This is a genomic window from Acinetobacter sp. NIPH 298 (assembly GCF_000369505.1).
Lineage (GTDB): Bacteria > Pseudomonadota > Gammaproteobacteria > Pseudomonadales > Moraxellaceae > Acinetobacter.
In genome coordinates this window covers 980415-1038085 of the sequence record NZ_KB850055.1, presented here as the reverse complement: position 1 = coordinate 1038085, position 57671 = coordinate 980415, and the positions used below count along the sequence as shown (strand labels likewise).

The 57671-nt window shown below is 39.0% G+C and carries 55 protein-coding genes and 1 tRNA gene (1 of these 56 only partly in view); 30 read left to right on the top strand and 26 right to left on the bottom strand.

Translation table 11 applies throughout. The features are described 5' to 3' along the window. Positions 1-271, top strand: the end of a protein-coding gene (locus F903_RS09905) for a mechanosensitive ion channel family protein (RefSeq protein ID WP_005196715.1). The gene continues 986 nt to the left of window position 1, outside the view; only the last 271 of its 1257 coding nucleotides appear in the window; the start codon falls outside the window, past its left edge; it ends in the stop codon at positions 269-271. A 626-nt stretch (positions 272-897) separates the two neighbouring features. Here the strand turns inward: F903_RS09905 and F903_RS09895 are convergent. Further along, positions 898-2754: a non-contractile tail sheath protein gene (locus F903_RS09895; protein WP_005196704.1), complete on the bottom strand. Its 1857-nt coding sequence runs from the start codon at positions 2752-2754 to the stop codon at positions 898-900. Positions 2755-2932: 178 nt separating this feature from the next. On the opposite strand from F903_RS09895, the gene F903_RS09890 reads away from it, so the two are divergent. The 5 genes from F903_RS09890 to putP all read left to right on the top strand — a co-directional run bounded on the left by F903_RS09890 (position 2933) and on the right by putP (position 8895). Next, the gene (locus F903_RS09890) at positions 2933-4780 is read left to right on the top strand and encodes an ABC transporter ATP-binding protein (RefSeq protein ID WP_005196703.1); all 1848 of its coding nucleotides are present in this window, start codon (positions 2933-2935) and stop codon (positions 4778-4780) included. Then, complete coding sequence (locus tag F903_RS09885; protein ID WP_004670825.1) at positions 4780-5220, top strand: MaoC family dehydratase; 441 nt, start codon at positions 4780-4782, stop codon at positions 5218-5220. Before F903_RS09890 ends, F903_RS09885 begins: the two co-directional genes overlap by 1 nt. A 115-nt stretch (positions 5221-5335) precedes the next feature. Beyond that, positions 5336-6361, top strand: a complete 1026-nt coding sequence (locus F903_RS09880; protein WP_004670823.1) for an AraC family transcriptional regulator — start codon at positions 5336-5338, stop codon at positions 6359-6361. Between the two features lie 91 nt (positions 6362-6452). After that, positions 6453-6827, top strand: coding sequence for a glycine cleavage system protein GcvH (gcvH, locus tag F903_RS09875; RefSeq protein ID WP_005196702.1), 375 nt, complete (start codon positions 6453-6455; stop codon positions 6825-6827). Positions 6828-7398: 571 nt separating this feature from the next. Beyond that, on the top strand, positions 7399-8895 hold the full coding sequence (gene putP / locus F903_RS09870) for a sodium/proline symporter PutP (protein ID WP_005196701.1): 1497 nt from the start codon (positions 7399-7401) through the stop codon (positions 8893-8895). Between the two features lie 46 nt (positions 8896-8941). Here the strand turns inward: putP and F903_RS09865 are convergent, their stop codons facing one another. Further along, positions 8942-9433, bottom strand: coding sequence for an AsnC family transcriptional regulator (locus F903_RS09865; RefSeq protein WP_004670817.1), 492 nt, complete (start codon positions 9431-9433; stop codon positions 8942-8944). Positions 9434-9548: 115 nt separating this feature from the next. On the opposite strand from F903_RS09865, the gene putA reads away from it, so the two are divergent. The 4 genes from putA (at position 9549) to F903_RS09845 (ending at position 15541) form a co-directional block, all read left to right on the top strand. Next, complete coding sequence (gene putA / locus F903_RS09860) at positions 9549-13313, top strand: trifunctional transcriptional regulator/proline dehydrogenase/L-glutamate gamma-semialdehyde dehydrogenase (protein ID WP_005196700.1); 3765 nt, start codon at positions 9549-9551, stop codon at positions 13311-13313. Between the two features lie 100 nt (positions 13314-13413). Further along, positions 13414-13887 carry a GrpB family protein gene (locus F903_RS09855; RefSeq protein WP_005196699.1) on the top strand — a complete coding sequence of 158 codons (474 nt, stop codon included), beginning with the start codon at positions 13414-13416 and terminating at the stop codon, positions 13885-13887. A 92-nt stretch (positions 13888-13979) separates the two neighbouring features. Further along, positions 13980-15065, top strand: coding sequence for a tRNA (uridine(54)-C5)-methyltransferase TrmA (trmA, locus tag F903_RS09850; protein WP_005196698.1), 1086 nt, complete (start codon positions 13980-13982; stop codon positions 15063-15065). Between the two features lie 248 nt (positions 15066-15313). After that, a complete protein-coding gene (locus tag F903_RS09845; RefSeq protein WP_005196697.1) occupies positions 15314-15541 on the top strand; it encodes a hypothetical protein in 228 nt (75 codons plus the stop codon). Positions 15542-15582: 41 nt separating this feature from the next. Here the strand turns inward: F903_RS09845 and F903_RS09840 are convergent, their stop codons facing one another. After that, entirely contained in the window at positions 15583-16317 is a 735-nt protein-coding gene (locus tag F903_RS09840) for a phosphodiester glycosidase family protein (RefSeq protein WP_005196696.1), read from the bottom strand. A 174-nt stretch (positions 16318-16491) separates the two neighbouring features. On the opposite strand from F903_RS09840, the gene F903_RS09835 reads away from it, so the two are divergent. Continuing rightward, the gene (locus F903_RS09835; protein ID WP_034595148.1) at positions 16492-17025 is read left to right on the top strand and encodes a lecithin retinol acyltransferase family protein; all 534 of its coding nucleotides are present in this window, start codon (positions 16492-16494) and stop codon (positions 17023-17025) included. Between the two features lie 84 nt (positions 17026-17109). Here F903_RS09835 and F903_RS09830 read toward each other — a convergent pair whose 3' ends face one another. Beyond that, entirely contained in the window at positions 17110-17691 is a 582-nt protein-coding gene (locus F903_RS09830) for a YceI family protein (RefSeq protein ID WP_004670804.1), read from the bottom strand. A 265-nt stretch (positions 17692-17956) separates the two neighbouring features. On the opposite strand from F903_RS09830, the gene F903_RS09825 reads away from it, so the two are divergent. Further along, the gene (locus F903_RS09825; RefSeq protein ID WP_005196693.1) at positions 17957-19048 is read left to right on the top strand and encodes an AOC03_06830 family ribosome hibernation factor; all 1092 of its coding nucleotides are present in this window, start codon (positions 17957-17959) and stop codon (positions 19046-19048) included. A 106-nt stretch (positions 19049-19154) separates the two neighbouring features. After that, positions 19155-19562, top strand: coding sequence for an OsmC family protein (locus F903_RS09820; protein WP_005196691.1), 408 nt, complete (start codon positions 19155-19157; stop codon positions 19560-19562). A gap of 172 nt (positions 19563-19734) precedes the next feature. On the opposite strand, the gene tkt is transcribed toward F903_RS09820, so the two are convergent. Beyond that, a complete protein-coding gene (gene tkt / locus F903_RS09815; RefSeq protein ID WP_005196690.1) occupies positions 19735-21723 on the bottom strand; it encodes a transketolase in 1989 nt (662 codons plus the stop codon). Between the two features lie 383 nt (positions 21724-22106). Here tkt and metK point away from each other — a divergent pair, with 383 nt between their 5' ends. After that, positions 22107-23273 carry a methionine adenosyltransferase gene (gene metK, locus F903_RS09810; RefSeq protein ID WP_004670787.1) on the top strand — a complete coding sequence of 389 codons (1167 nt, stop codon included), beginning with the start codon at positions 22107-22109 and terminating at the stop codon, positions 23271-23273. An 83-nt stretch (positions 23274-23356) separates the two neighbouring features. Here the strand turns inward: metK and F903_RS09805 are convergent, their stop codons facing one another. Continuing rightward, positions 23357-23611 (bottom strand): hypothetical protein, encoded by a 255-nt coding sequence (locus F903_RS09805; RefSeq protein ID WP_004670785.1) that lies wholly within the window; start codon positions 23609-23611, stop codon positions 23357-23359. 244 nt (positions 23612-23855) lie between these two features. Here F903_RS09805 and F903_RS09800 point away from each other — a divergent pair, with 244 nt between their 5' ends. Continuing rightward, entirely contained in the window at positions 23856-24038 is a 183-nt protein-coding gene (locus F903_RS09800; protein WP_005196687.1) for a hypothetical protein, read from the top strand. A 47-nt stretch (positions 24039-24085) separates the two neighbouring features. Here the strand turns inward: F903_RS09800 and F903_RS09795 are convergent, their stop codons facing one another. The 6 genes from F903_RS09795 to F903_RS09770 form a co-directional block, all read right to left on the bottom strand. Next, on the bottom strand, positions 24086-24652 hold the full coding sequence (locus F903_RS09795; RefSeq protein WP_004670781.1) for an FxsA family protein: 567 nt from the start codon (positions 24650-24652) through the stop codon (positions 24086-24088). Positions 24653-24855: 203 nt separating this feature from the next. After that, entirely contained in the window at positions 24856-25290 is a 435-nt protein-coding gene (locus F903_RS09790; RefSeq protein ID WP_005196685.1) for an I78 family peptidase inhibitor, read from the bottom strand. Between the two features lie 245 nt (positions 25291-25535). Next, positions 25536-25748 (bottom strand): cold-shock protein, encoded by a 213-nt coding sequence (locus F903_RS09785; RefSeq protein WP_004670777.1) that lies wholly within the window; start codon positions 25746-25748, stop codon positions 25536-25538. A gap of 278 nt (positions 25749-26026) precedes the next feature. Beyond that, on the bottom strand, positions 26027-26236 hold the full coding sequence (locus tag F903_RS09780; RefSeq protein ID WP_004670776.1) for a cold-shock protein: 210 nt from the start codon (positions 26234-26236) through the stop codon (positions 26027-26029). A 116-nt stretch (positions 26237-26352) separates the two neighbouring features. After that, positions 26353-26571 carry a hypothetical protein gene (locus F903_RS09775; RefSeq protein WP_005196681.1) on the bottom strand — a complete coding sequence of 73 codons (219 nt, stop codon included), beginning with the start codon at positions 26569-26571 and terminating at the stop codon, positions 26353-26355. Positions 26572-26756: 185 nt separating this feature from the next. Then, positions 26757-26833: transfer RNA gene (locus F903_RS09770), tRNA-Met, on the bottom strand. A gap of 298 nt (positions 26834-27131) precedes the next feature. Between F903_RS09770 and ruvC the strand changes: the two genes are divergently transcribed. Further along, positions 27132-27677, top strand: a complete 546-nt coding sequence (gene ruvC / locus F903_RS09765) for a crossover junction endodeoxyribonuclease RuvC (RefSeq protein ID WP_005196679.1) — start codon at positions 27132-27134, stop codon at positions 27675-27677. On the opposite strand, the gene F903_RS09760 is transcribed toward ruvC, so the two are convergent. Further along, positions 27674-29161 (bottom strand): bifunctional ADP-dependent NAD(P)H-hydrate dehydratase/NAD(P)H-hydrate epimerase, encoded by a 1488-nt coding sequence (locus tag F903_RS09760; RefSeq protein ID WP_005196678.1) that lies wholly within the window; start codon positions 29159-29161, stop codon positions 27674-27676. The two genes, ruvC and F903_RS09760, sit on opposite strands and share 4 nt — an antisense overlap. A gap of 23 nt (positions 29162-29184) precedes the next feature. Between F903_RS09760 and queG the strand changes: the two genes are divergently transcribed. Both queG and bioB read left to right on the top strand, forming a co-directional pair. Next, positions 29185-30309: a tRNA epoxyqueuosine(34) reductase QueG gene (queG, locus tag F903_RS09755; RefSeq protein ID WP_005196676.1), complete on the top strand. Its 1125-nt coding sequence runs from the start codon at positions 29185-29187 to the stop codon at positions 30307-30309. Between the two features lie 79 nt (positions 30310-30388). Beyond that, positions 30389-31378, top strand: a complete 990-nt coding sequence (bioB, locus tag F903_RS09750) for a biotin synthase BioB (protein ID WP_004670766.1) — start codon at positions 30389-30391, stop codon at positions 31376-31378. Between the two features lie 52 nt (positions 31379-31430). On the opposite strand, the gene F903_RS09745 is transcribed toward bioB, so the two are convergent. Beyond that, entirely contained in the window at positions 31431-31643 is a 213-nt protein-coding gene (locus tag F903_RS09745) for a hypothetical protein (RefSeq protein WP_034595146.1), read from the bottom strand. A 144-nt stretch (positions 31644-31787) separates the two neighbouring features. Beyond that, positions 31788-32138 carry a hypothetical protein gene (locus tag F903_RS09740; protein ID WP_005196671.1) on the bottom strand — a complete coding sequence of 117 codons (351 nt, stop codon included), beginning with the start codon at positions 32136-32138 and terminating at the stop codon, positions 31788-31790. Between the two features lie 474 nt (positions 32139-32612). Here F903_RS09740 and F903_RS09735 point away from each other — a divergent pair, with 474 nt between their 5' ends. The 4 genes from F903_RS09735 to F903_RS09720 all read left to right on the top strand — a co-directional run bounded on the left by F903_RS09735 (position 32613) and on the right by F903_RS09720 (position 37624). Continuing rightward, a complete protein-coding gene (locus tag F903_RS09735) occupies positions 32613-33146 on the top strand; it encodes a fimbrial protein (RefSeq protein ID WP_005196670.1) in 534 nt (177 codons plus the stop codon). 85 nt (positions 33147-33231) lie between these two features. Further along, positions 33232-33966, top strand: coding sequence for a fimbrial biogenesis chaperone (locus tag F903_RS09730; protein ID WP_004670759.1), 735 nt, complete (start codon positions 33232-33234; stop codon positions 33964-33966). A 62-nt stretch (positions 33967-34028) separates the two neighbouring features. Continuing rightward, a complete protein-coding gene (locus tag F903_RS09725; protein WP_005196669.1) occupies positions 34029-36599 on the top strand; it encodes a fimbria/pilus outer membrane usher protein in 2571 nt (856 codons plus the stop codon). Continuing rightward, complete coding sequence (locus F903_RS09720; RefSeq protein WP_005196668.1) at positions 36596-37624, top strand: fimbrial protein; 1029 nt, start codon at positions 36596-36598, stop codon at positions 37622-37624. Before F903_RS09725 ends, F903_RS09720 begins: the two co-directional genes overlap by 4 nt. Before the next feature lie 176 nt (positions 37625-37800). On the opposite strand, the gene F903_RS09715 is transcribed toward F903_RS09720, so the two are convergent. Then, on the bottom strand, positions 37801-38469 hold the full coding sequence (locus F903_RS09715; protein ID WP_228128682.1) for an IS5 family transposase: 669 nt from the start codon (positions 38467-38469) through the stop codon (positions 37801-37803). Between the two features lie 407 nt (positions 38470-38876). Here F903_RS09715 and F903_RS09710 point away from each other — a divergent pair, with 407 nt between their 5' ends. After that, positions 38877-39470, top strand: a complete 594-nt coding sequence (locus F903_RS09710; RefSeq protein ID WP_005196666.1) for an IS1595 family transposase — start codon at positions 38877-38879, stop codon at positions 39468-39470. A 122-nt stretch (positions 39471-39592) separates the two neighbouring features. On the opposite strand, the gene aceI is transcribed toward F903_RS09710, so the two are convergent. Then, positions 39593-40024: a chlorhexidine efflux PACE transporter AceI gene (aceI, locus tag F903_RS09705; RefSeq protein ID WP_005196664.1), complete on the bottom strand. Its 432-nt coding sequence runs from the start codon at positions 40022-40024 to the stop codon at positions 39593-39595. Positions 40025-40129: 105 nt separating this feature from the next. On the opposite strand from aceI, the gene F903_RS09700 reads away from it, so the two are divergent. The 4 genes from F903_RS09700 (at position 40130) to F903_RS09685 (ending at position 44170) form a co-directional block, all read left to right on the top strand. Then, positions 40130-41020, top strand: coding sequence for an HTH-type transcriptional regulator AceR (locus tag F903_RS09700; protein ID WP_005196662.1), 891 nt, complete (start codon positions 40130-40132; stop codon positions 41018-41020). A gap of 111 nt (positions 41021-41131) precedes the next feature. Continuing rightward, on the top strand, positions 41132-42121 hold the full coding sequence (tal, locus tag F903_RS09695) for a transaldolase (RefSeq protein WP_005196659.1): 990 nt from the start codon (positions 41132-41134) through the stop codon (positions 42119-42121). Between the two features lie 73 nt (positions 42122-42194). Beyond that, positions 42195-42845, top strand: coding sequence for a leucine efflux protein LeuE (gene leuE / locus F903_RS09690; protein ID WP_004671615.1), 651 nt, complete (start codon positions 42195-42197; stop codon positions 42843-42845). A gap of 152 nt (positions 42846-42997) precedes the next feature. After that, positions 42998-44170, top strand: coding sequence for a benzoate/H(+) symporter BenE family transporter (locus F903_RS09685; protein WP_005196658.1), 1173 nt, complete (start codon positions 42998-43000; stop codon positions 44168-44170). A 43-nt stretch (positions 44171-44213) separates the two neighbouring features. Here F903_RS09685 and F903_RS09680 read toward each other — a convergent pair whose 3' ends face one another. The 7 genes from F903_RS09680 to pepN all read right to left on the bottom strand — a co-directional run bounded on the left by F903_RS09680 (position 44214) and on the right by pepN (position 53480). Continuing rightward, the gene (locus F903_RS09680) at positions 44214-46046 is read right to left on the bottom strand and encodes a monovalent cation:proton antiporter-2 (CPA2) family protein (protein ID WP_004671618.1); all 1833 of its coding nucleotides are present in this window, start codon (positions 46044-46046) and stop codon (positions 44214-44216) included. A gap of 113 nt (positions 46047-46159) precedes the next feature. After that, positions 46160-46879 (bottom strand): MgtC/SapB family protein, encoded by a 720-nt coding sequence (locus F903_RS09675; RefSeq protein ID WP_005196657.1) that lies wholly within the window; start codon positions 46877-46879, stop codon positions 46160-46162. A gap of 131 nt (positions 46880-47010) precedes the next feature. Beyond that, positions 47011-47718 (bottom strand): hypothetical protein, encoded by a 708-nt coding sequence (locus F903_RS09670; RefSeq protein WP_005196655.1) that lies wholly within the window; start codon positions 47716-47718, stop codon positions 47011-47013. Between the two features lie 325 nt (positions 47719-48043). After that, on the bottom strand, positions 48044-48466 hold the full coding sequence (locus tag F903_RS09665) for an RDD family protein (protein WP_005196654.1): 423 nt from the start codon (positions 48464-48466) through the stop codon (positions 48044-48046). Between the two features lie 75 nt (positions 48467-48541). Next, on the bottom strand, positions 48542-49225 hold the full coding sequence (locus F903_RS09660; protein WP_005196653.1) for a dienelactone hydrolase family protein: 684 nt from the start codon (positions 49223-49225) through the stop codon (positions 48542-48544). 137 nt (positions 49226-49362) lie between these two features. Then, positions 49363-50742 carry an L-serine ammonia-lyase gene (locus F903_RS09655; protein ID WP_005196650.1) on the bottom strand — a complete coding sequence of 460 codons (1380 nt, stop codon included), beginning with the start codon at positions 50740-50742 and terminating at the stop codon, positions 49363-49365. A 131-nt stretch (positions 50743-50873) separates the two neighbouring features. Next, the gene (pepN, locus tag F903_RS09650; RefSeq protein ID WP_005196648.1) at positions 50874-53480 is read right to left on the bottom strand and encodes an aminopeptidase N; all 2607 of its coding nucleotides are present in this window, start codon (positions 53478-53480) and stop codon (positions 50874-50876) included. 429 nt (positions 53481-53909) lie between these two features. On the opposite strand from pepN, the gene F903_RS09645 reads away from it, so the two are divergent. Then, a complete protein-coding gene (locus tag F903_RS09645) occupies positions 53910-54167 on the top strand; it encodes a hypothetical protein (protein WP_004671629.1) in 258 nt (85 codons plus the stop codon). 69 nt (positions 54168-54236) lie between these two features. Here F903_RS09645 and F903_RS09640 read toward each other — a convergent pair whose 3' ends face one another. Both F903_RS09640 and F903_RS09635 read right to left on the bottom strand, forming a co-directional pair. Beyond that, a complete protein-coding gene (locus tag F903_RS09640) occupies positions 54237-54698 on the bottom strand; it encodes a DUF2147 domain-containing protein (RefSeq protein WP_005196645.1) in 462 nt (153 codons plus the stop codon). A gap of 154 nt (positions 54699-54852) precedes the next feature. Continuing rightward, a complete protein-coding gene (locus F903_RS09635; protein WP_005196643.1) occupies positions 54853-55329 on the bottom strand; it encodes a DUF2147 domain-containing protein in 477 nt (158 codons plus the stop codon). Positions 55330-55602: 273 nt separating this feature from the next. Between F903_RS09635 and F903_RS09630 the strand changes: the two genes are divergently transcribed. After that, on the top strand, positions 55603-56763 hold the full coding sequence (locus F903_RS09630) for a hypothetical protein (RefSeq protein WP_005196641.1): 1161 nt from the start codon (positions 55603-55605) through the stop codon (positions 56761-56763). A 16-nt stretch (positions 56764-56779) separates the two neighbouring features. Beyond that, the gene (gene thiM / locus F903_RS09625; protein ID WP_005196639.1) at positions 56780-57604 is read left to right on the top strand and encodes a hydroxyethylthiazole kinase; all 825 of its coding nucleotides are present in this window, start codon (positions 56780-56782) and stop codon (positions 57602-57604) included. Positions 57605-57671: the final 67 nt, after the last annotated feature.

The following is a 57671-nucleotide window of genomic DNA, read 5'->3' as shown; positions in this document are numbered from 1 at the left end:
TGTTGAGTTCTACTTACGTCAGCACCACGGGATTGCCCAAAATCAAACAATTTTGGTTCGCCAGTTACAACCAACAAGTGAGGGCTTACCTTTAGAGATTTATGCATTTACCAACACGATTGCATGGGCATCTTATGAGGCAATTCAATCTGATATTTTCGATCATCTAATTGCTATTATTCCTGAGTTTGGTTTAAGAATTTATCAAGCACCATCAGGACATGATTTACAAGCATTTAGACAACAAGCAAGCACTGAAAAGCTCACTTAAATCAATACGCATAAAAACTGCAATGGCTTGAAGTTCTCACCCGACCCAAATGAATGGACAGACACAGAACTCTCAAGCCATTGAGGTTTAGATAAAAATCTAATAGCGACAAGCAAGTATAGTTATACTTAAGCCTATTTTCTCTAGTTATCTATTTTAAAAATGTTCAAATTTTATAAAATCATTTGGTCCACTTAAGTAGATTCAAATTAAATTCCGACGCCAACAAATATGCTGCCATCATCAAGGCTAGTGAAATAGTAATTAAAACGATATCAATAGATGGAGCACCACGAATAAGAAAAAATATACTTGTGATGAACAACAAACAAACACTTAAATTGCCGACTTTTTTTAACATTTAACATCCATATAATCGTGAAGCACATCACAATTATTGCTGTTTTATAAGCATAGTTCTAGTATTATTATCGCTTTATTGTGACCGCTCATCATATCGCTGTACTAAAACTTTGCTTCACCCCCTTCCATCATCTGGTTTTTCAAATAGATAGACGTGTTCAAACTTAAAACAAGTAGCAAAGTGCACACTATTATTTTTTTACTATGCGATTGGTAAATGATGATTAAAAAGCCTTTATATAAAGGCTTTTTAATTGACTCTCTTATAAATAAATTTCCGGAGGATACGGAGTATCATCAGCAATTGGGGAATAAAGCACTTCTCCAACAAAGAAACCGTTTGGCGCTTGCCCGATATCAATGGTAATTGAATCCAACATCACTTGCGGATATGCCCAAATAAACTGCTTCATCAGTCCTAATGGATCATTGTTCTGCATATCGCCAAAAATTCGCTGCCAGATGTGTACTTGATACGCTTTGCTAGCGTCAAATCCATAGAGATGTGCAATAGATGGATCAGGAACAAATCCCGATAAATAAGCAACTTTATCGATTGGATAATGAAGATCTTGAGTCGGTATCTCTGCCACAGTTTGATGTGCCAAATCCAGTTTTGCCTCTAAAAGCCAATCATAGGCTTCAGTCATCATGTAATCAAAATGAGGATAAGCATAATGTTCGCGTGGATAGTTAATGTCCGTCGCAAGAGTTTCTATTGGTGTTCGAATTGTGGGAAAGAAAATTAATGGACAGACTAGAGCACTTGGATATTTTGCTTTTATCACAGCACGGATGTCCTGACATGTCTGACCCAACTTATTTCTTAACCACGTTTTAAACTCATCATACGACGTACCTGTTTTATGCACAGCATCATAAATTGTTCCTAAGTCTGGTGCATATAATCCAGTATCAGCATTAAAGGCAAGTTTAGTCGGGAAATCATAAATACAAGGTAGATCTGTGCCTTGGTTATACCACCACCACGGCTCACCAATTTGCATATTTACCTCACACCCACCTATCGCCATCATATCTGCAAACTCGATAAATGCTTTGTGTAGATAGGCTAGTGCATTTTGATCACATGGACTAAAAAAATAACTCGGGGGTTCATAACCCGTACGACCTAGATTGCTATTCCAATCTCGCTGCGCCCAAAACTCATTTGCACCTAATGAGTACATTTCAAAACTCACACCAAATACTGGCTGCATATCTGCATCATGTAGTGCTTGTGCAAAGTGCTCATGCCATATCCGCGTGCATGGATTTACCACATCTTCAAATGTCATAAGCGTATCTGGAATTTGCCACTTATTCAGATCATTTTTCCAAATTAACTCTGGATATTTGGACATACCACAATAATGATTCATAAAGCCTTGATAGCCCAAAGCTTTCATATTATCAACAAGCCGCTGAGGGTTTAAATCATAGTGGTCATCATAACTGGTACAGATACCATAATGATGCGGTGGCACAGATACTCGATTTAAAGTCAGCTTTGCATTTGGCCCTGTGGTGATAGAGTTGAATATGCGGATATAACCATCTTCAGCTTGAGCCAGTGGAAGTGTTGAATGTCCATTATATGTGGTTGTATAAGCAGAAAAGGAAATCCGCTGAATATTGGTGACCGGGAAATGGTCTGTGGCTGAGAAACCTGCTCTTACTGTGTCCCAATTGATCTGAATATGTGCTGATCGAGCCGTGGGTTGGTTGGCATAATTAAACAAAACAATATAAGCCACCTTATCTTCACCATGATCATGGTAATGGACCGTCAAAGTAGGTGTAAGTGTTTCATGATTAAGGGTTGGCATTGAAGCAGATAATTCAATATCAAAATCCCAAATCACCCCTGAGTAATCGTACTTAGTCTCGTATGCGAGAAATGTATGGTCTTTAGCATCATGAGAATCCCAGACAATACCTGCTAGATCAGTCGTGGTGCGAGATCGAAATAATGCTTCAAAGCCATTCTGATAATTGGTGATCGCAAAAGACATGGTTTGTGGGCCATCAATCCGCCAGTATTTAGGGGGAAAACGATCAATCAATGAAGTTTCAATAATGAGATTAGAATCTTGTTGGTGTTCAAATTGTTTTTTCATGTCATATTTCTCAAGTGTTATATTTCATTAGTTTTTCAGATTAGACAATAATAAATTTCAATCAACTTCAAGCTCGTTAGAATGCGTACAATTTCACTTTTCACATTTATTACATTAATTTTCTGCTATCCTATAATGACGATATGTTTATACTTTTTTAAACTTAGAGGAAGAAACAATGCTGCGATGGTTTGAGAAATTAGTCGACCCATATCCAAGCAAAGACTTAAACAAACCATTACCCACCACTTTCTTTGCTTTTGTCTGGAAAGCGACACAAGGCATTCGCCCTTATTTATTCTTACTGGTCGCTTGTACAGCCGCAGCAGCCTGTTTTGAAGCATTGTTCTTTTCTTATATCGGTAAATTGGTCGATTGGCTGAGCAACAGTCAACCCAATACATTTTTTGCGACCAATCAGCAAAATCTGACCATTCTAATCAGTATATTATTTGCCAATATTTTCTTTGTCAGCATTCAAGCTATTATTAAACATCAAGTTTTATTTAGTAATTTTCCAATGCGTATGCGTTGGCGCTTTCATAATTTATTGTTACAACAAAGCTTAGATTTTTTCCACACTGACTTTGCAGGACGTCTTTCAGCCAAGGTGATGCAAACGGCATTAGCTGTACGCGAGTTTTGGATGATTCTTGGCGATATGCTGGTTTATGTGGTTATTTATTTTATTACCATCAGTATTGTACTTGGTTCGATCTCTCCGATCCTAATCCTTCCCTTAATTATATGGTTAGTGTTGTTTATTGCGATTGCCAGTTATTTTATTCCACGTTTAGGCAAAGTATCTCAAGCGCAAGCAGATGCACGATCTATCATGACAGGCCGTATCACAGATGCCTACACCAATATTCAAACCGTAAAACTATTTGCACATGCAGGCCGTGAAAGCCAGTACGCCAAAGAATCCATGAAAGAATTTATGGAGACTGTTTATAAGCAAATGCGTTTAGGTGTGAAATACCAAATTAGTATTCGCCTGCTGAGTGCTTTTCTTTTTATTGGTGTTATTGGAACTTCTGTTTGGTTATGGACTCAAGGTCAAGCCGCGATCGGTGTAATAGCAGCAACAACTGCCATGGTATTGAAGCTTGATAGCCTAGCTGAATTTATCATGTGGCATATCACCATGCTCTTTGAAAATGTCGGTACCATTCAAGATGGTATGAAGACTTTAGGTAAACCGATTCAAATCCAAGACAAACAAGATGCCACTGAATTAAAAGTTCAACAGGGTGAAATTCGTTTTGAAAATGTGAGTTTTGCTTATAATCAGAAAAATGTGATTGATCACTTTAATTTAACCATCAAACCCGGCGAAAAAATCGGTATTGTGGGGCGTTCTGGCGCTGGTAAATCGACATTAATTCAACTACTACTGCATTTCTACCCGATTAATCAGGGCCGTATTTTGATTGATGGACAAGATATCCAAAACGTGACCCAAGATAGTTTACGTGCCAACATCGCATTAGTGACCCAAGATACCTCGCTCTTGCATCGCACAGTGGCAGAGAATATTAAATATGGTCGTCCAAACGCGAGTGAGGCCGAAATTCAACAAGCGGTGAGAAAAGCTCGTGCTGAAGAGTTTATTCCTCAACTGAGTGACCAAAAAGGTCGTGTCGGATTTGATGCCTATGTCGGTGAGCGTGGTGTAAAACTTTCTGGTGGTCAACGTCAACGTATTGCCATTTCGCGTGTTTTTCTTAAAGATGCCCCTATTCTGGTTTTGGATGAAGCCACCAGTGCACTTGACTCTGAAGTAGAAGCCGCGATCCAATCTAGTTTAAATGACTTAATGGTTGGCAAAACGGTCATTGCAATTGCGCACCGTTTATCTACTATTGCACAAATGGACCGTCTCATCGTCCTTGATCAAGGCAGAATTGCTGAGCAAGGTACACATGAAGAACTGATAGCGAATGATGGTTTGTATGCCCAACTTTGGAAACGCCAAACAGGTGGCTTTTTAGTTGAACAAAGAGTGACTCAGGACACCGAATAATGTTGTATTTAGAAGATTTGAATATTGGTGATCGTTTCATCAGTCGTGAATATGAAATAACTCTTGAGGAAGTTAAACAATTTGCAGGTCAATTTGACCCTCAACCTTTTCATTTAGATGCAGAGGCGGCAGCACAGCACCCTATCTTTCAAGGGTTAGCTGCTAGTGGATGGCATACTTCCGCTGTGGTGATGCGTTTATGGACTGAGTGTTTCCCAATCGCAGGCGGGTTATTGGGTACTGAATCTAGTCTACGCTGGCCCCGTCCCACCCGTGTTGGTGACAAAATCCATGTCGATGTTGAAATTACCGCCATTGTGCCCTCTAAAACTAAACTTGATCGTGGTATCGTTAGCTATGTCACACAAGCTTTGAACCAACACGGCGATGTGCTATTAATATCTACAACCAAAATTATGGTCTTTAGAAAACCAACTTGATTTTTGAGGATTAGGTGACTCTCTTGTCCAACAATTTTTATGATTCATTCTTTTATTTCATGCAAAGATGTTTGAAAAGTACTTGTAAAGATCGATGAGCCGCCACGGATAGCACATGAAAACGACCTCAACTCGACAAGATCAAGGAATACCAGGCGTCTATGGCTTATTGTTATTAGATGTTGTTTCACGCTGGGGATACAGCGATGAAACTTTATTTGCTCCGTTTCACTTAACGAGCGAACAACTGGCTGATCCAAACTATCGAATTCCAACGCCGATTGCCAATGAATTGGTAAAGCATGCTTTACGCCTCACCGGTGAAAGTACACTTGGCTTTCATTTAGGTACGCAAATGCGTATCTCGATTCATGGCTTTATTGGTTATGCAATTATGACCGCCCATGACATCACTGATGCGATTGCACTTGCGAGCCGTTTTATTCAATTACGTTTGCCTTTTCTCCAACTTTATTTTTCTACTTTTGGCCCTAAAGCAACGTTACAACTACAATGTGACATTCAAGTTGAGCCTTTGCGAACTGAGATTATTCTAGGGCTAACCATTGGTATTATGACCATGGCTAAAGCTTTGACTGGAATCGAGGACTTAAGTGGTGAAGTTGATCTAGACTTCCCCGAACCAGATGGGTTTGATAAATATCGTGACAAATTGACCAGTACGGTTCGCTTTAATCAGCCACATTTGATATCAAGTTTTGATAAAAAATATCTAGGCTTGAAAATGGTCAATGCAGATCCTATTGCCAGCCAAATTGCGATTAACCAGTGTGAAACTGAGTTATCTGCTTTGGGTGAACGTCGCCGTTTAGCAATGCGGGTCCGTGATATTCTCACTAACTCTGAACAACATTATCTGAGTATTGAAAACGTGGCTGATCGTTTACATATGTCAGATCGCACATTGAAACGTCAGCTTGCAGCGGAAGGAACATCATTTTCAACCTTGGTGGATGAAGTACGCTATCGGCATGCCACGTCTTTGCTTTCACGTACAGACTATAGCCTAGAACAAATTGCTGATGAATTAGGCTATTCTGATGTTGCAAATTTTAGCCGTGCTTTTAAACGCTGGAGTGGTCGTAGTCCAAGTAACTGGCGTAAAGATCCGTATTTGTAATATCGGGGTTGATTGATAAAACTTTTGTTTTTAATCAAAAACCTGTATAAAACGAAACAAAAATGATGAGATGGATTATTAAGGAGTTGTCATGAATCATCCAGTAGATTTGAAGTATGCGCGTACACATGAGTGGGTAAGAATTGAAGGCGACTTAGTTGTGACAGGGATTACTGACCATGCACAAGATGAGTTGGGTGATTTAGTCTATGTGGAAACACCTGAACTTGATAGCCAAGTCACTGCAACAGAACAAGCGGGTATTGTTGAGTCTGTAAAAACCGCTTCAGATATTCATGCCCCTGTTTCAGGCACAGTTGTTGAAGTAAATACTGATCTTGAAGATGATCCTGATTTTGTCAATGAAGATCCATACGGCAAAGGTTGGATCTATAAAATCAAACCAGACAATATGACTGATGTTGAAAAACTTCTATCCAGTGAAGAATACGAATCAGGTCTATAAGCCTTTATATAGACTGATCTATCAAAAAGCCTAGTTTAAATTAAACTAGGCTTTTTCATTAGAACTCAAAATTAATTGAAATTGCGCCTACTTCAAAACACATTTTTTAAGGCAAGATTTCTTCACTTTGCGACTGTAAATGGGTAGAAAATAGCGTTTCATTGGCAAAACTGCTTAATATTCACTGCTTTTTATAATGGAATTTCGCTGAATCCCTACCTTTGTAACTTCATATTTCATACATTCCAGCTATATTTCACTCGTTCGATACCATATTTCGACCATCTAAGCGTCTTTTTTGTAAATTTCCAAAATTATTTACTTATTTATTTATAGATAAAGCTAATATTTTATCCAAAATCACTCGTTATTTTAAATTAAAAGCCTAATATTCAACCGCCTATATTGATTTACACAAAGAATACAAATAACATACACGTCTATTACAGTGTTTCAAAAAACAATCGTGCTTGAATCTGTCACCTTATCAATCTTATTAGAATAGTAAATCATTTTTGGGCTATTCAGATGGGATTGTACCGTTATGGATATATAAGGATGAGCATCCATTATGAATTTCTCTAATCCCACTGTTGTTGTGTTCGTGGTATATATTATTGCCATGTTGGGTATAGGTTTATACGCCTATTTTTCTACCAAAAGTCTTGATGATTATATTCTTGGAGGACGAAGTTTAGGTAGTTTTGTCACCGCTTTATCGGCGGGTGCATCTGACATGAGTGGCTGGCTACTCATGGGTTTACCCGGCGCAATTTATCTGGCTGGACTATCTGAATCATGGATCGCGATCGGTTTGATTATTGGTGCGTGGCTCAACTGGTACCTCGTTGCAGGACGGTTACGTGTACATACCGAAGTGCAGAATAATGCCCTCACTCTACCTGATTATTTTACAGGTCGTTTTGATGATCAGAAAAAAATCTTACGCGTAACATCCGCATTGATTATTTTGGTCTTCTTCGCGATTTATTGTGCTTCTGGCATGGTCGCTGGTGCACGTTTATTTGAAACATTGTTCGAATTACCATATGGCACAGCCTTGATGTTAGGCGCATTTGCAACAATTGGTTATGTTTGTATTGGTGGGTTTTTGGCAATCAGTTGGACCGACACCTTCCAAGCAGGCTTGATGATTTTTGCATTGCTACTACTCCCGATCATCACCTATCTCTCGTTGGATGCAGGCGCTGCTCAATTTACTGCTTTAGTTGAAACTGCACGTCCTCATGCTTATGATTTTGCTTCGAATTTAAGCTTAGTTGCGATACTTTCAGCAGCTGCTTGGGGCTTGGGCTATTTCGGGCAACCACATATCCTCGTTCGCTTTATGGCGGTCGACTCAGTTAAATCAATCCCTGCTGCTCGTCGTATCGGTATGACATGGATGATTTTATGTTTAGCGGGTGCAGTTGGTTCAGGTTTTGTTGGTATCGCATATTTCCAACAACATCCAGAACTTGCAGCAGCAGTAAGCGCTAACCCTGAAACTGTATTCATGGAACTGACCAAAATCTTATTCAATCCTTGGGTGGTTGGTATCGTCCTTGCCGCAATTCTATCTGCGGTAATGAGTACATTGAGTTGCCAATTATTGGTCTGCTCAAGTGCATTGACAGAGGATTTGTACAAAGGCTTGATCCGTAAAAATGCTTCGCAAAAAGAGTTAATTTGGATTGGTCGTGCAATGGTATTTGCTGTCGCTATGCTTGCACTGCTCTTGGCACAAAACCCAGAAAGTAAAGTCCTCGGCTTAGTTGCTTATGCTTGGGCAGGCTTTGGAGCTGCATTTGGTCCACTGATTATTCTTTCATTGTTCTGGAAACGTATGACCTTAAACGGTGCGTTGACAGGTATGATCGTCGGCGCTGTGACGGTTATCGTTTGGAAAAACTTCTTTGGCGATACAGGCATCTATGAAATCATCCCTGGTTTCCTTTTCGCATTGATCAGTATCGTTGTGGTGAGCTTACTTGGTAAGGCACCAAACTCAAATGTAACAAGTCGCTTTGAACAAGCTGATGAGATTTACGCAAGAGAAATGAAATAATCATTTTAGATAAAATTTAAGGGGCTTAAGAGCCCCTTTTTTTGATTTAAAATTTACTCCTGGATTTGATTTTTATTTTAGAACTGTCCTTAATGACCTGCATCACAGGATAACTTCGCGTTTCTTTTACGCCGGGTAATTGCCATAAAATCTGACCCGCAATACGCCGAAACTCTTCCATTCCAGCACTACGCAGCTTGATTAAGAAATCAAAACCACCACTGACCATGTGACATTCGACGATTTCTTGGTATTGCGTCACTGCATCAATAAAATCCTCCAATACGTTTGGCGTAGTTTTATCTAGCAGCACTTCTACAAAAACCAAAAAACTTGCATTGAGCTTATTGGGATTGAGTTTTGCCTCATAACCCAAGATAAATTCATCTTTCGTCAATTTCTGCACACGCGCCATCACGGCCGTTGGTGACAGATTCACTAACTCAGCTAATTTACTATTCGAAATCCTCCCATCTGTTTGAAGAATATCCAGAATTTTCAAATCAGTACGATCCAATGTATAAATAGGGCTATCCAACTGAGTTTTCCTCTAAAAAATGGGTCAATTATAGTGAGTTATTCGGGTTTTATTCTGTAATTATAAATTATCTAAACCTCTGTACTCAATAGAGTATTGTTATCGGAATTTAGCAATGAATAAATTGGATACCCACGCACAAATGGACACGGCTCACGACAACGGTGGTTATATCACCGAATTTAAAGAAAAAAGTGAGTTTGAGCAAAGTATTAATACTGCTTGGCGACGTGCAGAACCTGAATCAGTAGCAGAACTTGCTGAAGCGGCAAATATCTCTCCTGATCTCGATCAAAAAATTTATGAACTGGCTTTCAACCTTGCGCATAATTTACGTGAACGTAAAAGCTCGGCTGGTAAAGCAGGTATTGTTCAAGGTTTACTACAAGAATTTTCACTGTCTTCTCAAGAAGGCGTTGCGCTCATGTGTTTGGCGGAAGCTTTGCTTCGTATTCCAGATACAGCAACCCGTGATTTGTTGATTCGTGACAAGATCAACCAAGGCAACTGGAAAGAGCATCTCGGTCAAAGTAACCTGATGTTTGTAAATGCTGCTGCTTGGGGTTTGATGTTAACGGGTAAGTTAATGGAAACGCCAAAACAAACCAGTTTATCAAGCGTGTTAACAGGACTTCTAGCCCGTAGTGGACGCGGCATCATCCGTAAAGCGGTTGACGTTGCCATGCGTATGATGGGCGAACAGTTTGTCACTGGTGAAACCATTGAAGAAGCGCTTGAACATGCTAAGCCACTGGAACACAAAGGTTTCCGCTACTCATACGATATGCTTGGTGAAGCAGCGCTGACTGAACATGACGCTGAACGCTACTATGCTGATTATACACAAGCAATTCATGCGATTGGTAAAGCATCCAATGGTCGTGGTGTTTATGACGGTCCGGGTATCTCGATCAAGCTTTCTGCTTTACACCCTCGTTACCAACGTGCGCAAATCGACCGCGTTCACCATGAACTTTACAACAAAGTATTTGAACTTGCTTGCCTAGCAAAACACTACGATATCGGTTTAAACATCGATGCCGAAGAATCTGAACGCTTGGAAATCTCACTCGAATTGCTTGAGCGTTTATGTTTTGAACCAAAACTTGCCGACTGGAAAGGTATTGGTTTCGTGATTCAAGCTTATCAAAAACGTTGTTTCTACGTGGTTGATTATATTGTTGATCTTGCAAAACGTAGTAACAAACGTTTAATGATTCGTTTGGTGAAAGGCGCATATTGGGATAGCGAAATCAAGAAAGCGCAAATTGATGGGATGACTGATTACCCAGTGTTTACCCGTAAAGTTCACACGGATTTGTCATACATCGCTTGTGCGAAAAAATTACTGGCTGCACCTGATCAAGTGTATCCTCAGTTTGCAACACACAATGCACAGTCACTTGCAACGATCTACACGCTTGCAGACCCAAGCAAATATTATCCGGGTCAGTACGAGTTCCAATGCTTACACGGTATGGGTGAGCCATTGTACGAACAAGTTGTCGGTTCAAAAGCAGACAATAAACTGGGTATTCCATGTCGTGTTTACGCACCAGTGGGTAACCATGAAACTTTATTGGCTTATTTAGTTCGTCGTTTATTGGAAAATGGTGCAAACACATCATTCGTAAACCGTATTGCCGACAAAACTTTGAAAGTTGAAGACCTCATTCAGTCTCCAATCAAAGATATCCAAACTGCTGCAAAAGAAGAAGGTCAGTTAGGTTTAAAACACCCAGCGATCCCACTTCCACATGATTTATATCCATTACGTCCAAACTCGAATGGTTTTGATTTAAATAATGATCAACCATTAGCAGATTTAGATGCAACGGCACAAAAACTACGTCATCACGTTTGGAAAAGTGCACCACTACTTGGGTTTGAATCGACTGTTCACGACATTGGTAATGCGATTGCAATTACAAACCCTGCACAAAACAGCGAAGTTGTGGGTCATGTCAATGAAGCGACGAGTGCTGACGTACAGCTTGCTTTGGAAGCTGCCGTACAAGCACAAAAAAGTTGGTCTGTAACAGATAAAGTAGAACGTGCTGCATGCTTAAAACGTGCTGCTGATTTGATGGAAGCACGTATCCAAGAACTTATGGTTCTACTTTGCCGTGAAAGTGGCAAGACCTATGCCAATGCGATAGCCGAAGTTCGTGAAGCTGTAGATTTCTTGCGTTACTATGCTACTCAAATTGAAAACTTACCTGTAAATGCGCAAGTAAAACCATTGGGTACGGTACTGTGTATCAGCCCTTGGAACTTCCCACTTGCGATTTTCTCTGGTCAAATTGCGGCAGCATTGGTCAGCGGTAACTGTGTGATTGCAAAACCTGCGGAACAAACCCCTCTCATCGCAGCTCAAGCCGTACAAATTTTATGGGAAGCTGGCGTACCACACGGTGTCGTTCAACTTCTTCCAGGCCGTGGTGAAACAGTTGGTGCTCAACTCAGCCAAGATGATCGTATCCAAGGCATCATGTTCACTGGCTCGACTGAAGTTGCAAAAATCTTGCAAAAGACTGTTGCTAAACGTTTATCAGCAAATGGGCAACCAATTCCGTTAATCGCGGAAACGGGTGGTCAAAATGCGATGATCGTAGATTCTTCTGCACTTACTGAGCAAGTTGTTTTAGATGTTGTAAGCTCTGCATTTGACAGTGCGGGTCAACGCTGTTCTGCACTTCGTATCTTATGTGTACAAGAAGATAGTGCTGCAACAGTCATCCAAATGCTGAAAGGTGCAATGCAACAGTTGATCGTAGGTCATCCTGCTATCTTGAAAACTGACATTGGTCCTGTGATTGATCAAGAAGCAAAGCAAACAATTGATACTCATATCCAAAAGATGAAATCTAAGGGCTACCCTGTTCATCAATTGATGTTTAACGATGCTGCTAGTCAACAAGCTCTCGCACAAGGTACATTTGTTCCGCCTACAGCGATTGAATTACCAAACCTTGATGACTTAGAGCGTGAAGTCTTTGGTCCTGTATTGCATATCATCACTTATAAATATGGTGAACTTGAGCAATTAATTGATCGTATCAATGCAAAAGGCTACGGCTTAACCATGGGTCTGCACACACGTATTGATGAAACCATTAATACCGTGATCCAACGTGCTGAAGTGGGTAACTTATACATCAACCGTAACATCGTTGGTGCTGTCGTAGGCGTGCAACCATTTGGTGGTGAAGGCTTATCGGGTACAGGTCCAAAAGCAGGTGGTCCATTGTATATGTACCGTTTGATGGAGCATTGCTCAGAGAAAGTTTTAGCAACGCCATTTGCAGTGAAAGCTGAAATCTCTAATTTTGATGCCGTATCAAATGTTGCTTACCAAAACTTGTTGTCTTGGGCAAACCAAAATATGCCTCAAGCCATTACAACCATTCCTGCATTTGGTGTGGGTAAGTTCTACGAATTGCAAGGCCCTACAGGTGAGAGCAATCAATACATTATCTTACCTCGTCATCGCGTGCTTTCAATCGCAGATGATGAACGTGCTCAGTTACAACAACTTCTCGCAATTTTTGCGGTAGGTAGTTCAGTAGCAATGTTAAAAGACAATGTATTCTTGGCTAAACACCAAGCTTCTCTACCAAAAGAAGTGTTAGCCGCAATTAAAGTCATTGCGCGTGTTGAAACAGATCACTTTGATGCCGTATTGCATCAAGGTTCAGTTGAGCAACTACAAACCTTACAACATAAAATTGCGAACCGTTCTGGAGCAATCGTAGGTATCACTCATCTTCAAGTAGATGAACAGATTCCTCTAGAACGCCTCGTCATCGAACGTGCCATTAGCGTAAATACTGCGGCAGCAGGCGGTAATGCAAGTTTGATGACTTTATCTGAAGACTAGTTTTAGTCCTCAATCTCCTAGCCCGAATCATGTTTACATGGTTCGGGTTTTTTATTATTTTGCTAGACTTAAATCCATTCATAAAAATGAGAAATTTTAGATGCAATTCTTTCCAGCAGATCAATATCAACAACGCTGCCAACAACTTTTTGAAAAATATAAAGTCCAAATATTGCAACTTACACCTTACGCAATCGTCGAGCATATTGGTTCATCTGCAATCCCTCATACAATTTCTAAAGGTGATTTAGACATTTATGTTGAAGTTCCAGCAAAATATTTCTTAGATACAATTAACCAGCTTCAGAGACTCAACTTTAGAGAAAAGCTTGATACGTTACGCACCAATGATCTTTGTATGTTGGAGTCATTAGACGATGATGTCGCGCTTCAGATTGTAACGAATGGATCGGAATTCCAAAATTTTCTAGTTTTCCGAGATAGATTAAGAGAATCGTCTCATCTAGTTCAGAAATATAATCAACTAAAGCAGCAATGTATCGGTTTATCACAAGACCAATACCGCGAGATAAAAGCCAACTTCATCCAACAAGTACTTAATCAAAATAATTAAAAGTAAACCACTGATTGTTATAATTCCCCTGCACCTCGCACGGCTTTTTTGATACCATTCACAGTTAAATTTGTTTTGTATTTTTGCTAGTTATGACCGTATCTTATCAACAGCAGCTTCAAGAGAAAGTTGAACGAATCACCACACAATTTGCTTCGTTCAACCCACCTGCTTTAGAAGTGTTTCAATCACCTGCACAACATTTTCGTATGCGCGCCGAGTTTCGCCTTTGGCATACAGAAGACGATTTGTTCTATGCCATGTTTGAACGTGCTGAAGACGGTAAACAAAAAGACGTGATTCGTGTCGATGATTTTCCGATTGCGGATCGTAGTATCAACGAACTCATGCCACGATTACTACAAGAATTAAAAGCAACCCCAATTTTATCTCAACGTATTTTTGAAGCTGACTTTCTCTCAACACTGAGTGGAGAAATGCTAGTTACGCTGATTTATCATCGTAAACTAGATGCAGATTGGGAAATTGCCGCGAAAACTTTAGCAGAAAAGCTTAATATTAAAATTATGGGTCGTAGTCGCGGTCAAAAAGTTATTATTGGTGATGACTATGTCGTTGAACAACTCAACGTACATGGACGAACGTTTAAATACAAACAAATTGAAAGTAGTTTTACTCAACCAAATGCTCAAGTTTGCCAGCATATGCTTGAGTGGGCATGTAACGCTGCGGAAGGAGCTCAAAAAGACCTTTTAGAACTGTACTGTGGCAACGGCAACTTCACCCTACCACTTTCTTTGAAGTTTAATCGTGTCCTCGCAACAGAGCTTGCCAAGTCTTCTGTATATGCAGCGCAATGGAATATCGAACAAAACCATATTGAAAATATTCAAGTCGCACGTTTATCTGCTGAAGAATTCACCCAAGCCTATCACGGCGAACGTGAATTTAGACGCTTGCAAGAAGCAAATATTGATATTCAAGGCTACGACTTTGACACCGTTTTCGTAGATCCACCACGTGCAGGGATTGATGATGAAACCCTAAAATTACTACAAGGTTTTGAACGTATTATTTATATCTCATGTAACCCCGATACCTTACATGACAATTTAAAAACCTTGGCTCAAACACATCAAATAACCAAGTTTGCGATGTTCGATCAATTCCCTTTTACTCACCATGTTGAGTCAGGTGTTTTACTCGAAAAAATTTAAACAAATTATGTCTATGTAACACTACAAAATAAGGAGTTTAATAACTCCTTATTTTTTAATTGAATTTAAAAACAAAATATGGTTTTCTATAAAGATCAAGTCATTAAGCTGTCATAATTTCGTTGATCTCATCCATATCCATCGGAAAAATTTGAGTCTAACTGCTGCTTTTATCACTGCTTTAGGCTTGTATTTTATTTTAGATTGGTTATATTTCGAGCTATGTTAGTTTCGATAAGAAAGGCTCTATGAGTTTTTGGGAAAAACTGTTCTCTGCTGAACAACAGTATAATGAACACAAAAATCAAACCGCTTGCGTCGAGAATGATTGTTCACGTAAATCGGATGAACAACTACTCAATGCTTTAGTAAAAACCACTGATGAAGATGTCGTTAAAGGCATCAAAAAAGTGCTCATTTCTCGAGGTTATACGCGTAAAGAACTTCTTGAAATGATCAATCCCCCAATTCAATAAAAGTCTCACCCTAGTCTCTTTACAGAAAAGAGACTAGGGATTTATTTACACGCACTACGATCCACTTCCGCTACAATCGGTCCCAAATTAAACGCTTTATCATGCTGTTTAGTTGATACTGAATATAGACTGGAAATTGAACCATCCAAATACAAAGCATGATCTATTTTTAATTGTTGTTTAAAAAATTGCGCAAATTGATAAAAACTAACTCCCTGCCGAGAAATCACAAAATACAACTGATTATTTTTAACGCCGACACCATTTCTTATCTTTAAAGAATTAGAATCGACTAAAAATCTGCGATTGATTTCTCCATTATAAATCAACATTGGTCCTGATTGTGTTGCATACAAAGCTTTAAATCCTTGTTGTTTATAGTCTTGTGTGGATTTGATTGTGGCTTGCTGATGATTCCAAGCCAACACACCATTCGGTTGTATAAAGAAATTACCAACGCCATTCGCTTGATTGAGCTTTGAAAGCTGTTGCCCCTGTTCTACATAAAGCCCCACTGGCTGAAAGTCGGCGTGGTACATCCCTGCATTCATTGCAAAGTTAAGTTGTGCGCATTTGGGCAACTCATGTTGAATATTTGAAAACTTCTGATAATAACGATGTGTCTGAGGATTTTTTAAATAAAGCTCAAGCTGACTGAGATCCGTTACTTTGATTACATCATAAGTCACATGATCAGTATCGATCGTTTGATGCTGCATTGCATGTGCTATGGGCACAACGAAAATGAGCAGTCCTATCAAAAGTCTTTTTCCCATCTAAATTCCGCGTATTATTATCAATCAAAGTTTATATTTATAGCACTGCATATCGCGTTCAAAAAGTGGATACAACCTCGACACATATTCTGCTACATCTGTGCATAAATATACTCGATTGCTCCACCTTTTTTGATTAGAATAGTTGCGTAAATGCAAAAGCCTCGTATCAGTATGCAGCAAAAACATCCACATTACCCACTCGGTGCGCATCTCATTGTTAAACACTTTGGGTACAGTCATCATGGGATTTATGCAGGTCGTGGGCGAGTCATTCATTATTCAGGTTTTGCCCATATTTTTAAAAAGCATCCAATCGAAATGACCTCAATACAACGTTTCGCACGGAATAAAATCATTTATATACGAAACTATCCTGCCCCTCGCTACAAAGCCAAAGCTGTAGTACGTCGTATGCGCTCGCGCATGCATGAAAATCACTATCACTTAATTATTAACAACTGTGAACATTTATGTACATGGGCTATCACAGGCATTGAATCAAGCACGCAAGTTGAACGCATGCAACGTCGTCTTGCGACTATTGGTTATGTCAGTTCGATGATGAGCTATATGAATAGCCTGATGCTCACAGTCGCAACAGCCTGTTTTGCAATCGTGCTCTACATCAAAATGATGCTGCGTCGACAAGCAAAAAAATCAACACCTGCTTATTTATTGTTAAAAGAAAAACAGTCAAAGAAATAATTAGACGTGCAAGCAGCATATCTACATAAAAAACTCACGATGGTTGCATCGTGAGTTTTTTTACATCTTGAATAATTAAAAATATTACTTCGCAGCAGTCGCTTCAGTGGTAATATTTACAGTGATCTTATCCCCAACATTTGGTACATAACTTCCGATACCAAAAGCAGAACGATCAAATGAAGTTGTTGCATTGAAACCAATCGCTGGAACTTTTGCCATTGGATGCTCACCTTGTTTGTTCAACACTGCATCTAACACAACAGGTTTAGTTACACCTTTCACGGTCAAATCACCTGTGATTTTAAAATGCTTCTTGTCTTTTGTTTCCACTTTAGTACTTTTGAAAGTAATGTTTGGATATTTTGCAGCATTAAACCAAGCTTCTTCTTGAAACTCTTTATCAAGCGCAACAACATTTGAATTTACGCTACTTACAGGAATGGTCACATTTACTGATGAATTTGCTGGTTTTGCTTCATCTACTTTAATAACACCTTGAATGTCAGTAAAGTTAGCGCTTGGTGTAGAAAAACCAAAGTGATTCCAACTAAATACTGTTGCGGTATGCGTAGGATCAATTTTATAGTCAACAACTTTTGCTTGAGCCAATGTTGAACCTAGCACCAAACATACACCGAATGATAAAGCCTTTAAGTTTTTCATGTATTCCTCAATTCATTTTTAAATTTAGTAAATTGTATTAGAAAACGACAACAATAGAGTGTGAGGATTTATGACACAGTGTTTTGTTTTTGCAACGAAGAGCCTTGATAAAATAACGTGATCACTTAGAACGCATCTTAATGACAACTAGATTAAATTTAGTCTGTACAAAACTTATCAATTTTTAACCTGAGTTTTTAAAAAACAATGTTATAAAAATTAATCACCTTTAAAAATTTTAAAATTATCATTTAGAGGAAAGACCATGAATTTACAACAAGTATTTGATCAATTAAACATAGCGCAAGCCAATCCTGCTATCAGCATTTTTGTTCCAACCCACCGAACTTTTCCAGATAACCAGCAAGATGCAATTGCATTAAAAAATGCACTTAAAGAATTAGAAACTCGCTTATCTGAAACCCATGATAAGCGTGAAGTTCAGACGCGATTAGAGCAAATTGAGAAAGAGCTTGCGGAGCATGATCACAATTATAATCTCGATACTTTAGCAATCTTTTCAACACCCGAAAGTACTCAAATTTTCAACTTCCCTTTCAAGGTAAAACCACGAGTCATTATTGATCAGCATTTTGCTACACGAGACATTCTCCGTGAATTGAACAGTTCAGTGCATTATTACATGGTGATTGTTTCAAGAATGAATGGACGATTATTTGAAGTATTTAACGATCAACTCGTACATGAATTTAATCAAGAAGATGAACTTCAAGGATTAGAATTCCCATTAGAAAACACGCATCTTTATACAACGAGCTCAAATGATCGTTCAAACGCAACTAAAGAAGAAAACTATATCAAAGAGTTTCTAAATCGTGTTGATAAAAGCGTTCAGGAAGTCTATAAACAAAATCCTTTACCAATTATTGTCGTTGGTGATGAACGTACCGTCTCTTTCTATCAACAAGTCTGTGACAATCCAAATGCGATTGTTGCCACTGTAACTAACAGTACAAACTTGGAAGCAGAAGCACGCTTGATTATTGAAGAAGCCCAAGAGCAAGTGAATTCATACCGAACCAAACTTCAGGAAGTTGCTCAAACTGAAATTAATCAAGCAAAGAGCCAGAATTTATTGATTGAAGATTTATCATCAATTTACCGAGCTGCAAATGAAGGTCGCCTAGACCAAATCTTTATAAAAAAAGGTTACATACAACCAGCGAATATTGACTCGGCAACGTCTACTGTTGAACTCGATACTGGCACAACTACAACTGATGATATTGTGGATGATATATTATCGACGGTAATCCATCATGGTGGTAAAGCTCATTTCTTAGATGCTGAGTTTTTAGATCATAATGCTAATTTGTTAGCCAAAGCACGCTATTAAAATATTCAAACTCGTTGAAAATAAGGACTTTAATGTCCTTATTTTCATCCAATAAGCAACTCTTTTGAGATATGCTCAATCATTTATACCAACAACAAGGTAACTCATGACTTATTCTGTACAAGCCGAAAGCAATTTGACCCCTTATCGCGTAACACTGACTGATGCATCTGGGCATCAGTGGTTTGCAGATGAGCCAGCCGATAAAGGTGGTCAAGATTCTGCACCGAATCCAATACAAATCTTGCTTTCCGCTTTAGGCGCTTGTACAACCATTACGTTAGAGATGTATGCAAAACATAAAGGTATTTTACTTACTCACGTTCAAGTCGACTTGGCTCTAAATCCAAATGGCAAACCTGAAGCAGGTCAAAATAATATTGAACGAAAAATCGTATTAACAGGTGAATTTACTGAAGACCAGCATAAACGTTTATTAAAAGTTGCAGAAAGCTGCCCTGTTCACAAGCTATTAACTTCTAATATTGCGATTCAGACAGAGTTGAATACTTAATACAAATTTTCAAAATTAAGTTAAATACGGTTTACGAATCAATTAAGTTGAAAGTAATCAACAATCTTGAACTTAAAGGCTAAAATAAAAAAACTTTTAAAGCTTAGTGTTATTTCAATAAAACATAAAAAAAGCGTTCCAAATGGAACGCTTTTTTATACCACTTAAATCATTAAGCAGTCAGTTCTTTAACCGCAGCAACAACCGCTTCAGTGGTAATACCAAAGAATTGGAACAAGTCTTTCGCTGGAGCAGATTCACCATAAGTGGTCATACCGATCACTTTGCCATCTAAGCCGACAAATTTCCACCAGTAGTCGACATGAGTCGCTTCAACAGCAACACGAGCGCGGATATGCGCAGGTAATACCGCTTCACGGTAAGCAGCATCTTGCTTCATAAACTCTTCAGCACACGGCATAGAAACGACACGTACACCTTCAAGTTGCGCGTATGCTTCCATTGCCAATGAAACTTCTGAACCTGTTGCGATGATAATTGCTTTTAACTCACCTTTTTCTTCAGCAAGCACATAACCACCTTTAGCAGCGTTTTGAATTTGAGATTCATTACGCACTTGGAATGGTAAGTTTTGACGAGAGAAAATTAACGCTGTCGGGCCATCTTTACGCTCAAGCGCAGATTTCCAAGAAATCGCTGCTTCAACGGTGTCACATGGACGCCAAGTATTTAAGTTTGGTGTACCACGCAAAGATGCAATTTGCTCTACAGGTTGATGTGTAGGACCATCTTCACCTAAACCAATTGAGTCATGCGTATATACATGAATCACACGTTGTTTCATCAATGCAGACATACGTACTGCGTTACGTGCATATTCCATGAACATCAAGAATGTAGCAACGTAAGGAACAAAGCCACCGTGTAAAGCCACACCATTCGCTATGGCAGTCATACCAAACTCACGTACACCATAGTACACATAGTTACCCGCTGGGTTTTCTTGTACGCCTTGGCAACCTTTCCAAAGTGTTAAGTTTGAACCAGCTAAGTCAGCAGAACCACCTAATAATTCAGGAAGTAATGGGCCGAATGCTTGTAAAGTGTTTTGGCTTGCTTTACGTGTTGCAATGGTTTCTGCTTTGGCATTGGTTTCAGCAATAAATGCATCTGCTTGTGCAGCAAATTCAGCAGGTAAATCACCATTCATACGACGTAATAATTCAGCCGCTTCAGTTGGGTATTTTGCTTGGTATTTGGCGAATAATTCGTTCCAAGCTGCTTCAGAGCTTTGACCTTTGGCTTTTGCATCCCAAGCTGCATACACATCTTCTGGGATTATAAATGCGTCTTCTTTCCAGCCTAAAGCTTCACGCGTTAACGTGATTTCATCTTTACCAAGTGGCGCACCGTGGCAATCTTCTTTGCCTTGTTTATTTGGTGAGCCTAAACCAATAATCGTTTTACAAATAATAATCGTTGGTTTATTTGTTTCAGCTTTTGCGTCAATCGTCGCTTGACGAATCGCAGCAGCATCATGACCGTCTACACGAAGTACTTGCCAGCCATATGCATTAAAACGTTGTTCTGTGTCATCACTGAACCAACCTTCAACTTCACCATCAATCGAGATACCGTTGTCATCATAGTAAACAACAAGTTTGCCTAAACCTAAAGTACCAGCAAGTGAACATACTTCATGGGAAATACCTTCCATCAAGCAACCATCACCAAGGAAACAATAAGTGAAGTGATCAACTACATTTAAGTCGTCTTTGTTGAACTGTGCAGCTAGAGTTCTTTCAGCCAAAGCAAATCCAACAGCATTGGCAATACCCTGACCTAATGGGCCAGTTGTTGTTTCAATTCCAGGTGCATAACCCAATTCTGGATGGCCTGGTGTTTTAGAATGTAATTGACGAAATTGTTTTAAATCTTCAATTGATAATTCATAGCCAGTCAAATGCAACAAAGCATATTGCAACATAGAGCCATGGCCATTTGACAATACAAAGCGGTCGCGGTTCGCCCATTGTGGGTTTGTTGGATTATGATTCAAAAATTCACGCCAAACTACATCAGCGATATCTGCCATCCCCATTGGAGCACCAGGATGCCCTGAGTTTGCTTGTTGCACAGCATCCATAGCCAAGACACGAATTGCATTTGCAATACGACGTTCATTTAAAGGGGTTGTCATAAGTCAGAATCCGATTAAATCAATTAGATGAGAGAAGATGAGAAATCACCTTTCAAAAGATGTGACTATTGTCTTAAAAAAACGACATGGGGTAAAGCCTAATACACGATATTTCTTATTTTTCATTCGTTCATCTCGCATTATAAGTACAAATGTTCATGCCTTAAGCAGAAAATAAAACCATCATGTTCAAAATGGAAGAATAGTCCAACTGAAATTCTAGAGCGAAGGAGCTCGTATATTAGTTTTGTTGATACACATATCAATAAAAACACGGTGAAAATGAAATAAATTCATGCTTTTTAGTCAGCTTGTGCTAGTCCTATAAGCTAAGTCGATGTAACATACTCTGTCTTTTTGAAAATACCAGTGATAGGACGTTCATGCGCGAGTATGCTGTTTTTACTTCAGAATCTGTAAGCGAAGGTCATCCAGACAAAATGGCTGACCAAATTAGTGATGCGATTTTAGATGCAATCATCAAAGAAGACCCGTATGCGCGTGTCGCTTGTGAAACATTAGTAAAAACAGGTGTCGTTGTTCTTGCTGGTGAAATCACAACGACAGCCAATGTCGACTTTGAAGCGATTGTACGTCAAACCGTAAATAGTATTGGCTATCATCACTCTGATTTAGGTTTTGATGGATCAACTTGTGCGGTCATCAATATGATCGGCAAGCAATCACCTGAAATTGCGCAAGGTGTTGACCGCCAAAAACCAGAAGATCAAGGTGCAGGCGACCAAGGTTTAATGTTTGGTTACGCCAGCCGTGAAACTGATGTCCTTATGCCTGCCCCTATTTCTTATGCGCACCGCTTAATGGAACGCCAAGCTGAGTTACGTCGCTCAGGTGCTTTGCCTTGGTTACGTCCAGATGCAAAAAGCCAAGTAACGTTTGCCTATGAAAATGGCATGCCAGTTCGCTTAGATGCAGTTGTATTATCGACCCAGCATGATCCTGAGATTTCTCAAATTCAACTCAAAGAAGCTGTAATTGAAGAAATCGTCAAACCGATCATTCCTGCTGAAATGTTCCATGCAGGTACTAAATTCCACATCAATCCAACAGGTATGTTTGTAATTGGTGGTCCAGTCGGTGACTGTGGTTTAACAGGTCGCAAAATCATCGTAGATACATACGGTGGTATGGCTCGTCACGGCGGTGGTGCTTTCTCGGGTAAAGATCCATCTAAAGTCGACCGTTCTGCTGCTTATGCAGGTCGTTATGTCGCTAAAAATATCGTTGCCGCAGGTTTAGCGGATAAATGTGAAATTCAAGTCAGCTACGCAATTGGTGTTGCTGAGCCAACTTCAATTTCGATCAATACATTTAATACAGCCAAAGTATCCGAAGAGTTGATTATCCAACTTGTTCGTGAACACTTTGACTTACGCCCATATGGCATTACACGTATGTTGAATTTGATTCAACCGATGTACAAGCAGACTGCCGCTTACGGACACTTTGGTCGCGAAGGTTCGGATACTGCATTTACTTGGGAAAAAACAGATAAGGTTGAGATCTTGAAGGATGCCGCTGGATTATAATCCCTCCGCTACAATCCGATCTCATACCCAAAGCTCACAGTGACAACACTGTGAGCTTTTTTAATTCCACAGCAAATTTTTATCTATTTTTTAGGATTTACACTCTCGTGCTTAAATATTTCAAACAATGAATTTTTTTGCATTGCTTGATCTTCATGATGTTGCTGTAAATAAATATGTACAACTTTGACGATCACCACAACCACAAAACAAGCTGCAACGCACAACATCCATAAACCATAAGGGCTGCGAATATGTTGAGAACCACAATAAGGGCACGATTTATCTGTTGATGCAACAACCTTGTCGCAACATGCACAATGATATTGAGATAACATCATTCACTCCTCCATTTATTCTTTTTTATTTTCTTAGCACAACGATCAAACCGTCATACTTTTATCCTATGAGAAAAAAAATCAGAATACAATCTTGTTTTCGAACCAATACTTTAAAAGTAACACAACTTTATGACAGCTTAATGCATTTCTAAGAACACCCCAGTCACGTCAATAACACGCTAATTACGAACTTTTATATAATTTGTTAGAATAGTGTTTTAACAATCTCAAAAATATCATCATGACCCAGTTGATTAACAAAGGTGGATTTCGTGAACGAGCCAACCGCAGTCGCAAGTATAAAAACTCAGAAAATGAGATAACGATACTCCCGCCGAGCGAATATCAACCACCAAATAAAGAAAAAGACAAGCAAACCCAAGTTGACCAAAACCCTGATCAGAGATCTGAACAAGACGCATAAAAAAACACGCTTTAGAGAAGCGTGTTTTTTAGTTCATTGTGCGATGATTAATTTACATCTTTAAACTCAATTTTCTTCTGATTTGGCTCTACTTCACGTGCTTCACCATCGATGATTGTAGAATCACGATACTGACCACCACCCTGTTGCTGGTTCTGCATCTCTTGCATTTGACGCATCATATCAGCGAAAGGATTTTGTCCAGCGGCACCGCCAGCTCCCATACCACCCATCATTTGCTCCATCATCGCTTGTTGACGTTTTGCCATCGTTTTCATCAAGGCATTACGAAGCGCAGTTTGAACAGCAGGGATCAATACGAGGATTGCAAGCACGTCTGAGATTAAACCCGGAATCATCAATAGAAAACCAGACATCGCAAGTGCCAGTTTTTTAGTTACGGCTGGATCACCACCAAGCTGCCCAGTCATTTGCATCTGCTGCAATTGCGGCATGATACTTGATGTACTTGAACGAACAAGATTTAGACCAATAAAGAATGCGAAGATAAACCAAAAGAATACGTACCACATACTCCCTACAAGGTCGCCCACGCCGATCCATACTAAAACTTCAGCAATTGTGCCAAATACCACGATAAGAAGTAGATTCATGTCAAAGCTTCGTCTATCTCAGAAAAATTGAAAAATGTGCAGCACAGAGTGTATAAAAGTAAAGCTTACACAGCAAATAAAAAATCATGCTAAATAAAATGATGGGTGCATTTTTTGAATTATCAAGGCTTGAGAGAGCTAGTTCTATAAAAAAGCACTCAATTAAAGCCAGTTTAATTGAGTGCTACAGTTTCTTTTAATAATTAACCACAGGTAGCATTCGTAATTTTTTTAGATTTTGGATCAACTGTGACCGTCACTCGATTTTCACGATAATCCATCGTTACAGGCTGATTCGGACCAATACTACGCACGATTTCAGATTTTGTTTTTTGTTTAATCTGATCTTCGCTCAACCCAGATTGACCAATGAGTTTCTGTGCTTCATCTGCTAAACACTTAGGTTGACTTGAACGGAACAACTCCCACTCCTCAACAACTTGACCATTCGGTAACTTACAGTAACCAACCTGACCATTTGCCTCATTTCGAATTTCTAACTGACCGCCCTGATCAACGCAGAATTTGCTTGCAGGATTTGCCATACCGATTTTTGGTGGCGTAAGTTCTTGATTTGGCGTTGAAGAACAAGCTGCCAGCGAGGTCAGGATTAAACCTAAAAATAAAAAGTTTTTCATATGTTTGTTTTCTTGCAAAAAAAATAAGATAACAAAAAAATTTATATTTTATGTCTATGATTTGAAACAAAAGTGCTTCATAAATACCAACTGATTAGAAAATGTAAGCATTGTTCGCGTTTACCATACCACTTGTAGAGACTAACCTTTTCTCATTCAATACACCCTATTTTCTAAAAAAGTAAAAGCCAAAAAACAAAAAAGCTCACCAAAGTGAGCTTTTTTTTCAAGTCATACGATTGGTTTTAAGAAACTACCGTAATACCTGTTGCTTGAGGGCCTTTTTTACCATCAGCAATGGTAAATGACACGCGTTGGCCTTCGTGTAGAACTTTAAAACCGTCGCTTTGGATTTCGCTAAAATGAGCAAAAACATCTTGTCCAGAGTCAGCATGAATAAATCCGAAACCTTTAGTTTCGTTGAACCACTTAACCGTACCAGTCACAGTATTAGACATATATTTAACCTATTTTTTCAAAAAAACTTAAGATGCTTAATCGCAATTAACTTGAAATAATAAACTATGAAACTAAATCTGATAAAACGAAAGGTTTGGTTAAACTACGAAATGAAAAGATTTGCTGAATCAACAGTATTATTCTTCTAGTTGTTTTTAACTATACACCACTTTAGTTTTTCGATGCAATACGTATCTAACGCCCAACATTCCAAATTTATTCTTAACAAATAAAAAAGCCCACTTGTGTGAGCTTCTTTTTTACCGAATGATTTCTGTTAGATAACGGTAATGTTTGTAGCTTGTGGTCCTTTTTTACCTTGACCAAGCTCAAACTTAACGCGTTGACCTTCGTGTAAAACTTTAAAACCGCTGCTTTGGATTTCGCTAAAATGAGCAAAAACGTCTTGCCCAGAGTCAGCTTGAATAAAACCAAAACCTTTAGTTTCGTTGAACCACTTTACAGTTCCGTTAACAGTTTCAGACATAAAACCTAAACCTTTAAAATCTTTTGTTTAAAAAAAAAGCCAAATTAGAAACAAAACCGCTTCTAATTTTAACTCTATCTATTTTACTTAAATAGATACTACAAGCATACCAAATTTTAAGTCAAACGATATAGCTGATTGACCGAAGTATAGAAACTTTTTCCATCTTGGTTGAATTCAATTTCTTGACCAGACTGCAAAAGTATCTTTTTACCTACTTCTACCCATTTAAAACCATCCATCGTACTTTGCTGGCGTTTAAGTGGGATAATTTGCACACTAATTTCATTGCCATTTATGGCAGTGGCTACATGCCATTCACTAATAATATTCAAAACTTAAATACTCATTACTGAGCTCAAGTGATCGATCTAATTTACTACAATGCTAGATGAGGGAAAAGACTACATAACTAGAATTTAATAATTTTTAGCTTTATTTAAGGTTATTTAAGCTAACTCAGCTACTGCTTAATCAATAATAAACAACAACTTTTACACATCACAGAGCAATATTAATTTGGAAGCGGGGGTCGGATTTGAACCAACGACCTTCGGGTTATGAGCCCGACGAGCTACCAGACTGCTCCACCCCGCATCAGCGAATTAGCTTTATACGCCCCTACACCTGACAATGCAAACTTTATTTATAAAAATCACTTAATTTTTAAATTAACGCTCACATTTAATACAAATACAAGCTAAAACTAGATTTTGATCGTCTCAACAAGCAGATTTCCAATAAATACAAAATTCAGTGCTTTTACTTAAAAAACAGATGCTTTGTTCAATAAAACAACTATATCCTTATAATTCAAAATACTACAAAATTATCATGCAGCTAAAAGCCCATTATGTAACAATATCAATCATCCTTTATTCTCTTATAGTGCTGCATGTCACTCATTATTGGTATTGATCCTGGTTCACGTTTAACAGGTTATGGAATTATCGAAAAAGATGGTAACAAATTACGTTTTGTCGATGCGGGAACCATCCGTACTGAAACACAGGAAATGCCTGAGCGTTTAAAACGTATTTTTGCAGGTGTGGAGCGTATTGTTAAATTTCATGGGCCCACAGAAGCAGCCGTAGAACAAGTCTTTATGGCTCAAAACCCTGACTCTGCACTAAAGCTCGGTCAAGCACGTGGTGCAGCAATAGCGGCACTGGTCAATTTAGATTTAAAAGTCGCCGAATATACTGCACGTCAAATCAAGCAGTCTGTTGTTGGCTATGGTGCTGCGGAAAAAGAGCAAGTACAAATGATGGTCATGCGCCTACTCAATTTAAGCATTCAGCCTCAAGCCGATGCTGCCGATGCGCTTGCCGCTGCGATTTGTCATGCACATGCATCAGGAAGTATGACTAAACTAGCAGTGCTGAATGCGTTAGGTGGTATGGCACGTGGACGGAGTCGTTCAAGTAATAGACGTCGTTAATCATTCACAACTTTATAAATCATTCTCCCCATTTCATGTGCTTGTAATCCTCTCATACCATTGCTCGCTAAAAGATCACCTGCTTGGGCGTGGAGGCTAACAATTTCGTGCAATTTAATTTGCTCATGAAACTGCGCTTTTAAACTGGCGATCATACCTGCTAAGACATCACCCATCCCTCCAGTCCCCATGCCCGCATTACCTTGGGTACAGATAAATAAGTCATCACCTAATTCCAAGGTCAGACTCCCTGCGCCTTTTAGTACCCATTGTCCTGCATATTTTTGCTGTAATTGATGAATGGCTGCGATTCGATCTTGTTCAATTTCAGCGGCAGTACAACCCAATAATGTCGCCGCTTCGCCTGAATGCGGTGTTGCGTAAATATGTTCTTTTAACTGTTGTGGATGCTTGGCTAGAAACCAAAGTCCATCAGCGTCAAGCACAACTTCTAATTGCGTATTTTGATTGAGTGAATCCAACCATTGTTTATAGATATTTTCAGCCCATTCATCTCGCCCTAACCCCATACCAAAACAGACTGCATCAACTTGCTTTAATAGTTGTTGAATGGTTTCTAGATTTAAAGCATTTATATCTCGAACCATAATATTTGGTGAACGCGATAAGATTGCTTGATGGTGTTTAGCATCACACACCACACTGACTTTTCCTGCACCTGCATAAAAAGCAGCTTCAGCAGACATGATGACTGCTCCCCCCATATCAGCATGCCCACCCACAACCAAGACATGCCCATAACTACCTTTATGACCAAAGGCTTTGCGTTTAGGTAAAGTGATTTTTTCTGGGGATAAATAAGCCACTGGCTTTAATTCTTCGTCAGTTGGAATTAGGCTAACTAAATGAAGCTTCCCTACAAATTCCTTGCCTTGACCTGTAAACAATCCAGCTTTATAACCGAGAATCGTAAAAGTTTGGTCGGCTTGAATCGCGCAAGGTAAGACTTGCCCTGTATTGGCATGCAAACCACTTGGAATATCAATTGAAATTTTTAAACCTGTTTGCTCATTAAAGAGTTGAATAATATTTTGCCAATTTTGATCTAATTCACGATTTAAGCCTATTCCAAATAAAGCATCAATATGGCAATCAAATAAAAGTCCCTCATTCTCAAAGAGGGATTTAGGGAGGTTTAATAATTGAATACCAACTTGATACTCTTGAGCATATACATAAGCGTGCTTTAGATCAGCAGAGTGACCTAACTCAGCGGCAAATACCGTTACCTCAAATCCCGCTTTTTTTAAAAATGCAGCGATATAATAACCGTCACCCGCGTTGTTACCTTGACCACACCACACAGCAATTTTTTTAATGTCTTGTTCTTGAAATTGTTGAAGCAAGTGCTGTGTTATTGCCCAAGCGGCTTGTTGCATCAGTCCCAGCGAAGAATTTTGCTGAGCAAACCAACGCTGCTCCCATGCTTGAATACTTTGACTATGGTAAACTGGACGTTGCATGTTTATCCCCCTGTTATTGGTTTATGGCTTCCACTGCATCGTCTCAAAAACTTTCTCAAAAGATTGAACTACAACAGTTTGATCCTCAAGAGCTTAAAGCATGGATCAAAGCACAGGCTTTAGACTTGGGCTTTTCTGATTGTGTCATTGCCAAACCTGATGCTCAAGATCAAATGCCGCGTTTCGAAGAATATTTAAAGCGTGGCTATCATGCTGACATGCACTATTTAGAAGAAAACTTAGAAAAACGTGCAGACCCAACCTTACTCGTCCCTGGAACAAAAAGCATTATTTGTGTGCGAATGAACTATCTTGTGGCATCGCCTAAACCTCGTTATGTACCACTTGAACCAAATTCAGCCATTATTGCACGCTATGCCCGTGGGCGTGACTATCATAAGGTCATGCGTGGACGACTTAAAACATTGGCCGCGCGTATCAAAGAAAAAGTGGGAGATTTTGAATCACGCCCTTTCGCAGACTCAGCCCCAATTTTTGAAAAATCTTTAGCCGAAAGTGCCGGTATGGGGTGGACAGGAAAACATACTTTACTTATCCACAAAAAATCAGGTTCTTTTTTTGTTTTAGGTGAATTGTTTACTTCTCTTGAACTTCCGTTTGACCAGCCTGCAACAGCGCATTGTGGCTCATGTACAGCCTGTATTGATATATGTCCAACGCAAGCGATCGTTGAGCCTTATATGCTTGATGCCAGAAAATGTATTGCGTATTTGACCATTGAATATAAAGGTATTATCCCCGAAGACTTGCGGCAAGGTATTGGCAACCGTATTTTTGGCTGTGATGACTGTCAGCTTATTTGCCCATGGAATGGTTTTGCTCAAACAGCATCAATCCCTGACTTCGACCCAAGACATAGTTTAGACGACATTAGTCTGCTCGAAATATGGCAATGGGATGAGGCAACATTTTTAGCCAATACAGAAGGTAGCCCAATCCGTCGTACGGGCTATCAATCCTTTAAGCGTAATATTGCAATCGGTTTAGGAAATGCGCCATACTCAGCTGAAATCGTAGCCAAATTGCAAGAAGCAAAAATATGGCACGATGAGATTGTAAATGTACATATTGATTGGGCAATTCAACAACAATCGCGCCAAGCAATTGTGCATCAAATAGAAAAATGATGTTTTTTGCCCTTTGGCTTTGGCATGATTTCTGTATGATTAATCTCAACAAACGTAATCTATCATCATGGATATAACAATGACTGTACGTAATGACTGGACTCGTGATGAAATCCAAGCCCTATATGATCAACCATTTTTAGACTTAGTATTTGAAGCGCAAGGTGTTCATCGTCAACATTTCCAAGCCAATACGATTCAGGTAAGTACGCTTCTTTCTATTAAAACAGGTAAATGCCCTGAAGACTGCAAGTATTGCTCACAATCTGCTCGCTACGATTCTAAATTGGAAGCTGAAAAACGTATCGCAGTAGATAAAGTCATTCGTGAAGCATTATCAGCAAAAGAATCGGGTTCTTCTCGCTTCTGTATGGGCGCAGCTTGGCGTAATCCGCATGAACGTGATATGCCGTATGTACTGGAAATGGTACGTGAAGTGAAAGCACTTGGTTTAGAAACGTGTATGACCTTAGGAATGCTCAATCAATCTCAAGCAGAACGCCTAAAAGATGCTGGTTTAGATTATTACAACCATAACCTAGATACATCCCGCGAATATTATTCACATATTATTAGTACCCGCACATTTGATGATCGTCTGGACACCCTTGATCATGTGCGTCAGGCAGGTATGAAAGTATGTAGTGGTGGTATTGTGGGCTTAGGCGAAAGCCGTAATGATCGTATTGGTTTATTACATGAACTTGCGACTATGCCTGTTCATCCTGAGTCCGTGCCCATCAACATGCTTGTGCCAATCGAAGGTACACCACTTGCTGATGTTGAAAAACTTGAAGTAACCGAATGGATACGCACGATCGCTGTTGCACGTATCATCATGCCGCATAGTTATATTCGTTTATCCGCTGGCCGTGAGTCTTTAAGTGATTCTGATCAAGCACTGGCATTTATGGCTGGGGCTAATTCGTTATTCTCTGGTGAAAAGCTCTTAACCACACCAAATGCAGGTGAAGGTAAAGACCAACTCTTGTTTGCTAAACTCGGTCTCACTGCCGAAAAACCGAAACCAAGTATTGCTGAACTCACAGTAGATGCCATGAGCGCATAAATTCAAAAGCCTTGTCATTTGACAAGGCTTTTTTCTAAATAAATCACCAGTGTTAAATTGATGTAACCAATATGCCGTATTTGGCATTCAAAAACATGCCAATCCGGATGATATCCACCCCTGCTGCATGTGTCACAGACAACTCTTGCGTATGCACATCAAAATGAAATGAATCAAAGATCTCTTGATGATGCATCAACCACAAAATGGTATCGCTAATACTTTCATCTACAGTATACGTTTCAGAGTTAAAGTCTTTATCCATCACAATATTCTGATCACTTGATTTGATATAGATATCATAACCAATCGATGAATTGAAATCAGCTCGATAAAAAAACACTGAGCTAAAAGATCATTAACTCAGTGTATCAACGAGGAATTCAGTCTTTTGTCTTGTTTGCTTAGCTTAAGCCGCTTGTGGGCTGACGATGGTTTGCCCGCCTTGTAAGCATGCAACCGCTTTGGGATTAAACTCCAAAGTCAGTACATGATTATCTAAATGCACATGGTAAGCACGAATCAATGCTTGCTGCCCTTCATCAGTGTCCAGTACATATTCATCTGCAATATTTAAAATACCTTCTAGATTTGTTGTACTTGAAGCTCGATCATGACCAAACAAATCATAAATCGTTTGCAAATTGAAACTCGTGCGCTGTTGTTCTGTAGCGTGACTTTTTAGATAGCCCTCTAAAAACAGGACAAATTTATGAGCAAAAAAATAGTAGTTTGGTTTATGGGTATAAAGCATGTTCATCGAAATCTCCTTATTGGTGTTTTTACCATCAGACCATGCTTAAAAACTAAGCTCCCAATCTTAAGAAATTCTTAAAACCAATTAAGCATTTTTGTTAATGCCGAACTTTTTTGACTCAAAATTCAAAAAAACCGTCTTAACACTATATTTTTGTCATAAAAAATTCATATAAAAAAAGCTCAATTTTGAACAAAAAATAAACATTTACTCAATTTTTGCTTAAAAAAAATCATCATTTTTTTCATGATTTTTCACAAAACTAACAAATAAGATTAATTTTTCTAATAAAAAAATTCAAATAAACAGCGACTTACTTAGCAATTGTATAATATATGATTAATAAATTTATTTTTGTGACAGAGTTTGCATTTTTTTTAATAACTGGTATATTTCGCTCATTACTTGTTCGGCGCAAAAATAACCTGAAAAAGTAATCTAATTCAATTTTTTAGCTGATGTATTCGAGATATTATTATGAAAAAACTTGCTTTGATCGCTACACTTTCAGTTGTAGGTATTGCTAATGCACAAGCTGCTGATGGTACTATTACAATCAATGGTTTAGTAACTGACAAAACCTGCGACATCGTGACTCCAGCAGGTAAAGATTTTACTGTAACTCTTCCAACTGTATCTAAACAAACTCTTGCAAACGCAGGTGATGTTGCTGGTCGTACGCCATTCCAAATCAACTTAGGTAACTGTTCAGAAGGTAAAGTTGCTACTTACTTCGAACCAGGTGCTACTGTTGACTTCAATACTGGTCGTTTACTTAACCAAAACGCTGCTGGTGCTAAAAACGTTGATGTTCAATTATTGGGCGACAACAACCAAGCTATTCCAGTTCTTGCTGCTGGCGCTTCTGGTGCTCAATCTAACTCTCAGTGGGTTGACGTTGTAGAAGGTGGTACTGCTGACCTTAACTACTATGCTGAATACTATGCAACTGGTGCTTCTACTGCTGGTCAAGTAAATACTTCAGTTCAATACACAATCATTTATCAATAATCTTTTGATAAGTTTCTGCGGGTTTTTATGTACTTAAAAACTCGCAGTTTTCAATAAAGAACATGCAACTGTAGAGTAAATATAAATGGCACTGAACGGTTACAATTTTTTGCTTGGTTTAGCGATGTCCTCTATTCTTGTCGCAAATAACACACATGCAGAAATTATCTTACACGGTACTCGAGTGATCTATCCATCTGATGCTCGTGAAGTCACCTTGCAAGTAAGTAACAATGGTTCTAAACCATCTCTTGTTCAAGCTTGGATTGATGAAGGTGATGCTAAAAGCACACCAGACCAATCAAAAGTTCCATTTATGATTACTCCACCGATTTCTCGTGTTGATCCGACCAAGAGTCAATCGCTTCGTATTTCAGCTCTGCCAAACGCAGCTCAAATCGATCAGACAAAAGAAACCGTTTTTTGGTTAAACGTGCTTGATATTCCACCTAGACCTAAAGCTGGTGCTAAAGAAGAGGTTCCAGATAACTTCCTACAACTAGCGATTCGTTCACGTATTAAGTTTTTCTATCGTCCTGCAAATATTAAAGAAGATGCAAATCTAGCAGGAGAAAAACTACAGTGGTCTAGAAGTGGACAGACTTTGATTGTTAAAAATCCAACACCGTTCCATGTCACAATGACATCGATATATCAGAAAAATGCAGGAAAAACTGTTGACCTACTTCCTAAGGGTTTAATGCTATCTCCATTTTCTGAAGACAAAGTTCAATTGAAAATAGCAAGTGTTGAAAAACTTAGTTTTATTAATATCAATGATTACGGTGGTCGTATTGAACATCAGATCAAACTTCAATAACAAGTAAATTACTCCCACTCTATAGATGATTTTGTACCTATCGTTGAATAGGCGAACGTATTATGTCAAAGAAAAATGCAACAGCTAAACTTTTAAAGCGTCGAGTTTGTTATTACCTCACATCAGGGGTAATCACTATTACGATGCCTGTGGCTGTATATGCGGTAGAAGAGACAGCAAAACCAGCACCGATGGAAGCAGAGTTTGATTCTGTTTTCCTAATAGGTGATGCACAAAAAGTAGACGTCTCACGCTTCAAATATGGCAATCCAGTTTTACCAGGTGAATATAGTCTTGACGTTTATATTAATGGAAATTGGTTTGGTAAAAAGAGAATGGTTTTTCGTTCAACTGAACAAAACCAAAATGCATTTACCTGCTTCACTTCAAGTTCATTACTTGAATATGGTGTAAAACAAGAAGTGCTGGTTAATCGTACTGAGTCTGCTGCTCCAAATGCTTGCTACAAGATCGAAGAATGGATTGAAAATGCTTATTATGATTTTGATACTTCCCGCTTACGTGTAGACATTTCGATTCCACAAATTGCATTACAGAAAAATGCACAAGGCTATGTTGATCCAAGTATATGGGATCGCGGTATCAATGCTGGGTTCTTATCTTATAGTGGTAGTGCATATAAAACTTTTAACCGTTCAAATGAAAATAAAGAAACCACAAATGCCTTTATGGCCATCACCACTGGTGCGAATATTGCCGGTTGGCAACTTCGCCACAACGGTCAGTGGCAATGGCAAGATGGTAACCAAAGTGAACTCGATTCAAAAACTAAGAAAAAATCGAATTACGAAGCAACTAGCACTTATTTACAGCGTGCTTTCCCACAGTATCGCGGTGTATTGACACTTGGTGATAGTTTTACTAACGGTGAATTATTTGATTCATTCGGTTATCGTGGTGTAGATTTTTCAAGCGATGATCGCATGCTTCCAAATAGTATGCTTGGTTACGCACCGCGTATTCGTGGTAATGCAAAAACCAATGCAAAAATTGAAGTGCGCCAACAAGGTCAGTTGATCTATCAAACCACCGTAGCACCTGGTAGCTTTGAAATAAATGATCTCTACCCTACTGGTTTTGGTGGTGAACTTGAGGTCTCTATTATTGAGTCAAATGGCGAAGTCCAAAAGTTCGCTGTTCCATATGCTTCCGTTGTACAAATGCTACGTCCTGGGCTCAGCCGCTACTCATTAACAGCCGGTGAATTCCGTGATCGCGATATTGATTTAACACCTTGGACAACTCAAGGTAAGTACCAACGTGGTATTAATAACTATTTGACAGGTTATACCGGTTTCCAGTTGGCTGAAGACTATAGCGCTATTTTATTGGGTGCAGCCTTTGCTACCCCTATTGGTGCAGTATCACTTGATGCAACACATTCAAACGCAGATTTTGACAAACAAGGTTCGCAATCTGGTCAGAGTTTCCGTTTAAGTTACAGTAAACTTATTTCTCCGACCAACACCAATTTAACCTTGGCGGCGTATCGTTATTCTACTGAAAACTATTATAAATTACGCGATGCATTGTTAATTAGAGACCTTGAAAATAAAGGTGTCAATACTTTTGCAGTTGGTAAACAACGTAGCGAGTTCCAAATTACATTGAACCAAGGTTTACCTGATGGTTGGGGTAACGTCTATATGGTTGGTTCTTGGAATGACTATTGGAATCGAAATGAAACGAGTCGCCAATATCAAGTAGGTTATAGCAATAACTATCATGGCTTAACTTATGGTCTTTCAGCGACCAATCGTGAAGTTGAATATGGTTCGCGTAGTCAAAAACGTGATACCGAATATTTAATGACTCTTTCTTTCCCAATCAATTTCAGAAAGAACTCAGTCAATGTCAACGCCAACGTTTCTGAAGACAGTCGTACCGTAGGTTTTAGTGGTATGGTTGGTGATCGTTTTAGTTATGGATCATCTGTTTCACACCAAGATAGACAGAACCCAAGCTTTAACACCAATGCTCGTTATCGTACTAACTTTGCTACAGTGGGCGGTTCTTATAGCGTTGCGGATACATATCAACAAGCAATGGTAAGTGTTAGCGGTAATATTGTTGCGCACTCTGAAGGGATCCTATTTGGTCCAGAACAAGGTCAAACCATGGTACTGGTTTATGCACCTGATGCTGCTGGGGCAAAAGTAAATAATACGACTGGTTTGAGTATTAATAAATCAGGTTATGCCGTTATCCCATACGTAACACCTTATCGCTTAAATGACATCACCCTTGACCCACAAGAAATGTCAACCAATGTTGAATTAGAAGAAACGAGCCAACGTATTGCTCCTTTTGCAGGTGCAATTGCAAAAGTTGATTTCTCAACCAAGAAAGGTTATGCCATTTACATCAATACTAAAACTGCAACTGGTGAAAGCTTACCATTCGCTGCTCAAGTCTTTAACGATAAAGATGAAGCAATTGGAATCGTTGCTCAAGGTAGTATGGTGTATTTACGTACGCAAGAACCAAAAGGTGATTTGTACGTAAAATGGGGCGATGATGCCAATGAACAGTGCAATTTTAGTTATGACGTTACAGCGCAAATTTCTAACGATCAGCAAAGCATGATCATGACCGAGGCAGTATGCAAATGAAAAAATTACTCTTAAATAGTGTTTTGCTTACCGCAGGTCTTGGTATTTACAGCGAAGCGAATGCAGCTTGTCGTATGACTGCCTATACAGCAAATGATGTACTTATGTCTGTCGGTCGGGTCGTTGTTCGCCCGAGTGATGAAGTTGGTAAAATTCTACGTAAGGCTACTTTTCCAATTAGTTCTATAGGTGGTAGAAATGCAACTGTAGTTGACAATTGTAACGCTAGTGATCGCTTAGTAGCAGAATTAAGTCAGGGTTATGGCCTTAGCTCTCTTGGAAATAATATTTATACAACCAATATCCCAGGCATTGGTATTCGTCTTTACCGTGAAGCTGAAAATGCCAGTAATTTTTCTGGGTATTATCCTTATACTCGTGGTGGCTTAGTTTCTGGCACACGATACAGTTTAGCATCAGGTTATTTTGTCGTTGAAATTGTTAAAATAGCAGAACAAACTGGATCAGGAGCTTTAGTACCTGGGCAATATAGTAGTTACTATGTACAGGGTTATGCAAACCGTCCCTTCCTTACAAGTACTGTGCTCGCTAATGCAATTACGATTGCTTCGTCATCTTGTGAGCTACAGGGTAATATTAACAAAGTCGTTCAGCTTCCCACTGTTATGAAGTCAGGTTTTAGCGGTGTTGGTTCAACCCAAGGTGAACAAGCTTTTGATTTAAACCTTCTTTGTAATGGTGGTCAAAACCCAACAGGATATGAGGAAAAGAATCAGATCAGCTTAGACTTTGATTTTCCACAAGATGGTACTAATACTCAAGTCATGGCAAATACAGCACCAAACTCAACCAAAGCAAATGGTGTGGGTGTTCAGTTAATGTGGAAGTATCAAAATAAAAATCAAGTGATTCGTAAAGGCGATAAATTACAAGTTGGTACTGTTAACTCTAACCAAACTATTCAATATAACATTCCATTATCGGCTCGTTATTATCAGACAGCAACCAATGTAACCGCCGGTACTGTTCGTGCAATGGCAACAGTAACAGTTCAATACGATTAATCTTTTATAAGACCTCCATTAAAAAAGGGGGTCTTTTTTTATAAGAATTAGACTAAAGATCTTGAAATTTTCATTTTGTAAAAAATTAAAACTCATTAAGAAGTATGAACTTTTAAGTTTTATTTGGCTTTGTTGCACAAAGATTTATAAATAGAACTACTCTAAGCGACTCAAATTTAAGTGACAACTTCGGTATGAGGCCGACCTAATTCAGTAAATTTATTGAGTACTGCTACACGTGCGTGAATCTCGTTCACTTGGCTTTGAAAATTCCTAGCATTGAGTTTATCTCCTAATAATTTGATGCAATGCTTCTTGGTTTCCACCAAAATTCGGAGGTGATACCCAGACCATTTTTTCCAAATAGTTCTTCCTAGGTGCTTGACCGTTTTCAGTAATTCATTTCTCTCTAAAGATCTCCGCTTCCTACCTTTCCAACGCTTCGCATTTTTTCTCGGCGGAATCACCGCATGCGCTTGTCGATCTGCCTGGTGTTTCTTCCTTTTCCATTCACCTTCACCTAAAAACTTCAAGCCAGTAGAGTCCACGAGCAGGTAAAGTTCATCACTACTTTTGTGATAGCTAATTGCAATACCAATATGCTTTTGTCTTCTACACAGCGTGGAATAATCTGGTGCCGTCCAATCTAATCCACAGAGTTTAATGAGGCTTTGAACAAAGCCTGTGGTCATTCGTAAAGTTAAACGAAATAAGACTTTGATCATTAAGAAACACTGGATAGCTGCGTCAGAATAAGTTTGACTTCGACCTTGTTTACCATTTGCTTGCGCATACCAATGAGTATTGGAATCAAACCAAATGGTGAGGTTTCCACGATTGATCAAAGCTCAGTTGTAAGAAGACCAATTCGTTGTACGATATATTTGGGAGGCAGGCTTATTCATCTAGGAATTATATTGCTGAATAAGCCTTGAGAGATAGGTTTGTGCAACAAAGCCGACAGAAACTATAAAATCCCGTTCAGAATTATGAGGATCAACAATTACAGAGGGATCAGTTTCCAAATAGGATGCCATTCTACTGGTGTAATACACTTACCTTCATTCAAATAAAATTCCTTTTTCGTTATATAGACATTCTAACCTGCATAACTCGCAGGGCTGATTATCAATAAAACAAGGTAAATTAATTTAGGGGCTGTACTAGATTAGCACTATGTTAATCTATAAAAATGAAGCTAACCAATTGTAAATTAAATAAGAAAACTCAGTTTTAACTACTTGAGTTTTTTGTGCTTGAAGTGACAGCTAGATCAGCAGCAGATTTGTTAGAAATTCACTCTAATTCTGCTGCTCTTTTCTATACTAAAATTCGTAAGATTATTGCCTATCATTTAGAGCAAGAAGCCCTCGAAATATTTGATGGTGAGATTGAGTTAGATGAGAATTATTTTGGCGGTACGCGTAAAGGAAAACGAGGTAGGGGTGCTGCGGGTAAAGTTATCGTATTTGGGTTGCTAAAACGAAATAGCAAGGTTTACACCGTCATTGTTCCTGATACTAAATCTGTAACCTTAATGACTGTAATATCTAAAAAAATCACTCCAGATAGCATTGTCTACACAGATCACTGGCATAGTTATAATGCTTTAGATGTTGCAGGATTTAGTCATTATAGAATCAATCATTCAAGCCATTTTGCTGATGGTCGGAATCATATTAATGGAATTGAAAATTTCTGGAATCAGGCAAAAAGAACCTTAAGGAAATACAATGGAATTCCTAAAGATTCTTTTTACTTGTTTATCAAAGAATGTGAGTTTAGATTTAACTATGGTAGTCCTCGACGACAACTAAAAACTTTGAGATTTTGGACTAAAATTTAAACCTTATCTAGTACAGCCCCTTAATTTAATCATACTCATTTATCCTAATTCCATCTACTTAGGCTATTTACATGAAAGCATTCTTAAAGCGCTAGGCTTAAAGAATGCTTTTTTATCAATCATTATTGCGCGGCTAACTTCGCATTTGGGAAGAAACGCCCCTCTACTGAGTCATAACACCACTGGAAGATAAAAGTATAAACCAAGATACACATGGTCAAACCAAAATCTAAGATTAATGCATCAATGAAGCTCATATGCATCATATAGGCAATAATTGGAATTGTTGCGAGCATCAAACCGCCCTCAAAGCCAATCGCATGTAAAATACGCACTGGAATCGTTCTTTCCCACTGATATTTATATTCAACCTTTTCAAAATAATGGTTAAAAACCATATTCCAAAATACGGAAATCACAGCCATGATCGTACCTAAAACACCCGTAACTTCTAACGGCATGCTAAAAATAAAACTTAACGCAATTGCGATGATGACCAATAAAATCACTTCATAGACAATCGCATGAATGAGTCTTCTTTTGGAAATCAACATTTTTAAAACACTCTATTGTTTGGATATGGCTCATTTTATTTTTATAATGTTGATCAATCCAATCAGATTCTTTCAGTTTTTTTGATAGATGAGTATCTTTGAGCAATGAATATTAACCAAGAACAACTCCTCATGTTTCAAACCGTCATGGAAACAGGTTCATTTTCCGCCGCTGCCCGTAAATTAGGTAAAGTACCTTCAGCAGTGAGTATGTCGATTGCAAATCTAGAGATAGATCTCAATCTTAATTTATTTGATCGTATTGGACGCGAGCCAATCCCAACAGCAGAAGCAATCGTCCTTTACGAAAAAACACAACAACTTTTGATTGAAATGAATCAATGGAAACAGCATGCCTATGCACTCAGTACAGGTTTAGAATCGACTTTAAATATTGTCGTTGTGTCAGAGCTATTACATACCAACTGGACAGATTACATCACGCTACTTGAACAACAGTTCCCTAGCCTTGCGATTAATATCGTTTCTGCTCCGCAAGAAGATGCGCTGCAAATGTTGCTCGACCAGTCTGCACAATTGGCTTTAATGTTTGAACGAGAACATTTAGATAGTCGTGAACAGTTTGTTGAACTAAAACGAGAAGCTTTAGTTCCTGTAATTGCTGAAAATCATCCTTTGGCTCAACTTGAAAAAGTATCATTTGAACAAATGGTGCAAACACGTCAAATCGTTGTCGCGAGTCGTGATAAAAACATCAAACCTGAACTACTCTTTTCCAAAGACTATTGGCGTACAGATAATCATCACTCAGCTTGTATGATGATTGTACGTAATTTAGGTTGGGGTGTTCTGCCTTTAGAAATGTTTAATGAAAATCCTGAATTAAAAAAGAAGCTGAAAATTTTGAAGTTATATGATTTTAGTCCAAAATTTGAATACTACGTTGATCTCGTTTGGAGTCGTGAAAGTGAGTTAGGCGCTGCCGCACGTTTTTTGATTGAACATATTCGGAATCAACGTCAAAAAATGAAATAGCTTGGTCAACAGACCCTCAACATTTCTCTAAAATGCGGTGCTTTGCTTTCCTGTGGATTGTGTTATAAATGAAGTTACCCATAATATTGTTTAAGAAAGAACGTTATATCAATGACTCAAACCGCACTAGACCAATTAAAGAATTTAACGACTGTTGTCGCAGATAGTAGTGATCTGGAAGCAATTGAAAAATTTCGTCCATTAGACGCAACAACAAATCCATCACTGATTACCGCCGCGGCTGAACAGCCAGAAAGCAAAGAACTGATTGAAGATGCTTATGCACAAGCAAAACAAGAAGGTTATCAAAGTGATGCGTTAATTGAACGTACCATTGATATTTTAACAGTCAAATTTGGCGTTGAAATTTTAAAATTAATTGATGGTCGTGTTTCAACTGAGGTTGATGCCTTACTGTCTTATGATACAGAAGCAACAATTGCTAAAGCACGTGAACTTTCCAAACTCTATAAGGAATATGGAATTGAACAATCACGTATCCTCATTAAAATTGCTTCAACTTGGGAAGGCATTCAAGCTGCTAAGGTGCTTGAAGCCGAAGGAATTCCATGTAACCTCACTCTATTGTTTGGCTTACATCAAGCACAAGCTTGTGCAGATGCAAAAGTGACTTTGATCTCACCGTTCGTAGGTCGTATTTTAGATTGGTATAAAAAAGCCGAAGGTGTGGATCAATATCCTATCGAAAAAGACCCTGGTGTCTTGTCTGTTAAGAAAATTTATAACTACTACAAACAACATGGCATCTCGACTCAAGTCATGGGAGCGAGTTTCCGCAGTACAGCCCAAGTGCTTGGCTTAGCAGGCTGTGATTTATTGACCATTGCTCCAAATCTATTAAATCAATTGGAACAAGATCAACATATTGTTGAAGCTCAACTCTCTACGACTTCAGCACAACAGGCTGAAAAAATCGAACGTACCGCTCAAACCAAAGAAAGTTTTAAAGCCGAACTCGAACATGATTTAATGGCATTTCAGCTCCTCCAAGGTGGCATTGATGGCTTTATTAAAGCGCGAAACCAATTGAGTTTGTTACTCCGTCAATCTTTTGGTATTGATGCTGAAATCACCCCATAATTAGCTGATTTTTCACCTATTAAAAACCGATTTTTGCTATATTAGTGAAAATCGGTTTTTTTAAGAGTTCAGTGTGTTCGGTATCACAGATTTAACCACATATATTATTGGTACAATCTTAATCATTTTATTACCCGGCCCGAACTCCGTCTATGTGATGTCTGTTGCCTCACGCTATGGAATACGTACAGGTTACGCTGCTGCTTGTGGCGTATTTACTGGCGATTTTATTTTAATTATTTGTACTGTTTTAGGTGCGGCATCTTTATTAAAAGCGTTCCCGATTCTGTTTGTTATTCTCAAAATAACAGGTGCTTGTTATCTCGCTTATTTGGGTTTCAAACTGCTACAAAGTGCTTATCAAACGTGGAAAAAACCGCAACAACACGCAGAAATGGCTGATTTACCTCAATTAGATAAAGTGCATCCCTATCGAACTGCACTCAGCATTAGTTTATTGAACCCCAAAGCAATTCTATTTTTCCTATCGTTCTTTGTGCAATTCGTTGAGCCAAATTATCCCTATCCAATGTTGAGTTTCTTGGTACTGGCATTGATTTTACAAATCGTCAGCTTTAGTTATCTAACTGCACTTATTTTTTCAGGCATAAAATTAGCTGGTTTTTTCAAACATAATTATAAACTCGCGGCAGGTGGTGTATTTTTGGTCGGTATTTTATTCTTCGGCTTTGGCTTAAGGCTCGCAACTTCAACCTTGTCCTGATCTAGAATTTACGGCAAGAAAGTAGCTCATGATGTTTCATCCCCATCTGTTTTAATCGTGTCATCAATTTATTCAATCATCTTTGAACTACGATTTAAGCCATATTAACGATATACTTTTCAACAAATTTTAATCAAGTATAGATGCATATAATGCAACGCCTAATTCAAGATTTTTCGATCCCTGCGGTATTTGCTGGCTTTATCACCTTTTTGATTGGTATTAGTGTTTCGGCTGTTCTCGTCATTCAAGGTGCTCAATCTTTAGGTGCGAACACGGCACAAATCAGTTCATGGTTCTGGGCACTCGGTTTAGCTATTGGACTTTCAGGTTTAATCCTCTCTTGGAAATATAAATATCCTGTTGCTACTGCATGGTCGACCCCCGGTATCGCACTGATCATTGCCTCTACAGGACATTATGATCTTTATGAAGCCATCGGTGCGTTTGTCATCTGCGGGATTGCCATTGCAATTGTTGGATTTTCAGGTGTTTTTCAAAGGTTATTGGCACATATCCCAACCAGTCTAACCTGTGCCATGCTTGCAGGGATTCTATTAAAGTTTGGTATTCAAATCTTTAGTAGTCTAGAAAGCCATCTAGGTTTTATTCTCAGTATATTGGCGATTTATCTTGTCTCTAAGCGCTTATTTCAACGCTATAGCATTGTATTGACTGTGCTTTTAGGTGCAGCGATTTGCCCCCTGTTTATTGATTTTCAACTCCAACCGATTACATGGTCTTTGACTCAACCTGTATGGATGCAACCCGCATTTTCATGGTCTGCCGTACTTGGTTTAGCACTTCCATTATTTGTGATCAATATGACTTCACAAAATTTACCCGGCATCGCGATGATTAAAAGCTATGGTTATCACCCTCACGTCAATCAACTCGTGGGCTGGACAGGTGTTGCGCATACCCTGTTTGCACCTTTTGGCTGTTTTTCGGTAAATTTAGCCGCCATTAGTGCAGCAGTGAGTTTAGATGATCAAGTTCATCCCGATCCAAGCAAACGCTATATTGCGGGGATCAGTTGCGGTATATTTTATATTTTCATGGGGCTTTTTGCTGCGACTTTAGTCAGCCTACTCATGTCATTTCCACAAATCTTTATTGTGGCTCTTGCTGGCATTGCATTATTTGCCACCATCAGCCATAACATTGCAGTTGCTTTTTCCAACGTAGAAGAACGTGAAGCTGCCTTGCTGACCTTTTTGTGTAGTGCTTCTGGTGTACAGTTTCTTGGTGTCGGTTCTGCATTTTGGGGACTTATTCTGGGCCTTTTTGTCTTAATATTATTTAGATTTAAAAATAAGCCTTAGTCAAAACTAAGGCTTATGCTGTCCAGAGGATAAATCTTTAAGGTTATTTATCTTCTAACTCTTTTTGGGTTTCTTCATCATTTAAAATTCGCCCAGCCTGCTTTGGTCGAAGCAGTGGTTCTGTAGGTCGTGGATGTGCATGGGTGTATTGTAAACCAGCCCCAGCATAAACATCATCTGCGGCTATTTCTGTTTCAAAACGCTCATCATCACGATCACGGATTTCATTGCTAATACGTTTCACTTCATCCTGATCAACACCTAACTCTTTTAAAATCACGCCACCAAACTTAATGGCTGATTCAAAGGTTTCACGGACCATATAATCGACTTTCTGTTTGACCAAATACAACGAATGTTCACGGTCATAAGATCTCACAAGTAGTTTTGCAAGTGGAAATTCATGCCCCACCAATTCGACGATTTTATTGGTTGTTGCCTTACTATCCACACACACCACAATGGCTTGTGCATTTTTAGCACCCGAGGCATGTAAAATATCTAAACGTGCACCATCGCCATAATAGATTTTAAAACCAAATTTCTCTGCGTTTTGAATCATATCAATATCGTTGTCAATAATAGTGACATCAACACCTCTGGCTAATAATAACTGACTGGCAACCTGACCAAAACGACCAAATCCAATCATCAAGACGCTACCACTTAGACCTTCTGCAATATTGACGTTTTCCAGAGAAATCGTATCTTTTTTCTCTGTAAATCGTTTGAAAATAATACCAAAAATAGGCGTGAGTACCATTGAAAGTACCACAATCGCGGTAAGGTTTGACCTAATTGTATTATCAATGACTTGAGCACTGACGGCCGCAGCAAATAATACAAACGCAAACTCACCACCTTGAGCCATGAGTAAAGCACGATCCAAAGCATCGATATGAGAACTTTTCGTGACACGCGCAACGATATAAATCATCAGTGCTTTTACAAACATCATGGCTAAAACGCCACTAATGATGAGCTGCCAATTCTGTGCGACGACAGATAAGTCCAGCGACATCCCTACACCGAGGAAAAAGAGCCCCAGTAACAACCCTCGGAACGGCTCAATATCTGCCTCAATTTGATGTCGAAAAGTTGATTCTGATAACAATACACCTGCAAGAAAAGCACCCATCGCCATAGATAAGCCGCTCACTTGCATCAACAATGCCGCGCCCAATACCACCAAAAGCGCTGCGGCTGTCATCACTTCTCTTGCTTTTGCTGCCGCCAAGAGTCTAAATAACGGATTGAGTAACCAATAACCTGCTGCAATAAGACCAGCTATCGCAATCAAACCAATACCAATGGTTTCTAAGCGTGCTGAAGTTGTTTCCACCACATGATTGGGTGCCATAAATGCAATTATGGCCAATAATGGAACGATGAGCAGATCTTCAAATAATAATATGGAAACAACCTTTTGCCCCCGCGGTTGAGCAATGTCACCGCGATCACCAAGCAATTGCATTACGATGGCGGTTGAGGTCAGTACAAAACCTGCTGCTGCAATAAAAGCAATTTGCCATGTAAATCCAAATAGAATGCCCACGCCAGTTAAAGCCAAAGCACTCACTATGATTTGCAAGGTTCCCAAACCAAAGATTTCTCGCCTTAGACTCCACAAATGTGAGGGTTGCATTTCCAGACCAATCACGAAGAGATACATCACAATCCCCAACTCAGCGATATGCAAGATGGATGTTGATTCATGAAAAAATGCAAAACCAAATGGCCCAATAATCAAGCCAGCAATGAGATAACCTAATACCGAACCCAGTCCGATGCGTTTAAAAATGGGCACAGCTATCACTGCCGCAGCCAATAAAACGACGGGAGCAATTAAACTTATTGAATCAGCTTCTGAACTCATACTGTTCTCATTGTTATCAATTTGATTTCATTCTATTTGAAAGAATAAAAGACGGATAGCGCATTTATAGGATAATGCATCCTATTTGTTGGCATAGACACCCGCCAACGTTCTTAGTCGGTTGCATTCTTATCCCAAAAAGCTTGGCGTATTTGTGGCATCGCATTCAAATGATTGATGATGTGTTGTGCCTCCTCTGCCTCAATTGAGGTAGCAATCAACGTCACTTCTATCTCCACTTCTTTTTCACCAAATGGCGTAACATCAATGTCTTTAGCTGGGTAATTATGATGTTTAAGCGTCGAATTTAGTTCATCCATCACCGCCTTACTATGACTGCGGTCGCAAACAATATAGATCACATGCAGCACTTCCGTTTCATCATCCAATGGGCGACGATCAATTGCATGCACGATGGGTCTCAATAACGTATTTGCTGCCAAGATAAATAATGTCGCCAAGATTGCTTCTATGATTAGGTCTGAACCCGCAGAAGCTCCCACTGCTGCCGAACACCATAAAGTTGCGGCTGTGTTTAATCCATGGATGTTTCCTTCTTGACGCATAATCACACCTGCACCCAAAAAGCCGATACCTGATACCACATAAGCAATCACTCGAACTGCCCCATCTGCACCGGTTAAATTGATTGCAATATCGACAAAAATCGCAGCACCCACAGCAACCAGCACATTGGTTCTTAATCCTGCGGTCCGTTGGCGATATTGTCTTTCAAAACCGATGAGTGCGCCCAAAATAAAGGCAACGCTAAGACTAATTAGCGTATCAACGGTATTGATCAAATCAATATTTTGTAGAAATTTTAATTGCATTAGATGCCTCTAATCATTATTGCCAGCCATAACAGCGGGTATACATATTTTTTGCCTATTGTGTTAGGCACACATAGGCAATCCAAACAATGGGTAAATATAGAAAACTTAGATGATAAAGAAATGAATTGTTATGGTGATGCAGGGGTGAAACTTAGCCCGAATCCAAACCATCGCTGTCGAAAATCATGGACACGATCACCAAAAGAGGCTGCTAAAGTTAAGACATTGGGAATAAGACTGTAATGCACAGCCGTTTGAAAGAGTGGCGCTTGACGATCTTGATTATAAGTTTCAACACTTAAAGCTAGACGGTCCGTTAGGGCATAATTTGTGGCAATACTCCACCGCAATAACCGTGCATGATCTTGAGCATATTGATATCCCAAGTTACTATGCAGCGCTAAACGTTGATCTAGAAAATTAAAACTTACAGGTACATTTAAAAACCAATCCAAATCAGTACGCTGTTCAGCCTGATCGTCTCTAGACAGCGTCAAACTGGTTGCAATACCCCAGTCATTTTCCATCGGTTTTACGACAGTTTTTACTTGTGCTGAAAAACCGCGTACCTGATCAAGCTCTTTAGTCGCATGATAGCCAATTGAAACTTCTAAATTCTGATTTAGATTACAGGCAGGTGTGACTTGATATGACCATGCACCGTCTTTTAAATATAAATAAGAGGTTTCTAATTGACAGCGATGAACGTCTGTAATTGAAGCATCGTCGGTATTTAATAATGGATCTGCTTTGCTCTTTTGAGTAGGCAGCAATAATCCACACAGCGCCAATATACCGATAACACCGTAACATTGAATGGAAGCATGAAAAAACATAGGCTTCTCCCCATTTTAGGTGAGAAACTAAACAGGTCGTATTCAAATACAATAAATTTTTGCTGATAGGTAAAAATTTTATAGAGGGGTTAATACAGTTTTAATCAAAGCTATCCCATTGCAAGATAGCCGACCTAAAAGGCTATATTGCTCAGTATTCGCTTTGGTTTAATTGATAACTAAACCCGAACCTCGAACAACTTCCCATTTAGGATCTCCGTTGAATAAACTCATCGGCATTATAGGGCGCGTTAACGTATAAACAAGCCCTATAATGTGAATTTTTTATGACAACGTAAAAAATTGAGTCTTAAAACGTTTTAAATTAAAGCTCTTTCACCACAACGGTTTTAGCCATTTTGTCATGCCAACCTTGCTTCTTTCGATCAAAAGCAATCCAGATCAAACCAATAAACAATACTAACGTTGCTGGAATATAGCCAATATAACGAATAATCCCTTGCAAGACCGAAACATGATTGCCAGTTTGTTCATCGAGAACTTTTAAACGTAGTAAGCGCTTACCTGGCGTACCAGCAAATTTTACCCAACAAAAAATGTAAAATACGGCAGATAGAATTTGCCCAATCCAATCAGTCCAAGACCAACTCGTACTAGTCAAATTATCCGTTACACTTGGCGACAACAGCATCATTAACGGAAATAGCACAGCTAATATAATAATCGTATCCAGAATTGCCGCACCTAAACGTATCCAAAATCCAGCATATTCGTATTTATCTGACATGTTCCCCTCTCTTTTTTGTTTATACAAAGTCAATGTTTAGAGATATTTTTTCAACAACAACTATAACATTGATCTTTAAATTTGTTTTAATTCACGGTCAAAAAACTCGACTGTACGCTGCCAAACCAATGCCGACTCTGGGCGATCTCGACTAACTGTACGAAAACCATGCGGCATTGGATACGTATAAGCTTCAACACGATCACCCAATTTCTCAATCAACTTATTACGCTTTTTAGCTGGGCAAAATGGGTCAAATTGCTCTGACCAATGTCCTTGTAATAGGCGAATTTCATCTAAAGATTCTGTTTTAGGTACGCCCGCTCCTTCAATCCCAAAAGAATGGTGATAAACAACAGGTGCTAACATATCTTCTCGCTTCGCCATTTGGATCACGTATCCACCTGTTAAACACTGCCCTAACATGCCTAAACGGCCATTTGACCTTGGATCGACTTTTAACGCATCTAACAACACATGAATTTCTTTATTAACATCACTGTCCGCGGCATTGCTACGACCTGCTTTAGCCACCATTGCTCGAATGCAATATTTGACTGCTCCGCCACTATATAAGTTCGGTACATAAACCAAATAGCCTCGATTTGCTAAATCTTGCGCATCTTCACGATAAGCATCAATCACACCATATAATTCATGCAGTAATAGAATTGCAGGTAATTTCTCATTCGTTTCGGCTGGTGCGTAAATCTCAACATCGATCTGTCGAGTGGGCAATGTGATTGTTTTTATTTCCATTTTAGTGATCTATGTTATATAAATTACATCCATACTATTTGTGACAATATTAATTGTCAAATAAAAAAGGATGTCTGACCACATCCTTTTTTACCGTCAAAGATTTTCTATCTCAATATAAAGTGCAATCAAAAGTTTTAACATTCAATCGAATTGACTGCTAATCCTCCTTTTGAAGTTTCTTTATATTTATCAGACATATCCTTGCCTGTTTCCTTCATGGTTTGAATCACTTTATCCAGCGAAATATAATGCTCACCATCACCATGTAATGCCATCTGAGCAGCATTAATCGCTTTCACAGCTGCAATTGCATTTCGTTCAATACAAGGCACTTGTACCAAACCACCGACAGGGTCACAGGTCAGTCCTAAATTATGTTCTAGTCCAATTTCGGCAGCATGTTCAACCTGCTCAGGCGTACCAGCTAAAATTTCAGCCAATCCAGCCGATGCCATTGCGCAAGCTGAACCCACCTCACCTTGACAACCTACCTCAGCACCAGAAATTGAGGCATTCAATTTACATAAAATACCGACGGCTGCTGCACTCAAGAAAAATCGAACGATGGTATCTTCAGACTCATCTTTAGAAAAGTTGACATAATAAGACAACACTGCAGGAATAATACCTGCTGCACCATTGGTCGGTGCGGTGACAACACGCCCACCCGCAGCATTTTCTTCATTGACTGCAAGTGCATATAGATTCACCCATTCCATCGCATTAAATGTTGTTGCAATCAAATTTTCATTTTCTTTTTTGAGTAAGCGTTGATGAATATTTTTTGCTCGCCGTTTCACATTTAATCCACCAGCTAAAATCCCCTCATGCTGCAATCCATTTTGGATACAGACTTGCATGACGTGCCAAATCTGCATAATTTTGGCACGTATTTCAGCTTCACTGCGCCAACTCTTTTCATTTTCCAACATCAAATGACTGATGCTACATTGATGGGTTTTGCACAACGCCAATAATTCTTTAGCACTCTGAAATGGATAAGGAACGACAGTATTATCTTCTATAAAACTTCCTTGATGAATGTGGCTTTCATCTATGATGAATCCCCCACCAATCGAGTAATACGTATTTTCATAAAGTGTATTTCCCTCAGCATCTTCGGTCTTTATCCTCATTGCATTTGGGTGATAAGGCAAAGCTTCATCTATAAAAATAATATCTTGACGAGGATCAAAATCGATCGCATGAATTGCATCTATTTTGAGTATTTTGGACTCAAACACATCCTCTAACAGAACTTGGCTAAGCGGAATATCAATAGTTTCAGGATCATTTCCCATCAAGCCTAAAAGTGTGGCTTTGTCTGTGCCATGTCCTATTCCTGTAGAAGACAATGAACCGTATAAAAAAATCTGAACTTTCGCAACCTTGCTTAAAATATTTTGGGATTTTAAGCTTTGAGTAAAACGATATACTGCTCGCATGGGTGCAACGGTATGTGAACTCGAAGGCCCAACACCGATTTTAAAAAGATCAAAGACGCTCAATGTCATATATTATTATCCTCTTATATCCAGTTTTTACTTTATTCTAAATCATGATCAACATGTGAAAAATATAATAAATTATGCATAAAAAAAACCACAACCGTCATCACGATTGTGGTTCTAAAACTTTCCAGTGCTTAAATGCTTAACAAGCTATTCAAAGTCTCTGAAACATTCTTCGATTTCACTTTCGGTTGCAGGGCTTTTAAAGCTTGTTGCACCTGACCTCGTTGCGGTTCAGCCAAGGTATACCAACGCGAAAGCACCTGTAATAAACGAGAACCCAAAATTGGATTTTTCTCATCTAAATATGCAGCGAGCTGAATAAAATGATCTACACCAAAACTCCATGTATTGACTGGGTTATTGGCCAAACCACCGCTGACTGAACGAATACGATTCGGAGTGGTTAAATCATAATCTGCATGTTGAGTGAGATATTCAATCGTTTTCGTTGTCGCACAAGGATTGGATGCTTGAATCGTAAACCATTGATCTAAAGATAAGGCTTCATCTTTAAAGCGATTATAGAAATCGTCCAATGCGGTTTGTGCTTGTGGCGCATCATTCCATACCAGTACGCGTAATGCACCTAAACGTTCTGACATATTCCGCGTGTTTTTATATTGCGCATCCGCCAACTCAAATACCGAAGCATCCCCTTGACGTGCCAACATACTTAACATGATATTTTTCAATGCACGGACACCCATTGCCAAAGAAAATTCTTTTTGCATATCTGGGTCTAAAGCTAAATAAGTATCTTTCCAGAAAGAACCTAGTTCTCGTGCTAAACGATTCAATACCGCTTCACGTTTCTCACGGATGAGTTCAGGTTCGTAACCTTGATCAATACGACTACCTAAATAATTTTCACTTGGCACATCAAACAAACGTGATGCGAGTAATGGATCTTTGTTTACCAATTCAGGCAAGGTGTTTTTAATCGCCTGAATATAAGTATCCACCTGATGATCTTCTAACAGAATACGCTCTAATAAGGTTTGAGTCGCTTGCCATTGGTTAAAACCATTGGTTTCGTGTTGAATCAAAAATGCAAGATCATCATTTGAATAGTCAAATACCAAATTGACTGGCGCAGAGAAATTACGCAACAACGATGCAACAGGTTGTTCAGTCACCCCAGTAAATTCGATCGTTGCTTCATCTTGATCAAACAAATACACGCCATCTTTGACATCATTTACAAACAGATCAGCACTATGCAAAGTGTATTGTTCGCCTGTATGGGCATTGAACAAAGCCAAAGCCACAGGAATTGGCACTGCTTTTAAGTTCGGATATTTGGGATGCGCTTTAAGGCTTTGTTTTAAGCTCAAACGATAGGTCTGTGTCGCCGCATCATATTCACCTTTGGCATCTAACTTTGGTGTCCCCGGTTGATTATACCAAGTAAGGAAGTTAAATAAATCAACACCAGAACCCGCACTTAATGCAGCAACCCAATCTTCAACTGTCACAGCTTGACCATCATGACGGTGGAAGTATTCGTCTGTACCCTGACGGTATTTTTCTTTGCCTAATAGGGTCGCCATCATGCGGTTAATTTCCGCACCTTTTTCATAGACCGTAGCGGTATAGAAATTATTAATTTCTACAAAATGATCTGGACGTGGCGGATGTGACAATGGTCCTGCATCTTCAGGGAATTGGTGAGATTTTAATACCGCTACATCATCAATCCTTTGTACCCCTGCTGATTGTAAATCTTCAGAGAAGGATTGGTCACGGAATACCGTTAAGCCTTCTTTTAGACACAACTGGAACCAGTCACGACAGGTAATACGGTTCCCTGTCCAGTTATGGAAATATTCATGCGCAATCACAGATTGTACGCGCATGATCGCGGCATCCGTGGTGAATTCTTCGTCAGCAAGTACACATGAAGTATTAAAGATGTTTAAACCTTTATTCTCCATGGCACCCATGTTGAACTGACTCACCGCCACAATCATATAATTGTCGAGATCATAAGGACGACCATAATGTTCTTCATCCCAACGCATCGAATGCTTTAATGCTTCCATCGCAATGTGACATTTTGGGATATCTTTTTCGATCGCATAAATTTCCAAAGCGACATCACGACCTTCTGAGGTGGTGTAACGATCTTTTAAGACTGCTAAATCACCAATCACACATGCAAATAAGTAACTTGGCTTCTTGGTTGGATCTTGCCAAATCGCATAGTGCCGACCTTCTCCCGCCTCACCTGTTTCAAGCAAGTTGCCATTGGCAAGCAATACAGGATATTTTTTATCGGCTTCCACACGGGTGGTAAATTCAGCCAAAACGTCTGGACGGTCTGGATAGAAGGTGATTTTACGGAATCCTTCAGGTTCATTCTGCGTAACGAATAAATCACCCGCTTTATACAGTCCTTCAAGCTGCGTATTTGACTCAGGATGAATGATCACTTGTGTTTGAAGAATGACCTCATCTGGTGCATCAGCGATCACTAATTGTTCTTCATCCAACTGATATTGATCAGCATTGAGGAATTGTCCATTCAGTTGAATCGACTTCAGCTCTAAATCTCGACCCAATAGCACCATTGCACCTGCTGCTTGACGCTTCATCACTAGTGTTGAATCAACAATGGTCTGATCGCTATAAACTTGAATATCTAAATGAATTGATTCAACCAAAAATGATGGCTTTTGATAGTCTTTTAAATAAATGGTTTGATCTGTTTGAACAGGAGGTTGAGCCGCGATATTCATCAGTATTCCTTATCTTTCATGATTTCATGTACATGGTCTTGTTGACAAGACTTCTTGAAGCGTCTTTTACTAGCATAAATTATGCCGTTTGGTCTAAAAATATCGCATTCAAAACAATTGTGGTTGCGATTATCTCAGATATCTGCACAAATCATACGCCAACAAATAAAAGCTGTCTGTAAGACCTGTCATGCGTTTAAAATTTTTATTGGGTTGAGAGCAAGTGTTTTCAAATAGAATTTGAAGAATCAGTCTATCGTTTAGACAAAATTACAACATCGTTTTCTACTATTAAATAAAAATGACAAAATCTGTGATCTTTATCTGTTCAACTTACATTCTTTGCTTAAGTCATACATTTTGTGCACGGTTATTGCTTATGTATTTATGCCAATCTAGGTGAATAAAATAAAAGCGAGGGCTATAACGATGGAATTAAAAGCACATTTGTATCGTCTAGAAAACATTAAAGCAATCCATGATCTTGCAACCGCAGGTGTTGATCATCATGTGATCTCTGTTTTTTTGTCCGCAGAAGGAATTGAGCTCACCACCTTAGAAGTAACCAATATTGTAAATACCTATGACGCACTTGGGAAAGAAAAAGTACCGAGTAAAAAAGTACAAGCACTGATTGCTGCCAAGAAAATCAGTCAGGAGGATGAAAACTTACCATGCCCTGTTTAACATTTCCGTTCTGACTCAATAAAAAAACCTCAAATCAACGTCTGATTTGAGGTTTTTTTCAAGAATAACTTATGGATTTGCGCTGTTGGTCCGAATCCAAACCACAGTACGTCCTAAAGCGGACACGCCCATATAACCACGCATACGGAGACGCTTACCTTCACCAGACACCACACCTTTGCCTTTGTATACACGTCCACTGGTTGCTTCCAATACAAGACCGTCAATATATGCATTTGGATCATTTGGATCTTGTCTAAATCCTGACAAAATTTCTAAACCAACAAGCGGCTTATTCGTGTGAGGCGCTGGACATTTGGTACAATTGCTCAACGAGATCCCATGCGCATTTGGATAACGATACACAATCTTGCCATTAAATTGTCCATTGTCACCTTTTCGAATTTCGATAATTGAAAGCTGTTGACCCGTTCTCTCTTCGATGCTTTTCCAATAACCCTCGATAGCGGCAGCGAAAGTCGTTGTACTTGCGAACGCAATACAAAGCCCCATGAAGACATGCTTATACATATTAACCCCGTTAAAAAGTAACCTATTTATATTTATAGATTTAATGATTAAAAAAATAGCATATTTAAAGAGAGCTTACACTGTACGCCCCAGTACTTGACTATATAAATTTTCTAACAATCAAATACGTACAGTGTAATTTTAAAATTATAATTTAAGGGTTAGCACTATCTGTTCGAATCCAAACCTGAGTACGTCCAAGTGCTGAAATCCCCATATATCCACGCATACGCATACGCTTACCATCCACACTTAGCTGCGCTTTACCCTTATAAATATTGCCTGTTTTTGGTTCAAGTATTCGACCATCAATATATTGATGTGGATTTTGTGGATCTTGTTTCAATCCCCAAGCGATTTGCAAACCCAATATGGGTTTATTTTTAAAAGGCTCAGGACATTTAACACAGTTCGTTAAAATGGTGCCACCACCAGGGACCGGATAGCGATAGGCTATTGTGCCCGTGTAAGTTCCATCCGTTTTCTTTTTGACTTCAATAATCGAAAGTAGCTCACCACTACGGTCATCAATACTTTTCCAGAAACCTTCTGGCGTTGCAGCATGACCTATTGCGGTAAATAACATCAAAGAGATCCCCATGATTCCATTCATGAGTAATTTTTTTTGCATACATTGCTCCATTATGCGACACAGATCCATCTGTTCTATATTTTCATGCCAATGCTTAGACTCAGTCAACCAAATATAAAAATATTTAATGGCTTAAATCCAAGAGAAACAGTAATTAATTCACACATTTATAGACAAACAACCATAGGTTTACATTCTACTATTTAATGCTAACTGCAATGTGCCAACACTTATATCGCAATATAATCTTTGCATCACTTCTGCTGTCAGCAATGTATAATCTTGTTTTTACAAATTGCAAGTTGAGTATCAATGGAGTTACAGATTCTACAAAAACAGTTAGATGAAAGTAGCCATTGCCCTTTATGTCAAGCATCTATGTTTTGGATAGAGGCAGAACAATACACCCAAGAATTCCAATTTCATGAGTGTAGTCACTGCCAACATCGGGTTTTTAGCAGCGATAGTAAATTGAATTGTCATTGTGCGCAGTGCACAGCTCAGCGTAAAAAACAAACGCAACAGACCCTGCTACAAGAAAAGCGTAAATACAAAATAAAAGATGACGTTATTTATGGCCTCAATCAGCTTAGTTTTTTACAAAAGTTGTTCTTGTTGAGCTTATTGGATAATTATGCCCGTGAAGATGTCCAACATGATGAACTCATCTATTGGAAGAAGATTAAATATCAGCACTTTACGCCCAATTACTTATTTCAACATCAAATCGTTCAAGAGTTACTCAAACTCGGTGTTTTAAGACCCCAAGATTCAGATATAGAAACAGAACACTTTTACTTAAATCTTCGTTTAGATGGTTATTCAGACCCAAGCCTGTTTAGTGTGGCACAACAATTACGCTATTGGTTTTATGAAAATCTGAGCTCAGGCATCCCATTTAAAAGTACGGATGAGGTGAAAGATGCACTCTATACGGTGCTATATCAGGAGATCATTCAGTTCATGCAGTTCTATTGCCGAACGTGGGGAATTCAGATTGCAGGCAATCGTCCTTTCCAAAGCTTCTGTTTTCGTTTGATGGAAGGACTCGCTGTGGGGCAGATTTATTATCTAATTCAAACTGCACTCGAATATCTTCATAAGCAAAAAGTGTTACAAGCTCGGAATGATAAATTTATTAACACCAATTTATTAAAAAAAACCTTAGAGCAGTATCGAGAACGTGCTTTAACCGAGCACTGGGAAACCTCAACATTACCAAGACCACATAACATTCCATTGAGTAAAATGAGTGAAATTTTATTATTTAAATTCTTGGGTTATGATGAAAGTGTCTTTTTTCAACCCGTTTGGAAGTCTTGGCGAAAAATAGAACCTCGTTTAAATTTCTATTCGGTAAAGCGTTGCATGTATTGTGGTTCAAATGATCTGATTGTGGATTACGATGCTGAAGAGTATGTATCCCTCATCTGTCGTCAGTGTAAACATCAAGATCATTATTTTACACGTTAAAAAATCAGGATTTACTATGTCACAAAAACAACAACTCATTGATCAAGTCATTCAAGCTTGGCACGCTTTACAGCAACAATCTCCATTGGTTCAATGTATTACCAATAGCGTAGCCAACAATTATGTGGCAAATGTGCTGTTGGCTGCGGGTGCATCACCAGCCATGATTGACAATCCCTTTGAGGCTGAAAGTTTTACCCAAATCAGTTCAGCGTTAAATATTAATGTCGGCACACCTACCACAGAACAAACCCAAGCAATGCTGATTTCAGCTAAGACAGCCCAGCAACATCAAGTGCCATGGGTGCTTGATCCTGTCGGTTATGGCGAGATTTTAAAATGGCGCAGTGAAACCGTGGATCAACTTCTCCAGTTTCAACCGACTATTATTCGCGGTAATGCCTCAGAAATGAGTGCACTCGCAGGTAATTTAACCCAATCAAAAGGTGTAGACAGCACGCTCAATAGCCAAGATGTGTATGCTCAAGCACAAAGTTTACTCCAACATACTGAATGTATCGCGATCTCAGGTGAATCTGACTATATTATTTCTAAGGAGCTCGACATGGTGATTCAGGTGAATGGTGGTTGCCATTTACAGCCGAAGATTACCGCAACTGGCTGTGCTTTAGGTGCATTAACGGCAGCTTACAGTGCTGTAAGTTCGCCAACCATTGCAGCACTTGCTTCACATATTCATTTCTCCATTGCTGGCAGACTGGCTTATGATCAAGCACAAAACGTGGGGAGTTTTAATGTGATGTTTTTGGATTATGTCCACATGTTAGATGAAAACTTAATACGCCAATACCATAGTATCCAATGTCTTGAATCCGTGTAATTCGCGTAGACATTTACAGATTGATATCACTTGAATAGAGGAATTTTATCTATGATGATTCATTTGA

What these genes read in the sequence shown, in the direction of transcription:
- F903_RS09895 (WP_005196704.1), bottom strand. Translation starts at nt 2,754, where the DNA reads ATGAAAAAACAATTTGAACACCAACAAGATTCTAATCTCATTATTGAA.
- F903_RS09890 (WP_005196703.1), top strand. Translation starts at nt 2,933, where the DNA reads ATGCTGCGATGGTTTGAGAAATTAGTCGACCCATATCCAAGCAAAGAC.
- F903_RS09885 (WP_004670825.1), top strand. Translation starts at nt 4,780, where the DNA reads ATGTTGTATTTAGAAGATTTGAATATTGGTGATCGTTTCATCAGTCGT.
- F903_RS09880 (WP_004670823.1), top strand. Translation starts at nt 5,336, where the DNA reads ATGAAAACGACCTCAACTCGACAAGATCAAGGAATACCAGGCGTCTAT.
- gcvH (WP_005196702.1), top strand. Translation starts at nt 6,453, where the DNA reads ATGAATCATCCAGTAGATTTGAAGTATGCGCGTACACATGAGTGGGTA.
- putP (WP_005196701.1), top strand. Translation starts at nt 7,399, where the DNA reads ATGAATTTCTCTAATCCCACTGTTGTTGTGTTCGTGGTATATATTATT.
- putA (WP_005196700.1), top strand. Translation starts at nt 9,549, where the DNA reads ATGAATAAATTGGATACCCACGCACAAATGGACACGGCTCACGACAAC.
- F903_RS09855 (WP_005196699.1), top strand. Translation starts at nt 13,414, where the DNA reads ATGCAATTCTTTCCAGCAGATCAATATCAACAACGCTGCCAACAACTT.
- trmA (WP_005196698.1), top strand. Translation starts at nt 13,980, where the DNA reads ATGACCGTATCTTATCAACAGCAGCTTCAAGAGAAAGTTGAACGAATC.
- F903_RS09845 (WP_005196697.1), top strand. Translation starts at nt 15,314, where the DNA reads ATGAGTTTTTGGGAAAAACTGTTCTCTGCTGAACAACAGTATAATGAA.
- F903_RS09840 (WP_005196696.1), bottom strand. Translation starts at nt 16,317, where the DNA reads ATGGGAAAAAGACTTTTGATAGGACTGCTCATTTTCGTTGTGCCCATA.
- F903_RS09835 (WP_034595148.1), top strand. Translation starts at nt 16,492, where the DNA reads ATGCAGCAAAAACATCCACATTACCCACTCGGTGCGCATCTCATTGTT.
- F903_RS09830 (WP_004670804.1), bottom strand. Translation starts at nt 17,691, where the DNA reads ATGAAAAACTTAAAGGCTTTATCATTCGGTGTATGTTTGGTGCTAGGT.
- F903_RS09825 (WP_005196693.1), top strand. Translation starts at nt 17,957, where the DNA reads ATGAATTTACAACAAGTATTTGATCAATTAAACATAGCGCAAGCCAAT.
- F903_RS09820 (WP_005196691.1), top strand. Translation starts at nt 19,155, where the DNA reads ATGACTTATTCTGTACAAGCCGAAAGCAATTTGACCCCTTATCGCGTA.
- tkt (WP_005196690.1), bottom strand. Translation starts at nt 21,723, where the DNA reads ATGACAACCCCTTTAAATGAACGTCGTATTGCAAATGCAATTCGTGTC.
- metK (WP_004670787.1), top strand. Translation starts at nt 22,107, where the DNA reads ATGCGCGAGTATGCTGTTTTTACTTCAGAATCTGTAAGCGAAGGTCAT.
- F903_RS09805 (WP_004670785.1), bottom strand. Translation starts at nt 23,611, where the DNA reads ATGTTATCTCAATATCATTGTGCATGTTGCGACAAGGTTGTTGCATCA.
- F903_RS09800 (WP_005196687.1), top strand. Translation starts at nt 23,856, where the DNA reads ATGACCCAGTTGATTAACAAAGGTGGATTTCGTGAACGAGCCAACCGC.
- F903_RS09795 (WP_004670781.1), bottom strand. Translation starts at nt 24,652, where the DNA reads ATGAATCTACTTCTTATCGTGGTATTTGGCACAATTGCTGAAGTTTTA.
- F903_RS09790 (WP_005196685.1), bottom strand. Translation starts at nt 25,290, where the DNA reads ATGAAAAACTTTTTATTTTTAGGTTTAATCCTGACCTCGCTGGCAGCT.
- F903_RS09785 (WP_004670777.1), bottom strand. Translation starts at nt 25,748, where the DNA reads ATGTCTAATACTGTGACTGGTACGGTTAAGTGGTTCAACGAAACTAAA.
- F903_RS09780 (WP_004670776.1), bottom strand. Translation starts at nt 26,236, where the DNA reads ATGTCTGAAACTGTTAACGGAACTGTAAAGTGGTTCAACGAAACTAAA.
- ruvC (WP_005196679.1), top strand. Translation starts at nt 27,132, where the DNA reads ATGTCACTCATTATTGGTATTGATCCTGGTTCACGTTTAACAGGTTAT.
- F903_RS09760 (WP_005196678.1), bottom strand. Translation starts at nt 29,161, where the DNA reads ATGCAACGTCCAGTTTACCATAGTCAAAGTATTCAAGCATGGGAGCAG.
- queG (WP_005196676.1), top strand. Translation starts at nt 29,185, where the DNA reads ATGGCTTCCACTGCATCGTCTCAAAAACTTTCTCAAAAGATTGAACTA.
- bioB (WP_004670766.1), top strand. Translation starts at nt 30,389, where the DNA reads ATGACTGTACGTAATGACTGGACTCGTGATGAAATCCAAGCCCTATAT.
- F903_RS09745 (WP_034595146.1), bottom strand. Translation starts at nt 31,643, where the DNA reads ATGGATAAAGACTTTAACTCTGAAACGTATACTGTAGATGAAAGTATT.
- F903_RS09740 (WP_005196671.1), bottom strand. Translation starts at nt 32,138, where the DNA reads ATGAACATGCTTTATACCCATAAACCAAACTACTATTTTTTTGCTCAT.
- F903_RS09735 (WP_005196670.1), top strand. Translation starts at nt 32,613, where the DNA reads ATGAAAAAACTTGCTTTGATCGCTACACTTTCAGTTGTAGGTATTGCT.
- F903_RS09730 (WP_004670759.1), top strand. Translation starts at nt 33,232, where the DNA reads ATGGCACTGAACGGTTACAATTTTTTGCTTGGTTTAGCGATGTCCTCT.
- F903_RS09725 (WP_005196669.1), top strand. Translation starts at nt 34,029, where the DNA reads ATGTCAAAGAAAAATGCAACAGCTAAACTTTTAAAGCGTCGAGTTTGT.
- F903_RS09720 (WP_005196668.1), top strand. Translation starts at nt 36,596, where the DNA reads ATGAAAAAATTACTCTTAAATAGTGTTTTGCTTACCGCAGGTCTTGGT.
- aceI (WP_005196664.1), bottom strand. Translation starts at nt 40,024, where the DNA reads ATGTTGATTTCCAAAAGAAGACTCATTCATGCGATTGTCTATGAAGTG.
- F903_RS09700 (WP_005196662.1), top strand. Translation starts at nt 40,130, where the DNA reads ATGAATATTAACCAAGAACAACTCCTCATGTTTCAAACCGTCATGGAA.
- tal (WP_005196659.1), top strand. Translation starts at nt 41,132, where the DNA reads ATGACTCAAACCGCACTAGACCAATTAAAGAATTTAACGACTGTTGTC.
- F903_RS09685 (WP_005196658.1), top strand. Translation starts at nt 42,998, where the DNA reads ATGCAACGCCTAATTCAAGATTTTTCGATCCCTGCGGTATTTGCTGGC.
- F903_RS09680 (WP_004671618.1), bottom strand. Translation starts at nt 46,046, where the DNA reads ATGAGTTCAGAAGCTGATTCAATAAGTTTAATTGCTCCCGTCGTTTTA.
- F903_RS09675 (WP_005196657.1), bottom strand. Translation starts at nt 46,879, where the DNA reads ATGCAATTAAAATTTCTACAAAATATTGATTTGATCAATACCGTTGAT.
- F903_RS09670 (WP_005196655.1), bottom strand. Translation starts at nt 47,718, where the DNA reads ATGTTTTTTCATGCTTCCATTCAATGTTACGGTGTTATCGGTATATTG.
- F903_RS09665 (WP_005196654.1), bottom strand. Translation starts at nt 48,466, where the DNA reads ATGTCAGATAAATACGAATATGCTGGATTTTGGATACGTTTAGGTGCG.
- F903_RS09660 (WP_005196653.1), bottom strand. Translation starts at nt 49,225, where the DNA reads ATGGAAATAAAAACAATCACATTGCCCACTCGACAGATCGATGTTGAG.
- F903_RS09655 (WP_005196650.1), bottom strand. Translation starts at nt 50,742, where the DNA reads ATGACATTGAGCGTCTTTGATCTTTTTAAAATCGGTGTTGGGCCTTCG.
- pepN (WP_005196648.1), bottom strand. Translation starts at nt 53,480, where the DNA reads ATGAATATCGCGGCTCAACCTCCTGTTCAAACAGATCAAACCATTTAT.
- F903_RS09645 (WP_004671629.1), top strand. Translation starts at nt 53,910, where the DNA reads ATGGAATTAAAAGCACATTTGTATCGTCTAGAAAACATTAAAGCAATC.
- F903_RS09640 (WP_005196645.1), bottom strand. Translation starts at nt 54,698, where the DNA reads ATGTATAAGCATGTCTTCATGGGGCTTTGTATTGCGTTCGCAAGTACA.
- F903_RS09635 (WP_005196643.1), bottom strand. Translation starts at nt 55,329, where the DNA reads ATGCAAAAAAAATTACTCATGAATGGAATCATGGGGATCTCTTTGATG.
- F903_RS09630 (WP_005196641.1), top strand. Translation starts at nt 55,603, where the DNA reads ATGGAGTTACAGATTCTACAAAAACAGTTAGATGAAAGTAGCCATTGC.
- thiM (WP_005196639.1), top strand. Translation starts at nt 56,780, where the DNA reads ATGTCACAAAAACAACAACTCATTGATCAAGTCATTCAAGCTTGGCAC.